We start from the raw sequence: 57,089 nt of genomic DNA on the forward strand, positions 1-57,089 counted from the left end.
AGGAGCCTGCGGCCCGCGTGGTCCTGGAGGGCGAGGAGCGAGGTCTCGATCGCCTCGTGCTCCGCGCCGAGCCGCGCCAGCGCACGGTCGACCTCGTCCCGGTCCATCACCGGCCCGGGGGGTCCCGTGACGCCCATCGATCACCTCTCGCTGCTGTCGGTCTTCCCGGCTCTGTCCGCCGCCTGCCCTGCCGTCCCGCCCGCCGGTCGTCAGCTCGTGCTCAGGTACTGGGGGGCGGGCGGCTTCGACTTCGTCGCGTCACTGCCCAGTGTCGCCGACAGCCACTTGTCGTACGAGGCCTGCCAGCCGCTCGCGCGGTACTCCACCAGGATCTGGTTGACCCGGCGTACCAGATCCGTCGCGTTCTTCTTCATGGCCACGCCGTAGTACTCGGTCGTGAAGGGGGCGCCCTTCAGTTCGACCGTGGGGTCCTGGGCGGCCTGACTGGCCGCGAGCGCGCCGTCGGTGACCACCGCGTCGACCTCGCCGAGCTGCAACCGCACCAGGCAGTCGAGCTGGTTGGGCACCGGGGTGGCGATCACGACGCTGGAGGCGATCCTGCCCGCCTTCTTGTCGTCGACCAGCTTGGTGTTGGCCGTCGAACCGGTCGCCGTGCAGACCTTGTTCTTCGCCAGCGTGTCGTCGTAGCCCTTGATCGTCGAGGACTTGGGTGCGAGGACCTGCTGTCCTGTCTTGAAGTAGGGCGCGGAGAACGCGACATCGTCGAGGCGGGTGCAGGAGATCGTCATGGTGCGTACGACCATGTCGACCCGGCCCTCCTGGATGGCCGGGATGCGCTGGTTGGTCGGGATGGCCTTGAACTGGACCGCGTTCGGGTCGCCGAGGATGTCCTGGGCGATCCGGTGGACCAGGTCGATGTCGAAGCCCTCCAGCTCCGCGCCCGTGTTGTTGGGGTCGCGGTAGCCCCAGCGGTAGCTGTTCTGGTCGACGCCGACGATCAGCTTGCGCTTCTCGCCCGTCCGGGCCTTGATGGCCGCGATCGTCGGACCGTCCGCGCTCGACGGCGTCGGCGTCCGCTTCTCCGGGTCGGTGCAGTCGGCGTCGGCCGCCTGGGTGCCCGCGGCGACGCCCTGGCCGGCCCGGCCGGTGCTTCCGTCGCCGGGCGACCGGGTCGTCCACGGCAGCAGCAGGACGAAGGACAGCGCGAGGGCACACAGGGCCGCCATCGCGCCCACTCCGCCCCAGCCCTTCAGGCCGGCCCGCACTCGTCGCACACGCATCGTCACGCCCCCTTCCACCGGTACGCCTCCTTCCGCCGGTTCGCGCCCGCCCACCGACACGCTCCTGCCCACCGGCGGACGCCCGTTCACCGGCAGACGCCCGTTCACCGGCCCACGCCTGTTCACCGGTACTCCGACAGTCTGCGGCCGATGCCGACGACCGCGCCCGCGGCGCCCAGCACGGCGAGCACGGCGGCGCCGATCGGCAGGCCGGTCATCGCGCCCAGGCCGTCCCCGGCCGCCTGCCGGAACTCGGTCTGCTCGTGCGCCAGCGCGTCCGCGAGGTTCTGGTCGACGTTGTCGAAGCACGCGCCGGTCGCGTCCTTGCCGCCGATCACCAGGGCCAGCGCCTGCTCGTAGTTGCCGTTGTCGTCCTGCGCGCGGGCCGCGGTGTGGCGCTTCTTCCACTCCGCCATGTTGCTCTCGGCCGACGCGACCGGCTTCTCGCCCGCCTGGTCGTCGGCGAGCTTCGCCGCGAGGGTGAGGCCCTTGCCGAGGGTGGTGATCTCGGTGGTGAACTCGTGGTCGTACTTGTCGAGCGTCACCTCCTCGCCGTCGGCGGCCACCTTCACCGTCTCGGCGCCGCGCGCCACCAGCGTCAGGTTCTCGTTGCCGCGCGCCTTCAGGGAGGCGATCCGGGCGTCGTGCAGGACGTTCAGCGAGCGGACGCCGTGGTCGTAGGAGTCGTCGAGCCCCGCGCGGGCCACGCTGTGGCCGACGACCAGCCAGAGCAGGACGACCGTGGTGGTCGCCGTCGCCGCGACCAGGCCGTGGTTCAGGACCCGGTTCGTACGGCGGTAGTTGCGGTGCTGCGCCCAGGCGAGGCCGGCCAGCGCGAGGACGCCGAGACCGATCGCCGCCCACGGGTAGGGGGTGGCGTCGCCGTAGTCGTCCTGGAGGCGCTGGTTCTCCTTCGTGTAGAGATCCTGGGCCGCCGGGAGCATCTCCCCCTGCATCTTCTGGTTCGCGTACCGCAGATAGGCGCCGCCGACCGGGAAACCCTGCCGGTTGTACGTCCGCGCGCGCTCCACCAGGCCCTTGTACTCGGGCAGCAGTTTGTTCAGCTTGGTGATGAACGCCGTCGAGGGCGAATCGGGGTCGGCGTTGTTGGCCGCCGTGACGAGCTTGGAGGCGGCCTCGTCGATGTCCTCCTCGTAGCGCGACCGGGACTCCGCCGTTTCCTGGCCCCCCGCCAGGAATCCGCTGGAGGCCGCCGTGTTGGCGTCGGCCAGCGCACGGTAGATGTCGGCCGCGGCCGTGCTGAGCGGCTGGCTCTTGTGCAGCACGTCGTCGGCGGCGGCCGCGCGGTCGGTCGTCTGCCAGGCCGTCACGGCGCCGAAGGCGAGGACGAGCAGGGCGAGGAAGGCGCCGATGACGCGGAGCCGGCCCGGCTCCGTGGTCGCCGCCGCGCGCGCCCTGTCGACGCCCTCGGCGAACGCCGTACGGCGCGTCGGCGGTGGCGCCGAGGCCGGCGCAAGTGGCGCTACGGTGCTGCCTGGTGCCGGGTTTGCCACGTTTGACCTCCCCCATGGTCATCTACCGCCGCCAGTATCGCTGGCGGGACCGGTCATGCGCACCGGCCTTCACTGGATCTTGATCAGATCGCAGTCACCCCTGTCCATGAATACGCGTCGGGTGGGTGTTCGGTTCCTTCGTGGGGGCCCGTGTTGTGTTCGGGGGCGCATGCGGTCACTCACCCCGCGTGGAAGTGGCTGCGCACCCTTCGTTGCACGTCGGCGTCCGCCCCCAGCCGGTCCAGGCCCAGCAGCGCGGCCCCCAGCACCGGGCGCTCCCGTACGACGCTCGCCACCGCCTTCGGCGCCCGCGCGGCCAGGAGTTCCCGTACCCCGTCGTCCAGTTGCCCGTGGCCCGCGGTGAGAACGCCTCCCCCCAGAAGTACCGGTGTCTCCTCCTCCAGAAGGTCCAGCCGGGTCAGGGCCACCGTCGCCATGGACACCACCTCCTGCGCCAGTCGGTCGACGATCGTGCGCGCCACCGCGTCCCCGTCCCGCGCCGCCCCGAAGAGGACCGGGGTCAGTTCGTGGCGGCGGGACGGGGCGATGTGCTCCAGGTGGAGGGCCTCGATCAGGGCGTACATGGACGGCAGGCCGAAGTGGGACGGGAGCGCGTCGGTGAGGACGGTCGGTCCTCCCCGGCCGTCCTCCGCCCTCGCCGCGTGCCATATCGCCTCCTCGGCCAGGCCCCAGCCGCCGCCCCAGTCGCCCGAGAGGCGGCCGAGGGCCGGGAAGCGGGCGGTGCGGCCGTCGGGGCGCATGCCGACGCAGTTGATGCCGGCACCGCAGACGACGGCCACCCCCCGGGGGTCGGCGACGCCCGCCCGCAGGATGGCGAACGTGTCGTTGCGGACGTCCACGGAGGTGCCCCACGCGCGTGCGTGCAGGGCCGCCGCCAGCTGCTCCTCCTCCACCGGCAGGTCGGCGTTGGCCAGACAGGCCGAGACATGGACGGCGGAGTCGACGCCGGCCGCCGTGTACGCGCGCGTGACGGTGTCGGCCAGGGCGTCCACCGCCGCCGTCACGCCCACGGCGGGCGGGCGGAAGCCGTCGCCACGGGCCGTGGCGAGGACCCTTCCGTCGGCCGCCACGACCGCGACGTCCGTCTTGCTGTTGCCCGCGTCGATGGCGAGCACGCTTGCCGTCAGGCCCACGCGAGATGCTCCCGGTTGTGTGCGATCAGCTGGTCGGTCAGCTGCTCGGCGTACTCGTACTGGGAGACCAGGGGGTGGGACAGCAGGGCCTTGAAGACCCTGTCGCGGCCGCCGTGCAGGGCCGCCTGCAGGGCCAGGTCCTCGTACGCCGTCACGTTCGCCGTCAGGCCGCTGTAGAGCGGATCGAGGGGCGGCACGGGGAGCGGGGACGGACCCTTGGGGCCCACCGCCGCCTGGACCTCGATCACCGCGTCGTCGGGGAGGAAGGGCAGCGTGCCGTTGTTGAGCGTGTTCACCACCTGGTACGGGCTGCCGGAGCCGGTCAGCAGTGCCGCCGCCAGGTCCACCGCTGCCTCCGAGTAGTAGGCGCCGCCGCGCTTCGCCAGCAGCTCCGGCTTCTCGTCCAGGGCCGGATCCGCGTACAGCGACAGCAACCGGCGTTCCATCGCGGCCACTTCCGCCGCCCTGGACGGCTTCGTGCGCAGCTCCCGTACGACCTCGTCGTGCGCGTAGTAGTAGCGCAGGTAGTAGGAGGGGATCGTGCCCAGCCGGTCCAGGAGTACGCGGGGCAGGCGCAGGTCGGCGGCGATCGTGTCGGCGTGGGCGGCCAGGAGGCCCGGCAGCATGTCCTGGCCCTCGGGACCGCCCAGCCGTACCCCGGTCTCCCAGGTGAGGTGGTTGAGGCCGACGTGGTCCAGGTGGACGTCGGCCGGGGTGACGTCGAGCAGGGCGGCGAACTTCCGCTGCAGACCGATCGCCACGTTGCACAGGCCGACCGCCTTGTGGCCGGCCTGGAGCAGGGCGCGGGTGACGATGCCGACCGGGTTGGTGAAGTCGATGATCCAGGCGTGCGGGTTGGTCCGGCGCACCCGTTCGGCGATGTCCAGGACCACGGGGACGGTCCGCAGCGCCTTCGCGAGGCCGCCCGCGCCCGTCGTCTCCTGCCCGACGCAGCCGCACTCCAGCGGCCACGTCTCGTCCTGCTCGCGCGCCGCCTGGCCGCCGACGCGGAGCTGGAGCAGCACGGCGTCGGCACCCTCGACGGCCGCGTCCAGGTCGGACGTCGTCACGATGCGCCCCGGGTGGTCCTGCCGGGCGAAGATACGGCGGGCCAGGCCGCCGACGAGGTTCAGGCGGTCGGCCGCCGGGTCGACGAGGACCAGTTCCTCCACGGGAAGGGTGTCCCGCAGGCGTGCGAAGCCGTCGATGAGTTCGGGTGTGTAGGTCGAGCCGCCGCCGACCACGGTGAGTTTCACTGGCGAGTGCCTCGCTTCCGGGTGGCGGTGGCGGTGTTCGCCGGCCGGGGGGCCGGGGGTTGTCCCCCGGGAGTCTGTGGCATGCGGCGGGCCAGGCCGCCGACGAGGTTCAGGCGGTCGGCCGCCGGGTCGACGAGGACCAGTTCCTCCACGGGAAGGGTGTCCCGCAGGCGTGCGAAGCCGTCGATGAGTTCGGGTGTGTAGGTCGAGCCGCCGCCGACCACGGTGAGTTTCACTGGCGAGTGCCTCGCTTCCGGGTGCCGGGGGCGGTGTTCATGGGCCGGGGGGCCGGGGGTTGTCCCCCGGGAATCTGTGGCATGCGGCGGGCCAGGCCGCCGACGAGGTTCAGGCGGTCGGCCGCCGGGTCGACGAGGACCAGTTCCTCCACGGGAAGGGTGTCCCGCAGGCGTGCGAAGCCGTCGATGAGTTCGGGTGTGTAGGTCGAGCCGCCGCCGACCACGGTGAGTTTCACCGGTGTGCGCCTCGCTTCCGGGTGGCGGTGGCGGTGTTCGCCGGCCGGGGGGCCGGGGGTTGTCCCCCGGGAGTCTGTGGCTTCATGGCTTGTTAACCCTTTACTCCGGTGAGGGTGACACCTTCGACGAACGCCTTCTGGGCGAAGAAGAACACGAGGATCACGGGGGCCATGACCAGCACGGTGGCCGCCATGGTGAGGTTCCAGTCGGTGTGGTGCGCGCCTTTGAAGGACTCCAGGGCATAGGAGAGGGTCCATGCGTTCGGATTTTCGGAGGCGTAGATCTGCGGGCCGAAGTAGTCGTTCCAGGCGGCGAAGAACTGGAAGAGGGCGACGGCGGCGATGCCGGGCTTCGCCATCGGCAGCACGACCTTCAGCAGGGTGCGCAGGTCGCCGCAGCCGTCCACCTTCGCCGCGTCCAGGTACTCGTTCGGGATGGTCAGCAGGAACTGGCGCAACAGGAAGATCGAGAACGCGTCGCCGAACGCCAGCGGGATGATCATCGGCCACAGGGTGCCCGACAGGTCCAGCTGCTTCGCCCAGAACAGGTACATCGGGATGACGACCACCTGCGGGGGCAGCATCATCATCGAGATCACCAGCATGAGCGTCAGATTCCGGCCCCGGAAGCGGAACTTGGCCAGCGCGTACGCCACGGGGACGGACGAGACGACGGTGAGGACCGTGCCCAGTCCGGCGTAGATCAGCGTGTTCCGCCACCAGGTGAGGAAGCCCGGGGTGTCGAAGACCTTCCGGTAGTTGGCCCACTCCCAGGTGTGCGGGATCAGGTCCCGGCTGAGTGCCTGGGAGTCGCTCATCAGGGACGTCAGGAACACGAACACGAAGGGGAGGGTGAAGAAGAGGGCCGCGGCCAGGCCGAGGGAGTGGACCGCGATCCATTCCAGCAGGGCCCTGCGGCGGGCGGTGCGCTCGGCGGGGGAGGAGGGCGTCCGCAACTCCGCCGGCCGGTCCAGTACTTGGGTCATGGGGTCAGTCACCTGCCTGGATGAGACCGCCCCGGCGCCGCATCAACAGCGCGGTGAACGCCATCGACAGGGCGAACAGGACCAGGGCCACGACACAGGCCGAGCCGTAGTCGAAGCGCTGGAAGCCGAGGTTGTAGACGAGTTGGGGAAGGGTGAGGGTGGAGTGCTCCGGGTAGCCGGGCTCGAACATGGTGCCCGCGCCCTGGATCACACCCGAGGCGACCTTTCCGGCGACCAGGGGCTGTGTGTAGCACTGCATCGCCGCGATCACGCCGGTGACGACCGCGAACATGATGATCGGCGAGATGTTGGGGAGGGTGACGAACCGGAACCGCTGCCAGGCCGAAGCGCCGTCCAGTTCCGCGGCCTCGTACTGCTCCTTCGGTACGTCGAGCAGCGCGGCCATGAAGATGACCATCAGGTCGCCGACCCCCCACAGGAACATCAGGGTGAGGGCCGGCTTGGACCAGCTCGGGTCGTTGAACCAGCCGGGCGCCGGGATGCCGATCCTCTCCAGGATCGAGTTGACCGGGCCGGTGCCGGGGTTGAGGAGGAAGGCGAAGGCCATGGTGGCCGCCACCGGCGGGGCCAGGTAGGGCAGGTAGAAGAGGGTGCGGAAGACACCCGTACCGGTCTTGATCTTCGTGATGAGCATGCCGATCCCGAGTCCGAACAGGACGCGCAGGGTCACCATGATCACGACGAGCCAGAGCGTGTTGCGCAGGGCCGGCCAGAAGAACGGATAGTGCTCGAAGACGTACGTCCAGTTCTTCGTGCCGCTCCACGTCGGCGGCTTGAAGCCGTCGTAGTGCATGAACGAGAAGTAGACCGTCGAGATCATCGGGTACGCGAAGAAGACCGCGAAACCGATCAGCCAGGGAGAGAGGAAGGCGAGGGTGCGCAGTGCCGAGCGCCGGTGCTTCGCCCTCAACGTGTGGGTGGTCATCGCTACTTCGCCTGCGCGATGTCCGTGTCGATCTGCGCCGCCGCCTTCTTCAGGCCGGCCTTCAGGTCGGTGACCTTGCCGCTCTCGTAGTCGTAGCCGAGCTGCTGCACGGTGGTGAGGTAGACGCCGCCGTTGATCGACGCCGGGGAGGTGGTCGAGTCCGGGTTCGCGGCGATGTCCAGGAACGTCTTGAAACGCGCGTCGTACTTCAGGTCCGGGGACTTCAGGGCGGCCAGGGTGGACGGCACGTTGTGGATGGCGTTGGAGAAGGCGACGACCGCGTCCGTGTCGGTGGTCATGTACTTCACCAGTTCCCAGGCCGCGTTCTGCTTCTTGCTGGTGGCGGCGATGCCGGCGATGGTGCCGGTGATGTAGCCCTTGCCGTACTGGGCCGCCTGGTCGTCCGGGACGGGCAGCGGGGCGACCCCGATCTCGAAGTCCGGCTTGGCCTCCAGGGCCATGCCGAGGCGCCACTCGCCGTCGAGCTGCATGGCGACCTGACCGGTCTGGAAGGGGTGCTTGGGGCCCCACTCGTCGCCGAGCGTGGAGCGGAAGGTCTCCAGCTTCTTGAAGCCGCCGAGGTCGTCGACGAGCTTCTTCTGGACGGTGAAGGCGGAGGCGACGGCCGGGTCCGTGGCGATGGTCGACTTGCCGGCCGTGTCGAAGTACGTCGGGGAGAACTGGCCGAGGTAGTGCTCGGTGGTCGTCTCCCAGCCGTGGTAGTTCGGCATGAAGCCGAGCTGCTTGAACGTGTTCCCCTGGGTGATCGTCAGCTTCTTGGCGTCGGCCGCGAACTCGGACCAGGTCTTGGGCGGAGTGGTGATGCCCGCCTTCGTGAACGCCGTCTTGTTGTAGTAGAGGCCGTACGCGTCGCCCAGCAGCGGCACGGCGCAGCGGTTGCCGTCGAACTGGGTGTACTCGTTCATGGCCTTCGGGAAGGTCGTGGACGGGTCGATGTCCGCCTTCTCGAAGAAGGGGTTGAGGTCGACGAGGGCGCCCGACGAGCAGAACTTGCCGACGTTGTTGGTGGTGAACGACGAGATGACGTCCGGCGCCTTGGTGCCGCCCGCGCGCAGCGCCTGGTTGATCTTGTCGTCGGTCATGTTGCCGACGACGTTCACATGGATGTTGGGGTGTGCCTTCTCGAAGCCCGCGATCAGCGACTTCACGGCCTTCACCTCGTTCGGCGCGCTCCAGGCGTGCCAGAAGGTGAGGGTCGTCTCCTTCGACGCGTCGTCGTCGGATCCGGTCGCGGACTGGCCGGTACAGGCGGTGGTGCTGAGCAGGAGGGCCGTGGAGGCGGTGAGGGCGAAAGCCGCCTTTCGGACGACTACGGGTATGCGTGTGGGCATGGCGGAGCCTTCCAGGGACAGGGCAGGGTGAGTGGAATGCGGTGAGGTGAGGTGGAGCGGGGTGGAGCGGGGTGAGGTGAGGGTCCGGGGGAGGGGGTGGTGGTGCGGCTAGCGCGAGGTGTCGAAGACCTCGTCGCGGGTGGCCGCCAGCGCGCTCTCCAGCGCGCCGCGCAGCACAGGCCGTTCGGTGACGTCGCCCATGACCAGCTTCGGCCGGGACGCGGCCAGTTCCTCCAGCTCGTCCTGGACGAGGGCGCGCAGCACCTCGCCGCCGGCGGTCAGTGAGGCGCCGCTGAGGACGACGAGTTCGGGGTCGAGTACGGAGACCAGCGAGGCGAGACCGGTCGCGAGCCGGGTCGCGTACGTCTGGAGCAGCTGCCGGTGCGGGGCGGTGTCCTCGGCGGCGGCCCGCCCGACGAGCGCGGCGGCGGCCTCGGCGTACGGTCCGGACGGGAGGTCGGTGATGCCGAGTTCCCGGGCCAGCCGGGGGACGGCCTGGGAGCCCGCCAGCTCCTGGAAGCCACCGCTGTTGGCCTTGGTGACCTGCCGGACCAGGGGTGCGCCCGGAACCGGCAGGAACCCGACCTCGCCGGCGCCGCCGGTCCAGCCGCGGTGCAGTCGGCCGCCGAGGACGAGGGCGGCGCCGAGACCGCCCTCGTTCCACAGCAGGACGAAGTCCTCGTGGCCGCGTGCCGCGCCCAGGCGCTGCTCGGCGACGGCGGCGAGGTTGACGTCGTTCTCGTACTCGACCGGCATGGGCAGGGCCGCGGCGAGATCGTCGAGCAGCGCGGGGGAGTGCCAGCCGGGCAGGTGGGAGGCGTAGCGCAGACGACCGGTGGTGGGGTCGAAGGCGCCGGGGGTGGCGACGACCAGCCGTCGCACCTCGTCCCGGGTGAGGCCCGCGGCCTTCACCGCGCCGTCGAGGGCGTCGGTGACCTGCCGTACGACGGCGTCGGCGGTCTTCCGGCCGGGCGTGGGCACCTCGAACGTGCCCACGGTGCGGCCGGTGGCGTCGGCGACGGCGGCCAGGACGCGTTCGGGCGTGACATCGAGCCCCGCGGCGTACGCGGCGGCCGGATTGACCTCGTACAGCTGGGCGTTGGGGCCGGGGCGCCCCTCGGTGGTGCCGGTCGCGAGCACCAGTCCCGCCGCCTCCAGCCGGGCCAGCAATTGTGAGGCGGTGGGCTTCGACAGGCCGGTGAGCTTGCCGATGCGGGTGCGGGACAGGGGGCCGTGCGCCAGCAGGAGGTCGAGGGCGGCGCGGTCGTTCATGGCGCGCAGGACGCGCGGGGTGCCCGGCGTACCGGCGATTCCTGCCATGGGGTCGACACCTGCCTTTCTGAACTGCCCAGCTTCTCAAGTACGCCGGACGCAAGTCCACATCCGGTCACTGTTAGGAAAGTTTCCTATCGGCTGGCAGGAACGTAGACCCGTCACGAAGGGGACGTCAAGGAGGGAAAGGGGAAACGCCCCCGAGGCAACAGAGTCGTTACTTCGGGGGCGCAAAGGTGGTCGGAAAGGTCGTCGGAATGGTCGCCGGGAGGTCGGCAGGGCCCGGTGGACGCCGGAAGGCCGCACCCGGATCTCGCCGGGTGCGGCCTTCCGGAGTGCGGGCTACTTCGCCGGGGTCACCGGCCGGGGCTGTGCGATCGGTGTCGCCGCCGCCGACTGGGGCGAGTCCGCGTTGGCGAACACCGACGGGGCCGCGACCGCGGCCGTCGGGTCGGCCGGGTCCTCCGTGACGGGGGCGGTCGCGCCGCCCACGATGCGGATGTCGGCCGCGTCGAAGGCGCGCTTGACGCGCCAGCGCAGCTCCCGCTCGACGGCCAGGGCCTTGCCGGGCATCGTCTTCGCGGAGACGCGGACGACCATCGAGTCGAGCAGGACGCTGTCCAGGCCGAGCACCTCGATCGGGCTCCACAGGAGCTCGTTCCAGGGCTCTTCCTTGCTCATCTTCTCGGCGACCTCGTCCAGGGTGGCCTTGACCAGGTCGAGGTCCTCGGACGCCTTGACGGTCACGTCGACGCCGGCCGTCGCCCAGCCCTGCGAGAGGTTGCCGATCCGCTTGACCTCGCCGTTGCGCACGTACCAGATCTCACCGTTGGCGCCGCGCAGCTTCGTCACGCGCAGCCCCACCTCGATGACCTCGCCCGTCGCCACGCCCGCGTCGATCTGGTCACCGACGCCGTACTGGTCCTCAAGGATCATGAACACACCGGAGAGGAAGTCCGTGACCAGGTTGCGCGCGCCGAAACCGATCGCCACGCCCGCGACACCGGCGGAGGCCAGCAGCGGGGCCAGATTGATCTCGAAGGTGCCCAGCACCATCAGGGCGGCCGTGCCGAGGATCACGAAACTCGCCACCGAACGCAGCACCGAGCCGATCGCCTGCGAACGCTGACGCCGCCGCTCGTTGTTGACCAGCAGCCCGCCCAGCGCCGTGCCGTCGACCGAGGAGACGGTGCGGTTCATCCGGTCGATCAGCTTGGTGATCGCCCGCTGCACCACCACTCTCAGCACCACCGCGATCACCAGGATCAGCAGCACGCGCAGACCGATCGCCAGCCAGGTCGACCAGTTCTGCTCGACCCAGCTGGCCGCGTTCGTCGCGCTCTCCTGGGCGTCCTGGAGGGACGGGACGGTCACCGCGGTCGGCGACTCCGAGGGAGTCGGCGACGGTGACGCGTCGGCGGCCAATAGGACGGCGGGCAAGGACACGGCAGGTACCTCCAGGTGCTGCACTGCTCCATTCGGTGCGGCGGTCAAGGGCGACACGCGCTGCGAGGTCACGGAAAGGTCACCGGACGGGCAGAACCACCACACTAACGGGGCATTGTGTGTGGTTCGGCGAGTTCCGTGAAGGAGAGACGGTCCTCACCTGGGCTTGAACAGGCCATGATCCTGGGGAGACAACAGGGTGTGGTCGAAAACACTCCCAGCCCGTTACCGGCACATGGTGGCGCGGTCACCAGGCAAGAGGGGAGACTGACCACAGATCGTCCCGGCGCGAGCCACGCGCCGCCGACGCCCAAGGAGGCATCCGTGCCGCATGTCCTGGTCCTCAACGCGTCGTACGAGCCGCTCGGCGTCGTACCGCTCCGCCGCGCGCTCGTCCTCGTCCTGGAGAACAAGGCGATCTCCCTCGAGGAATCCGGCGCCTTCCTGCACAGCGCGACCGTCACAGTCCCCGCACCCAGCGTGGTCCGGCTCAAGCGATTCGTCCGGGTTCCCTATCGGGGGCCCGTACCTCTGACCCGTCGGGCGCTCTTCGCCCGGGACGGGGGCCGGTGCATGTACTGCGGTGGCGTCGCAACCAGCGTCGACCACGTCGTCCCGCGCAGTCGCGGGGGCAAACACGTGTGGGACAACGTCGTGGCGTCCTGCCGTCGCTGCAACCACACCAAGGCCGACCGGCACCTCGTCGAGATCGGCTGGCGGCTGCGCCACAAACCCGCTCCCCCTTCCGGACTCGCCTGGCGCATCATCGGCACCGGGCATAGGGACCCGCGCTGGCTGCCGTACTTGCAGCCGTACGGCGCGGACGACGCTCTGGCCCGGATCGACGGCATCTCCGCCTGACGATCCGGGTCTTCGTATTGCGTCGCCCGCGCCTTCGCACCGCGTCACCACGGCCTCCGAGCCGGGCGCGACCGGCTCCGGGGGTCCCCTGTGTCCCCGGAGCCGCATCGTCGTCGCCCCGGTCTGGTGGGCGAGGTCCGGGCGGCGGCAGGATGGAGCCGTGCCCACCGAGTCGGACAAGATCGAGCTGAGCGAACACGAACTGCGGGAGATCGCGGGCTACGCGGCCCGCTGCGCACGCAGAACGCTGCCGCTGTTCGAACAGAGCCTCCCCGCGGACCCGCGCCCTCGCGAGGCCGTCGAAGCGGCGGAGGCCTTCGCCGGGGGCGGCCGGCGCACGGGCGCCCTGCGGCAGAGCGCGTGGGCGGCGTACCGGGCGGCACAGGACGCCGCCGCACCTGCTTCAGCCGCCTCACCTGCCTCACCTGCCTCACCCGCCGCGGCCGACGCGGCACGAGCGGCGAGTCATGCGGCCGCCGCCGCGTATCTGCATCCTCTGGCGAACGCGCATCAGGTGAAGCACGTTCTCGGTGCGGCGGCACACGCGGCGCGAGCGGAGGAGCTGGCGGCGGGGGACTCGGCAGCGGGAGAGGCCCGGCCTGTCACCGTGGGGGACCTTGCCACGGTGAGGAGCCCCGCTGCCGGTGTGGGAACCCTGGAATGGGCGTGTCAGCACGCGCCGCCGGCGGTCGCCGCGGTGCTCGGCCGGCTGCCGGCCGCACCTCCCGGAGGCGGACGCGTGGGAGAGCTCATGCGCGATCTCGACGCCGCTCTGCGCGCTTGAGGGCGGCCTGAGGGCCGTCGGAGGGCGGTCTGAGGGTCGTCGGAGGGTCGTCGGAGGAGGGCTGAGGGCTGGCGGGGGTGAGGTCGGCTCCCGCAGGGCGGGCTTGTTCGTCGTGCGCAGTCGGGCGTCGTCGTTTCGGCGCGCCGGTCCGCCGTGTCGGCGCGGGCCGCGGGAGGGGGTGGCGGCGTGTAATGACGTGAGGACGTCTGTCCCCGCGTCCGCTGGGTAGGGCTGGGGTATCCGATGCCGTACTGATGAGGAGGCCACCGTGATCGCACCGGCCCGCTCCAAACGCCTGGCGGAGCCGTCCGCCGCCACCCCCGTCGAGTTCGAGGACCCCTGGCTCGGCGCCTTCAGCGCCGAGGGGACCTCTGCCGAACCCCCGCTGACCAGCGAACCTCCGTTGCCCGACGCCGAGCCCCTGACCAGCGAGCCGCCGCTCGCCGTCACGGACTCCGACTCCACGAGGCCCTAGATGACCGCGCCCCCCGGAGAGGAGCTCGCTAGGCTCGCCGCGCTGCACGGCGTCGCCACCTCCTACCAGCCCTCCCCGGACCGCACGGTGACGGCCTCGGCCGGTGCCGTCTCCCGCGCCCTGGCCGCCCTCGGCGTCGACGCGGGCACCCCGAAGGCCGTACGCGCCGCGCTCGCCGCCCGGGAACGGGAGCTGCGCGAGCGGCTGCTGCCGCCGACGGTGGTGTGCTGGCGCGGAAGCCCCTGCGAAGCGCTCGCCGCCCTCCCCGAGGGCGCCGCCCTGCGGGTGGAGACCGAGCAGGGCGAGAGCCGCGACTCCGTCGAGCAACTCCCGCTCGGGGTGCATCAGCTGACGGTCACCGCACCCGACGGGCGGACCGGCCGCGCCCATCTCGTCGTCGCCCCGCCCCGTCTGCCCACGCCCACGGGACGCTCGTACGGACTCCTCGTCCAGCTGTACTCCCTGCTCTCCCGGCGCTCCTGGGGCATGGGCGACCTCGGTGACCTGGGCGAGCTGACCTCCTGGGCGGGGCGGGCGCTCGGCGCCGGGTTCGTGCAGGTCAACCCCTTGCACGCGGCCGTGCCCGGCACCCCGACCGATCCCTCCCCGTACCGGCCCTCCTCGCGCCGTTTCCCGGACCCGGTGCATCTGCGGGTCGAGGACGTCCCCGAGTTCGCGTACGTCCGGGACGACGGTGATCCGCGGTCCGCGTTGCTCGACCGCGCCGGACGACTGCGCGAAGCCGTCCTGGAGAAGGGCGAGTTGATCGACCGGGACGCCGTGTGGGAGCTGAAGCGGGAGGCGCTGGAGCTGGTCGCCCGGGTACCGCTCGGACCCGGTCGGCGCGCCGCCTACTGCGACTTCCTCGCCGAGCAGGGCCAGGCCCTGGAGGACCACGCCACCTGGTGCGCGCTCGCCGAGGTGCACGGTTCGCAGTGGCGGCGCTGGCCGGCCGGACTCCGGGACCCGCGCTCCGCCGAGACCACCCGCGCCCGCGGCGAGTTGATGGACCGCGTCGACTTCCACTCCCGCCTCGCCTGGCTCACCGACGCCCAGCTCACCGCCGCCCAGCGCGCCGCCCGTGAGGCGGGCATGCCGGTCGGGATCGTGCACGACCTGGCGGTCGGCGTGCACCCCGAGGGCGCCGACGCGTGGGCGCAGCAGGAGTACTTCGCCGCCGGCATGTCGGTGGGCGCACCACCGGACGTCTTCAACGCGCGCGGCCAGGACTGGGGCCTGCCGCCCTGGCGCCCGGACCGGCTGGCCGCCTCCGGCTACGCCCCCTACCGGCGGCTCCTCAAGGCCCTCTTCCGGTACGCAGGCGCCCTGCGCATCGACCACGTCATGGGCCTGTTCCGCCTCTGGTGGGTCCCGCAGGGCGAGCCGCCGACCGAGGGCGCCTACGTCCGCTACGACGCCGAGGCCATGCTCGCCGTCCTGGTCCTGGAGGCCTCCCTGGCCGGTTCGGTGGTGATCGGCGAGGATCTCGGCACCGTGGAGCCGGGCGTGCGCGAGACGCTGCGCGAACGGGGGGTGCTGGGGACCTCCGTGCTGTGGTTCGAACGGGACTGGGACGGCGACGGGCGCCCCCTGCCGCCCGACCGCTGGCGCGACGACTGTCTGGCCACCGCCACCACGCACGACCTGCCGTCCACCGCCGCCCGGCTCACCGGCGAGCACGTCGAACTCCGGGACCGGCTCGGCCTGTTGACCCGGCCCGTGGAGGAGGAACGCGCCGAGGCGGCCAACGACGCGGCGGAGTGGCTGGGCCTGCTCACCCGCCTCGGGCTGCTGTCCGGCACCGGCGGCGGCAGTGACCGCTCCTCCGAGGAGGCCGAGGTCCAGGCCGTCCACCGCTTCCTGCTGCGCACCCCCGCCCGCATGATCGGCGTCTGGCTCCCGGACGGCGTCGGCGACCGCCGCCCGCAGAACCTCCCCGGCACCTGGGACCAGTATCCGAACTGGCGGCTGCCGATCGCGGACGCGACGGGCCGCCCGCTGACCCTGGAGGAGTTGGCGGCCTCGCCGAGGCTGCGGGCGCTGATCGAGGTGCTGAGGGAAGAGCACGACCACGACCCGGCTGGAAGCAGCCCCACGGCCCGAGCTTCTGCCCGAGCCTCTGCCCAAGCTTCTGCGGAAGCCTGAGCGGGAGCCTGGGCGGGTGCAGGAGGGGGATCTCGAGCCGCGACGGGGGTGCGACGGCGGCAGTCCCGCGGGGTGCCGTGCGAGTGCCCCGCGCCTCATACGGCACCCCGGGCGCGCGCTCCCCGACACCGTTCGCTAACTTGGGCACCGTGGACAAGAAGAACGCCCTGCGCGCCGGCGCCCTGGCTGCCGGTACGACGCTGATGATGCTGCTCATGTCGTCCCCCGCGCTCGCGCTGACCCGCGACGACGGTGACGACCCCGGCCCGGGTCTGAGCGTCGGCGAGACGCTGGGCCTCTATGTGGTGGCCCCCATCGGGCTGTTCCTGCTGATCGCCGGCCTGGTGTGGGTCCTGGACAAGTCGAAGGACAGGGGCGACACCACCAGCTCCAACATCACCGTGAAGGGCCGGACGAAGGCCAAGGCCTAGCTCGCAGGCCCCCTGATTTTCGGCCCGGATTCGGGCCCGAGGGCGTCGACTTCCTCCGCGTACGCGCATGCCGTACGTGGAGGAAGCCGGCGCCCTCGACGCGTTTTGCGGGCCCCGCCCCGCCCGGCCGGGACCTGAGCCCGGCCGGGACTTGAGCTAGGCCGGGATCTAGGGGTGGGGTGCCGTCAGATACCGCTGCACCGTGGGCGCCAGCCACGCGACGGCCTCCTCCCGTGGCAGCGTCACGACCGGCGGGAAGCGCAGGACGTAGCGGGTGAGCGCGAGCCCGAGCAGCTGGGTAGAGCAGAGCGCCGCGCGGGCCGGGACCTGCTCGGGGTCGGGGCAGACCGTACGGGCCACCGGCAGGAGCTGGTCGCGGAAGATGCCCTGCATCCGCTCGGCCCCGGCCTCGTTGGTCACGCCGACCCGGAGCAGCGCGGTGAGCACCTCGTTCTCCTCCCACATGTCGAGGAAGTGGGTCACGAGAGCCCGGCCGATCTCCTCGCGGGGAAGCGCGGTGAGGTCGGGCAGCTTCAGGTCGACGGCGACGGCCGCCGCGAAGAGACCCTCCTTGCTGCCGTAGTAGCGCATCACCATCGACGGGTCGATGCTCGCGTCCCGCGCGATGGCGCGGATGGTCGCCCGCTCGTAGCCGTCGGCGGCGAACCGTTCGCGGGCGGCGTCGAGGATGGCCGTGCGGGTGGTGTCGGAGCGGCGGGGGGAGCCGGGGGGCTTGCTGTCTGGCATGCCAACAAGCGTAGGCCAACATCTGTAGGCCAACAAGCGTTGACATTCACTTCGCCGCGGTTCTATGTTTGCCAACAAGCGTTGACCAACAAGCGTTGGCACCCCCAGGAGGTCACGATGACCGGCACCACTGGAACCACAGGCACCACAGGCACCCCTCCCCGTCCCGTGATCGTTGTCGGGTCCGGTCCCACCGGGCTGCTCCTGGCCGGTGACCTCGCCACCGCCGGTGTCCCGGTCACCCTCGTCGAGAAGCGCCCCCACCACCTCAGCAACCTCTCCCGCGCCTTCGTGCTGCATGCCCGCACCCTCGAACAGCTCGACGCCCGCGGCCTCGCCGACGAACTCGAGCAGGCCGGCCGGTCCCTCGACCGGCTCCGCCTCTTCGGCGGCCTCACCGTCGCCCTCGACACGCTCCCCTCCCGCTTCAACCACCTCCTCGTCCTACCGCAGTACGAGGTGGAGAAGGTGCTGCGGCGGCGCGCCGTCGAGGCGGGCGTGGAGTTCCGGTACGAGACCGAGGTGACCGGCCTGAGCCAGGACGCGGACGGCGTGACCGTGCAGGTCCGCAACGCCGCCTCCGCCTCCGCCGCCGATACCGCTGCCGCTGCCGCCACCGCCACGGCCGGTGAGGTGCCGGGCGAAGAGCTGCGGGCCGCGTACGTCGTGGGTACCGACGGCATGCGCAGCGTCGTGCGGGACGCGATCGGACTGCCCTTCCCGGGCCGTTCCGTCATCCGCTCCGTGGTTCTCGCGGACGTCAGGCTCGCGGAGGAGCCCGAGACGCTGCTCACCGTCAACGCCGTCGGCGACGCCTTCGCCTTTCTCGCGCCGTTCGGCGACGGCTACTACCGGCTGATCGGCTGGAACCGCGCCCGTGACGTCCCCGACAGCGAGCCGCTCGACCTCGACGAGGTCAAGGAGGTCACCCGGCTCGCCCTCGGCCGTGACTTCGGGATGTACGACGCCCGCTGGATGTCCCGCTTCCACAGCGACGAACGTCAGGCGCCCGCCTACCGCGTCGGCCGTGTGTTCCTGGCCGGCGACGCCGCGCACGTGCACACCCCGGCCGGTGGTCAGGGCATGAACACCGGGCTCCAGGACGCGGCCAACCTGAGCTGGAAGCTCACCCAGGTGGTCAACGGTCACGCGCCCGCCGACCTCCTCGACACCTATCAGGCCGAACGGCACCCCGTCGGCAGGTCCGTCCTGCGCAGCAGCGGCGGCATCGTGCGCCTCGCCATGGCCAAGCGCCCCTGGACGCTGGCCCTGCGTGCCGCGCTGACCGGCTTCCTCGGCGCCGCGGCTCCCGTCCGCCGCATGGCCGTCGGTCAGCTCACGGGCATCGGCTTCCGCTACCCCGCTCCCCGCGGCGCCCACCGGCTCACCGGCACCCGCGTCCCGGACGTCGCGCTCGCCGGCGGTGGCCGCCTCTACGAGGAGCTGCGGGGCGGCCGCTTCGTCCTGATCACCCCGGGGGCCTGCGGCGACCGCGGTGCCGACGCCCGCCGCGAGGACCGGCTCGCCGTGGCGCACTGGGCGAGCGACCGCCGTACGGCACTGCTCGTACGTCCCGACGGCTATGCGGCCTGGGCGTCCGACACCGCCGAGCCGGGCGCCGTGGAGGCCGCCCTCGCGACGCACGTCGGCTGAAAGTACGCCGGAAAGCACCTGTGCGCAGTGGTGCCGGTAATTCCGTCGACAGGCCGTGTGCCGGCTGACAGGCTCCTTCGCATGACCTACCGAATCGAGTTCCCCACCGCTCGGTGAGCGCCCCGGCTGTGCCGCCGCCCGCCCTGTACGACCAGGTACGGCGCTTGAGGCAGGAGTCGCCGGACGGGCTCCCGCCCGGCCGTGGTTTCGACCTCCCCGCCGACCTCCGCACCGACCTCCGCGCCGACCTTCGCACCGACTTTCCCGCCGACCTCCCTTCGGAGCCCCCTGAGACGCGGCTGTCCCGCAGGGCGATGGCGGGTGTCGTCCGGGAGGCACTGAACCCGCTGCCGGAGGATCCGGCCACCCTGCACCGTCGCTTCGCCGAACTCGGCGTCCGGGGCCGCCACCGGAATCTGATCCGGTCGGCCGTCGCCGCCCTGCCGCTGCCGGCCGACGAGCACGCCACCGCGCGCGCACTGGCCAGGCAACTGACCCGGACCGGCAGCACCGTGCCCGCCGTCACCGCGGGCCTCGCCCTTCTCACCCGCCTCGGCGAGCCCGAGGACGTCCCGTACCTCTCCACCCTCGGCCTGCTCCGGTCGCTCACCGGGCCGGCCGTCCAAGCCCTCGACGCCCTCGACCGCCGGTCCGCCGCCGTCCTGTGGCTCGTGACCTCCGTCAGTCGTGGCGAACTACGGCCGCTCGTCCGTGCGTTGGGGGCGGGGGACGACCGGGCCGTCCGCTCGGAGCTGGTGGCCTTCCGGGCCGAACCCCGTTTCCTCGGCGCCACGACCGCCCGCCGTATCGCGGAGGCCGCCCGGTTGCCCGACCTGCTCGCCGAGCATCCCGCCGATCCGGCCCTGCTCGCCCGGGCGGCCCGGCTGCTCGTCCGGATGGGGTGCGCGAGCGACAACACGACCGAACTTCTCACCTACCGCGAGGCACCCGCCGTGTACGAAACCGTTGTCACCCGGGCCGGCCTCCTGTCGCCGACCGTCGAACAGCACGCCACGCTTCTCTCGCTCGCCCTCGATCTGAGCAGCGGCCCCGGAGCGCTGCTGGACTGGCCCTCCGGCTGCCGCGAGACGCTCCTCGGATCCCTCGGCCGACTGCTGGCGGAGCCCTCCTGGACCGCCACTGCCACGGCCGGCCTCGACCCGGAGCGCCCGGCCGGCCTCGATCCGGAGCGCCCGGCCGGCCTCGACCCGGAGGACCCGGCCGGCCTCGATCCGGAGCGCCCGGCCGACGTGGCCCGGCGGCTCCGGGTCGGCTGGATCCGGCGTACCGGACGGCGGCCGTTCGCGCGTCCCGCCGCGCCCGACAGGGGGCTGCGCGTCGAGATCGTGGCCGGAGACCCCGTGGACCGGGCGCCCGTCGAGACCCGCATTCTCGTCGACGGGCGGCCCCTCGTCCCGGCGGTCTTCGCGCACGGGCCCGCGCACGGTCCGGAGGAGCTCCTCGACGAGGGTCTGCTGCGGGCCGGCCCGGAGCCCCGCCGGGTGCGGCTGGCGGAGGCCTGGTGCAGCGAGGGGTGCTGCGGCGCGCTCCATGTCACCATCCGCCGCGACGGCGACCAAGTCGTGTGGGAGGACTGGCGGCGGCCGCCCCCGCCGGGCAGCCGCGGTCCCGCGCCCGAACTCCCGGTCCTCCGGTTCGAGGCCACCGCCTACGACGCGGAGATCGCCCGCGCGGAGGCGGACCGGGCCTGGGCCTGGCCGGCCCGCACCGTGGCCCGGCTGATCAAGGCGGGGCTGGTCGAACGACCGGAGCTGCTGAGCCGCTGGGATGCGCGCCGGGGCTGGATCAGCACCGGCCACGAGGAGCCGGACACCGCCCAGGTGCACTTCTGGTACCAGCCGGGACTTGGCGCGGGGCGCCCGGAAGAGGATCCGCTCGTGTTCCGCTGGACCGTCCCGGACGACGGCACCCCGCCCGAGGCGCAGGCCGCCGCAGCCCTGCGCCGGCTGGCCGAGGAGGATCCGAAGAGCTACAGCCGGGTGAGCGGCGGCACCCGCAAGCGTGCGGAAGAGCTCGGCTACACCTGGCCCTTCGACGACTGACCGGTCCCCGGCCGACTTCCCGCCCGGTCCCCGGCCGACTCCCGGGTCGGCTCCAACCGACTCCCGGCCGGCTCCCCGGTCGGCTCGTCGAGTGCCCGGTCGCAGTGTCGGTCGCAGTGTCGGTCATAGCGCCCGGTCGTAGTGCCCGGCTCAGTTCCTCGACGTCTCCGTCGTCGACAGCAACTCCCTTAGCAGGTCCGCCAGTTGACCGACCCGCTCGGTGTCCAGGGCGGCGGCCAGGGCTTCGGTCTGGGCGGCGAGACCCGCGCCGACGGCCCGGTCGACCACATCGAGCCCCTTCTCGGTCAGCGTCACCTGGAGGCCCCGGCGGTCGTGCGGGTCGGGGGAGCGGCGCAGCAGTGCGGCCCGTTCCAGTTTGTCGAGGCGGCCGGTCATGCCACCGGTGGTGAGCATCAGCGTCGCCGACAGTTGGCGGGGCGAGAGGGTGTACGGCTCGCCGGAGCGGCGGAGGGTGGCGAGTACGTCGAACTCGCCCCGTCCGATGCCGAGAGCCGCGTACGCCTTCTCCAGCCGGTCGCCCATCGCGCGTGCGAGCCGGGAGATCCGGCCGAAGACCTCCATGGCGCCGGTGTCGAGGTCGGGCCGGACCGTCGCCCACTGTTCGATGATCGCGTCGACGGGATCCTTGCGCGGGGGCTGCGGGCTGCTCATGGGACGAGTATCCCCCCGATTACGGTCACCCACGAGAAAGTGGCTCGACGCTAAGCCGCTCGATGTTAAGCCGGTCAACACTAAGCCGGTCAACAGTAAGCCGATCAGCACTAAGCCGCTTGACGCTAAGTCGCTTAGCGCTAAGCTAAGTCCATGAAGAGGTCCTCGACCGTCCTGCTCACCGCTCTCGCCCCGGTCTCCTGGGGCACCACCTACGCCGTCACCACCGAGCTGCTCCCCGCCGACCGCCCGCTGTTCACCGGCCTGATGCGGGCCCTGCCCGCCGGGCTGCTGCTGCTCGCCCTCGGCCGGGTCCTGCCGCGCGGTGTCTGGTGGGGGAAGGCCGCGATACTCGGCGCGCTGAACATCGGCGCCTTCTTCCCGCTCCTCTTCCTCTCCGCCTACCGGTTGCCCGGCGGCATGGCGGCGGTCGTCGGCTCGGTGGGACCACTGTTCGTCGTCGGTCTCTCGGCGCTGCTGCTGGGGCAGCGGCCGACCGCCCGGACCGTGCTGGCCGGGGTCGTGGCCGCGTTCGGCGTCAGCCTGGTGGTGCTGAAGGCGGCCGGGGCGCTGGACCCGCTCGGCGTCCTCGCGGCGCTTGCCTCCACCGCCTCGATGTCGGCCGGCACGGTCCTCACCAAGCGGTGGGGCCGCCCGGACGGCGTCGGCCCGCTCGCCCTCGCCGGCTGGCAGCTCACCGCGGGCGGCCTGCTGATCGCCCCGCTCGCCTTCCTCGTCGAGGGCGCCCCGCCCGCCCTGGACGGCCGCGCGGTCGGCGGCTACCTCTATCTGGCCCTGGCGAACACGGCCGTCTCGTACTGGCTCTGGTTCCGTGGCATCGGCCGGCTCACCGCCACCCAGGTCACCTTCCTGGGCCCGCTCTCCCCGCTGACCGCGGCCGTCGTCGGCTGGGCCGCCCTCGGCCAGGCGCTGACGCCGCTCCAGCTGACGGGCATGGCGCTGGCGTTCGGCGCGACGGTGGCGGGCCAGCTGAGGGCCGGCGGCGGGACGGTCGTACGCAGGTCCGGGCCCGCTGAGAGGGAGGTTCGCGCGGACCGGGACCGGCGGGGACGTGACAGGTCCGGCGCTCCGGCGCTGCGGCGGTGAGAGCGACGCGGCCCGGACATGGCGGAGGGCGCCCGATGAGACATCGGGCGCCCTTGGCCGCGTAGGGACTGCCGGGAAGGACTACTGCGCGTCGGCCGCCTGGGCCTTCAGCGCACGCTCCACACCCGCGCGTGCCTCGGAGACGAGACGGCGCAGGGCCGCGTTCGGCTCGGCCGAGGCCAGCCAGGCGTCCGTCTTGGCCAGGGTCTCCCGGGAGACCTGGACCGCCGGGTAGAGGCCGACCGCGATCTGCTGGGCGATCTCGTGCGAGCGGGAGTCCCAGATGCTCTTGACGACCTCGAAGTACCGGTCCGTGTACGGCGCGAGCAGCTCACGCTGGTCGGTCTGGACGAAGCCGCCGATGACCGCCTCCTGCACGGCGTTCGGCAGCTCGTCGGAGTCCACGACCGACGCCCACGCCTCCGCCTTGGCCTCCGGGGTCGGCCGGGCGGCCCGGGCGGTCGCCGCGTGCCGCTCGCCGGCGGCCGTCTTGTCCCGCTCGTACTCGGCGGTGATGTCCGCCTCGTCGAAGGTCCCCACGGCCACCAGCCGCTGCACGAACGCCCAGCGCAGCTCGGTGTCGACGGCCAGGCCCTCGATGGTCTGGCCTCCGTCGAGCAGCGACTCCAGGAGGTCGATCTGCTCCGGCGTACGGGCGGTGGCCGCGAACGCGCGCGCCCACGCCAGCTGGTGGTCGCTGCCCGCCGCGGAGGACCGCAGATGCGCCAGCGTGGCGTCCGTCCAGCGGGTCAGCAGGGCCTCGCGGGTGGCCGGCGCGGCGTACAGGTCGATGGCGAGCTTGACCTGGCGGTGCAGCGACTGGACCACCCCGATGTCGGACTCCTTGCCGATGCCGGACAGCACCAGGGACAGGTAGTCGCGGGTGGGCAGCTCGCCGTCCCGGGTCATGTCCCAGGCGGACGCCCAGCACAGGGCGCGCGGCAGGGACGACTCGAAGTCGCCGAGGTGCTCGGTGACGAAGGCGAGCGACTGCTCGTCGAGGCGGACCTTGGCGTACGACAGGTCGTCGTCGTTGAGCAGGACGACGTCCGGACGGCGCTTGCCGGCCAGCTGCGGTACGGCCGTCAGCTCGCCGTCGATGTCCAGTTCGACGCGCTCGTCCCGCACCAGCTTGCCGCTGTCGTCGTCGAGCCCGTACAGACCGACGGCGATGCGGTGCGGGCGCAGGGTCGGCTCGCCCTTGGCGCCGGCCGGGAGCGCCGGGGCCTCCTGGCGGATCGCGAAGGACGTGATGACACCCTCGGCGTCCGTCTCGATCTCGGGACGGAGGATGTTGATGCCGGCGGTCTGGAGCCACTTCTGCGACCAGGTGCCGAGGTCACGGCCGGAGGTCTCCTCCAGCGCGCCGAGCAGGTCGGACAGGCGCGTGTTGCCGTACGCGTGCCGCTTGAAGTAGGCCTGCACGCCCGCGAAGAACTCGTCCATGCCGACGTACGCCACGAGCTGCTTCAGGACGGAGGCGCCCTTGGCGTAGGTGATGCCGTCGAAGTTGACGAGGACGTCGTCCAGGTCGCGGATCTCGGCCATGATCGGGTGGGTGGAGGGCAGCTGGTCCTGCCGGTACGCCCAGGTCTTCATGGAGTTGGCGAACGTGGTCCACGAGTGCGGCCAGCGCGACTGCGGGTGGTACGCCTGGCAGGCGATGGAGGTGTACGTGGCGAACGACTCGTTCAGCCACAGGTCGTTCCACCACTCCATGGTGACCAGGTCGCCGAACCACATGTGGGCCAGCTCGTGCAGAATCGTCTCCGCCCGCAGCTCGTACGCCGCGTCGGTCACCTTCGACCGGAACACGTACTGGTCCCGGATGGTGACCGCGCCCGCGTTCTCCATCGCGCCCGCGTTGAACTCCGGCACGAACAGCTGGTCGTACTTCTTGAACGGGTACGCGTAGTCGAACTTCTCCTGGAACCACTCGAAGCCCTGCCGCGTGACCTCGAAGATCGCGTCCGAGTCGAGGTGCTCGGCGAGGGAGGGCCGGCAGTAGATGCCGAGGGGCACCGACTGTCCGTCCTTCTCGTACACGCTGTGGACGCTGTGGTACGGCCCCACGATGAGCGCGGTGATGTAGCTGGAGATCCGCGGGGTCGGCTCGAAGGCCCAGACGTCGTCCTTGGGCTCGGGCGTCGGGGAGTTGGAGATGACGGTCCAGCCGGTCGGCGCCTTCACGGTGAACTGGAAGGCGGCCTTGAGGTCCGGCTGCTCGAAGGACGCGAAGACACGGCGGGCGTCCGGAACCTCGAACTGCGTGTACAGATAGGCCTGCTCGTCGACCGGGTCGACGAACCGGTGCAGACCCTCACCGGTGTTGGTGTACGCGCAGTCCGCGACGACCCGCAGGACGTTACGGCCCTGCAGCAGGCCCGGCAGCGCGATCCTCGAGTCCTTGAAGAGCCCCGCCGCGTCGAGGGTGTCCCCGTTCAGCGTGACCTCGTGGACGGTGGGCGCCACCAGGTCGATGAAGGACTCCGCGTCCCCCTCCGCGACGTCGAAGCGCACCGTCGTGACGGACCGGTAGGTCCCTCCCTCCTGCGCACCGGAGAGGTCGAGATCGATCTCGTACGAGTCAACGGTGAGCAGCTTCGCCCGCTGCTGCGCCTCTTCGCGAGTCAGGTTTGTGCCAGGCACGCGGTCATCTCCTCGGATATGTGTCGGTTGCGTCATCCTTCCACGGGACGGCTGCCTGGGGCGACGACCTTATGGGCGTCCGTCCGGCCGTCCGGCTGTCCGTCCGGCCGGCCGTCTGCCGAGGTGATGGTCCGGTCGACGTTGTCGGGATCGCTCCCGAGCGTGACGTCCGGAAGCCGCCGGTCTCGTCGGCCGTCCCGCGCCAGGGTGGAGGTATGACCTTCACAGCGAACGTGAACGACGTGGCCTGCGCGCCACGGGCCATCCCGGGCGGTGTGCTCGACGAGCTCCGGGTCGTCGACGACGCCGGACGGCGGACGGCACCCTTCGCCGACGAGGAGGGCGGCGCCCCGCTGCGGTGCTGTCTGCGGCGCAGTGCCGTGGGGGAGCGGATCGCGCTCGTCTCGTACGCGCCGCTGCGCCGCTGGGCGGCCGGCGCGGGGGTCGACCCCGGGGCCTACGACGAGCAGGGGCCCGTGTTCGTCCACGCCGACGGCTGCGCGGGGTTCGCCGGGGACGACCACCCCTTCGCCCAGGCGCACCGCACCGTGCGGCGGTACTCGGCCGAGGGCCGCATCCTGGGCGGCGCGCTCGTCGGCGTCGGCGGGCTCGACGAGGCGTTCCGGAACGCCTTCGACGACCCGGACGTGGCGTTCGTGCACGTCCGGGCCGTCGAGTACGGCTGCTTCCTCTACGAGGTCAGGCGGACCTGAGCTCGGCCGCCACCAGCTCCGCGATCTGCACGGCGTTCAGCGCCGCGCCCTTGCGGAGGTTGTCGTTGGAGATGAACAGCGCGAGACCGTGCTCCACGGTCTCGTCCTCCCGGATGCGGCCCACGAACGACGGGTCCTTGCCGGCCGCCTGGAGCGGGGTCGGGATGTCGCTGAGGGCCACGCCGGGGGCACCGCCCAGCAGCTCCGTCGCGCGCTCGGCGCTGATCGGGCGCGCGAAACGGGCGTTGACCTGGAGGGAGTGGCCGGAGAAGACCGGGACGCGCACACAGGTGCCGGAGACCTTCAGCCCGGGGATCTCCAGGATCTTGCGGGACTCGTTGCGGAGCTTCTGCTCCTCGTCGGTCTCGTTCAGGCCGTCCTCGACGATCGAGCCCGCGAGCGGGATCACGTTGAAGGCGATGGGGCGCTGGTAGACCTGCGGCTCCGGGTAGTCGACCGCCTCGCCGTCGTGGGTCAGCCGGTCCGCGTCGGGCACGACCTTCTGCGCCTGCCCGTGCAGCTCCGCCACGCCCGCGACGCCCGAGCCGGACACCGCCTGGTACGTCGCGACGACCAGCGCCTCCAGACCGGCCTCCGCGTGCAGCGGCTTCAGGACCGGCATCGCGGCCATCGTCGTGCAGTTCGGGTTGGCGATGATGCCCTTGGGGCGGTCCACGATCGCGTGCGGGTTCACCTCGGAGACGACCAGCGGCACCTCGGGGTCCTTGCGCCACGCCGACGAGTTGTCGATCACGACCGGGCCCTGCGCGGCGACCTTCTCGGCCAGCGCCCGCGAGGTCGCGCCACCGGCGGAGAACAGGACGATGTCGAGGTTCGCGTAGTCGGCCGTCGCCGCGTCCTCCACCGTCACGCCGTCCAGGACCGTCCCCGCCGAACGGGCCGAGGCGAACAGGCGCAGCTCCGTGACGGGGAAGTCACGCTCCTTGAGGATCCTGCGCATGACCGTGCCGACCTGACCGGTGGCTCCGACGATTCCGACCCTCACGGCGACTCCTTGCTCTGTTCACGGCTCTTTACGGACTTTTCCATCATGCGGCCGACCCCGGCCCACCTGTCCAATTCTTTGCCCACCATGCCCGAGGACTGGGACACCCGCCGGTGTGACGTACGCCTCCCGAGGATTTCCCACGGTGACGCCGAACGTTTTCGCGCGCCACGGCGTCGTAGAGGAAACGCGGTAGAGAGGGGTGGCTGTGCTGCGCAGAAAGGCCCGGCGCGCCCAGGGGGACGGGGCCGGACAGGGCGACGATCCGCTGGACGCGGCGCAGGAACGCCGGGTGCGGGCGGTGCTCGCGCTGGGCGGGGTGCCGCAGGCGGACCTGCCGGACGGGGTACAGCAGGTCCGCCTGCGGCTCCTGGAGCGCGCGGCGAAGGGGTACGAGACGCCGCGCGACGTCTCCGCGTGGGCGGCCGTCGTCGCCTCCAACCTCGCGATGGACTGGCACCGCGCCAAGCGCCGCCAGGAACGGCTGGGGGAGCGGCTGGCCTCGCTGCGCCAGCACGAGCACCCGTCCGGCGAGGACACCAGCGTGCTCTCCCTCGCCGTCGCGCAGGGGCTGGACGACCTGCCCGACGCCCAGCGCCAGGTCGTCGTCCTGCGTTTCTACGCCGACCTGCCGGTGCGCTCGATCGCCGTGGAACTGGGCGTCCCGGAGGGCACGGTCAAGAGCCGCCTGCACACGGCGGTCCGGGCCCTGCGCGCCCGCCTGCACGAAGACGAGGTGGTGTGACGTGACCGCCCTGCCCGAACGACCCGGACGACCCGAACAACCCGGACGACCCGGACACGGATACGAACCGCACGACGACAACCATGACGAAGGCCACGACGAGACCCGCGACGAAGGCCGCGACGAAGGCCGCGACGAAGGCCGCGACGAAGGCCGCGACGAGGGCCGCGACCCGTACGAGGGCCAGGACGGGCAGGAGGGTGAGGACGGTATGGACGCGTTGATGGCCGCCGTCCTCGGCGTGCCCCTCTCCGGCCTCTCCGAGGAAGCCCGCGCCGACTCCGCCTACCTGGCCGCCCACCGTTCGGCGACCGCCGACGTGGCGCTCCTGCGCGAGCAGCTCGCCGTCCTCGCGGACGTCCTGACGGAGCCGGTGCGCGAGCCGGTGCGCGAGCCGGTGCGCGAGCCGGCGCGGGTCGCGGAGACCGCCCCGGTACGGCAGCTTCGCCCACCGCGCCGGGTCCGTCCCCTCGCCCTGCGGCTGGCCGGTGTGGCCGCCGCCGGTGCGCTGGTCCTCGGGGGCGGATGGGTGGTCGTCCAGATCGGCCAGGGGGTGGCCAACGTCGAGTCGGACAAGAGCGCCGACAGCGCGGCCGGGTCCGACGAGAAGGCCGACGCGTCGGCGGGCGGCGGCGCGAGCCTCCTCGGCGACCCCGGCTATCTGGCCTGCGCCCGGCTCGTCGTCGAGGGGGACGTCACCGCCGTCGACCAGGTGGCGGGCACCACCCGGGAGCGGGTCACGCTGCACGTCACCCACGCCTACCGGCCGGCCGGGAGCGGGCCCGAGGTCGACTTCGTGATGGAGGCGGACATGGACCCGCTGCTGCGGGAGGGCGACCACGTCCTGGTCGCCCTGTCGAAGGGGTCCACCACCCCCGACGTCTGGGCGGTCGGCGAGTCCGACATCGTCCCCGAACGAGAGGCGCTCGCCCGGGCCCTGCCCGAGGCGGCGGGCGTCACCTGCGAATAGGCGGGACGCGCCGTGGCACGGCGAAGGGCGGGCGCCCCGGTGGACGCCCGCCCCTGTTCGACCGCTGTCGGTCGATCGCTCAACCGGTGGTGCTACCGGTTACGGAGTGACCTTCTCGATGGCCACGTTGCCGATGCCCGCGACGGTGCCCCGCGCGTTCACCAGCTGGACCTGGCCGAAGAAGGCCCGGCCCTCGGGCGCGGCGGCCGCGGCGGTGACGGTCGCGGAGACCGACGCCGAGGCACCCGTGCCGAGCTTGACCGGCGTCGACTCGTCGACGTCGACGGTGCCGAGCGTGGACGAGAAGAACACGTCCAGGTAGTCGTACGCCGTCGTGCCGGCCGGGACCGAGTAGCCCGCGACCTCGATGGTGTACGTGCCGGCGGCGGGCGACGGGATGGAGACCGCCTCCTCCGAGTCACCGTCGGCCTGCTGGGCGACCTGGTTGCCGGCCGCGTCGTAGACCGTCAGGTCCAGGTCGGCGGAGGCGTCGGAGACGTTGCCGATCGAGACGTCCAGCGACTTGGCGCCGGCCGGGACCTCGACCGTGGTGGTCTCGGTCGCGCCGTTCGCGATGGTCGGGCGGGCCGCCTTGGAGGAGCCGAGCGGGCCGCCGGCCAGCTTGCCGTCGATGGCGGCGAAGTTGTTCTTGACCTTCCAGGAGACGGGGGCCGGGGTGCCGACCTTCGCCTCGGGCACGGTCACGGTCGCCGGGTCGAAGGCCGCGCCGTAGACGGTGGCGTCCAGCTTGTACGGGTTGTCGAGCAGCGGCGAGGTGCGGCGCGACTCGACCTCGATCTCCCAGACCCCGGGCTGCGGGTTCTGGTACGAACGGGCGTCGGGCTTGCAGCCGTTGCCGTCGAGGTAGTTGTTGTAGCAGTAGATCGTGGAGCTGTCCTCGACCGCGACACCGTACGGGTGGATCGAGATGAACCGGGTCTGGCTCTTGTCCTTCAGCCCGCTGATCGCGACCTCCAGCGACTGCGCGCCCTCGGGCACGGTCAGGAAGTAGGACTGCGAGCTGTTGCGCTGCACGGTGTTCGACTTGTGGAACGTGTAGTTCACCGGGGTCGAGACGACGACCGTGTTGAGGATCTGCTTGTCGAGGCCCTCGGTCTTCGGGTCGTCGACCTCGAGGATCGCGCTGGCGATGCCCGCGGCCTTCGGCTGCGCCTGGACCTTGACGGTGACCGGCTTGTTCAGCGACAGCTTCACCTCGTCCGAGCCGAGGATCCTGAAGGTGCCGGCCGCGTTGTTCTCGAGGTGCAGCTCGTGGCGGATCGCCTTGTCGGCGCCGGACGTACGGGTGATGGTGACGTCGTACGTCTTCTTCTGACCGGCCTTCAGGCCGCCCTCGCGGTCGTAGATGCCGGTGCCGAAGCCCGGCGTCTTCAGCGCGAAGTCGAGCGCGGTGTCGACCGGCGCCTTGACGGTGTAGTCGTGGGCGGTGGCGCCCTTCCTGATGGACTTCCAGGCGTCCACGATGTTGATGGCGCCCGCGCCCTCCTCGTACGCCTGAAGACCCTTGATGTGGTCGGCGGTGGAGGTCAGTGCCGTGCGCAGGATCGCCGGGGTGAGCGCGACCTTCTGCTGCTTGGCGGCCGAGATCAGCAGCGCCGAGGCGCCCGCGGCCTGCGGGGAGGCCATCGAGGTGCCCTGGAGCATGGAGTAGCCGGCCGGCAGCGGGTAGCCCGCCTCGGCGACCGGGGCACCCTCGAGCCAGGTCTGCGTGGTGTTGATCGCGGCGCCCGGGGCGACGAGCGTCGGCGTGAAGCCGCCGTCCTCACGCGGGCCGCGCGAGGAGAAGGGCAGCAGCGCGTACTTCTTCGTCACCTGCGAGCCGTAGTTGGCGGCCCAGGTCTCCTTGGAGATGGCCGCGCCGACCGAGATCACCTTGTCGGCCAGACCGGGGTCGCCGATGGTGTTGGCGCCGGGGCCCTCGTTGCCGGCCGAGATGACCAGCTGGACGCCGTAGGTGTCGATGAGGCGCGTGTACAGCTCGGCGCGCGCGTTGTTGCCGTCGTTCAGACCCGGCAGACCGCCGATCGACATGTTGACGATGTCGACACCGCGGTTGGCGACCAGGTCGATCATGCCCTCGGTGAGGGCGACGTTGGTGCAGCCCGGGCCGAAGACGCAGGCACGGGAGGAGACGATCTTCGCGCCGGGCGCGGCGCCGTTCATCTTGCCGCCGAACAGTCCGTTCGCGGCGGTGATGCCGGCGACGTGCGTGCCGTGCTCGCTGGCGATGAGACCGATGTTGGCGAAGTCGGCCTTCTTGCCGACCCAGTCGCCGCCGTACGGGTCCATCGGCACGTCCTTGCGGATCTGCACGACGAACGGCTGCCGCTCGGCGACGTCGGTCGCCGGGTTGTCGGTGCCGAAGTACCCGATCTGGTAGCCGTCCTTGTACGGCTTCATCGCGGTGTCGTCGGTGAAGTCGCCGTTGTTGTTCACGTCGACGGTGACCGTGCCGGCGGCCGCGTCGTACAGGACGCCCCACACGTCGGTGGTGTCGCCGTCGCGGTTGACGTCGCCCTTGGCGTCGCCGCCCGCGGTGGCGGACTCCCGGAAGAGGTTGACCTGGTAGGAACCGGCCTTCGCCGTCCAGGTCCGGCCGCCGAAGGTGAAGCTGGGCCCGGACACGGAGGTCGTCATCGCGCGCCAGGAGGCGTCGCTGTCGATGATCGGGTCGGTCGCCGTCACCCAGTCGACGATCTTGCGCTCGCCGGTGGTGGTCTTCTGGAGCGCGGGGTGCGCCAGGTCCACACCGGAGTCGAGGATGCCGATCGTGACGCCGCGGCCGTCCGCCTTCGGGTTCTTCTTCACGAAGTCGACGGCGCCCGTCTCGAAGGACGGGTTGTACGGGTTCTCGGCGGGGGTCTTCTTGTTCGGCGCGGCGTAGGTCTTCGTCGTCGCGGCGGAGCCGGCGCCCTTCGCGGTGTCCGCGCTCGGCGTCGGGTCGTCGAGGGCGATGTCCTGCCGCAGGTCGATGGCGTGCACCGAGGACAGCTTGACCGCGGCGGCGATGGCCGAGTCGGCCTTGCCCGTCGGGACGGTGGCGCGGACGTAGCCGACCTTGTCGTAGGACTGGCCCACGGAGCCGCCCTTGACCGCGTCCAGCTCCTTGGCGACCTGCTCGGTCTGGCCGGGGGCGGTCGCGACCATCAGCGTGACGTTCTTGTCGCCGGCGGCCTTGGCCTCGGCGAGGAGGTCGGCGTCGTCGGAGCCGAGCTTGTCGTGGGCGGACTTCGCGCCCGGGTCGGCCGAGGCCGGGGCCTGGCCGGAGTCGGCCGAGAAGGCCATGGGTATCGGACCGGCCGCGGACAGCGCAGCCACCAGGCCCGCGGCCACGGCTATCCGGGCCACACGTCTTGCGCCCGATATCGGTTCACGCTGGGGGGTGAGGGTCATCGGCATCCCTTGTAGGTAAAGGAACGAGCACCACGTGACCAGGCCGTTCCTTCCTGATCACGGTCGTCCGGAATGCGGTCCCGGATGACCGCAAAGCTTTACCTAAGGGGCAGCTGTTTGGGGAGAGTTGACCGAATCGATATGGATGTATGGGGAAAACCCTCTACGAGCCCCCTGTGCGAGGGCTGTCCGCCGATTGTGCGGATCGCGGCCGGGCGGTTCGGCGGGCGGTTCGGCCTGCGGGTCGGCCGGTTCAGGCGTCCTTGGCGCGGGCGTAGTGCCGGGAGGCCTTCGCGCGGTTGCCGCAGGCCGCCATGGAGCACCAGCGGCGGGTGCCGTTGCGTGAGGTGTCGAAGAAGTGCAGCACGCAGGCCTCGTGCGCACAGCGGCGGATCCGGTCGGGGGCGGTGGAGAGCAACTCCAGGTAGTTCCGGGCGGCCAGCCAGCCGGGCCCCCAGGTGTCGTCCCTGAACTCGGCCCGCTCGCCGGGCCCTTCGGCGGTGAGGGTGGGCCGGATCCGCCCGTGTCCGAGCACGGTGTCGACGCCGACGGTGTCCGCCGGGCCGTCCACCGCGGCCTCGATCGCGTCACGCGCCCGGAGGGTGTGCCGCAGCGTCGCCGCGTCGGCCGTGAATCGCCCGTCCAGTCCGTTCGCGGCGAGCCACACGGCGAGCCCTTCCGGGTCCCGCAGCAGATCCTCTACGGCGCCCTCCCGCACCCACCGTGTGTTGAGCAGGTCGAGCGCGAGGGGCTCGCCGGTGAGGGGGCGGGGGTCGGGGGCGGTGGCGGACATGGGGGCTCCTTCCGTGCTAACCGCTCAAGGGTATGTGACCGGTTGACATGGGCGACTCTAACCTTTAACTTGAGTATAAGAGGTTACTTCTTGTGGACTGCTCGTGCACTGCCCGAGGGTCCGCCGGGGCCGAGGAGGTCGAGCGACTCATGGGCGTCTACCACTCCGGCTCGCGGGCGGTTCAGGACCGCGTCGGGGTCCGTGACCTCGCCGATCACCTGGGCCGGGCGATCGGCGAGGGCATCAGGCCGGTCGTCGCCACCTTCCTGGAGCTCCAGCCGCTGCTGGTGCTGGGCGCCGCCGACCCGGTCGACGGCCGGGTCTGGGCGTCGGCGGTCACGGGCGCCCCCGGCTTCGTCCGGGCCACCGGACCCCGCCGGATCTCGGTCGCCACCGGCACCTCCGGGGCGTCGAGCGGTGCGGGCGGGCCCTCGCCGGCCGACCCCCTCGTGACGGCACTGGCCACCCCCGGGACCCCGGTGGGCACCATCGTCCTCGATCCGCGCACCCGTCGCCGTATGCGGCTGAACGGCCGGCTGCTGCCCACCCCGCGCGGCTTCGCCGTCGAGACCGACCGGGTGTTCGCCAACTGCCCCAAATACATCCAGCGCAGGGAGACCTACGAGACGGTCGACCGCGCGCCCGGCAGCCCGCTCCGCGGCACCGAACTGAGCGGTGAGCAGCGGGACTTCCTCGCCGCCGCCGACACCTTCTTCCTCGCCACCCTCCATCCCGACGGAGCCGGCGCCGAACTCAGCCACCGCGGCGGCAACCCCGGCTTCGTGCACGTGACTTCACCGCGCACGCTCACCTGGCGCGACCACCCCGGCAACTCCATGTTCCTCACTCTGGGCAACCTCGCCAGGGACCCCCGCGCCGGCCTGCTGTTCCTCGACTGGACGACGGGCCGCACCCTCCAGCTCACGGGCGAGGCCCGTACCCGGTTCGCCCCCGACGGCGAGCGTACGGTCCGCTTCACCGTCACGGAGGCGGTCGACACCCCTGCCGCGCTGCCGCTGCGCTGGTCCGCGCCGGAATACTCCCCTGCGAACCCGGACCCGACCGGCTAACGTCCCCCCATGCGCAAGAAGTTGAGGGTGGCGGCCTATGCCGTCTGCGTCCGTGACGGACAGCTCCTGCTCGCCCGCTCGCCGGCCGCCGACGGCACCCCCGAGTGGGTGCTGCCCGGCGGTGGCATGGAGCACGGCGAAGACCCCCTCGACACCGTCGTGCGCGAACTCGACGAGGAGACCGGCTACCGGGTCGAGGTGACCGGCCTGCTCGGCATCGACTCCTCCCACCGCACCTTCCGCCGTGGGGGACTGCGCGGCTCCGTGGACCACCACGGCGTGCGGGTCGTCTACGAGGGCCGGGTCGTCGGCGGCGAACTGCGCAACGAGGTGAACGGCTCCACCGACCTGGCCGCCTGGCACGACCTGGACGCGGTCCCCGCCCTCACCCGGGTCGGGCTGGTCGACCTCGCGCTGCGGCTGTGGCACGAACGGCCGGTGGACGGACGGGCGTTCGCGCCCCCGCCGGCCGGCCCCGGAGCATGAGCCGAACCCCGTGCGCGATACCCCGTGAACGTCACCTCTTCCGCAGCCACGGCACCAACTGCGCCACGCCCCAGGCAGCCTCCACGCCGAGGAACGGCCACAGCACTCCCGGGGCGCCCTGGGCCAGCGCGTACGCCATCCACGCCGTGAACAGGGCGCGGGCGACGCCGTCGAGCAGTCCGTGCACCGCCAGGGGTGCGGCCAGACGCAGAACGGCCCAGACGATCACGACCGACCCCATCAGGTTCGCGAACAGCGTCTGGATCGGGTCGGTCTGCGGGAACGTGCCCAGCTCCCACGCCCGGCTCCACGACGACAGCACGTCATGGACCAGGGCGTACGTCCACGGCGTCGCGAAGCCGGCCGTGACGACGAGGTCGTACCAGGCGCTCGCGCGGACGACACGGAGATAGGAAGGGCCGTCGGGATCGAGGAGAGGTGCGGAAGTGGTCATGCGGCCGACGCTAAACACTGGACTACGCTCCAAGGTCAAGCGCCGGACCGCTACCCGACGGAGGCTCCCGCATGAGAATCGGAGAGCTGGCTGCCCGCACCGGCACCACCCGGGACACCATCCGCTTCTACGAGAAGGTCGGTCTCGTCGAGGGCCGCCGACTGCCCAACGGATACCGCGACTTCGCGCCGGAGACGGTGGAGTGGCTGGCCTACGTCCGTACCGCGCAGACCCTGGGGTTCACCCTCGCGGAGATCGCCCGGCACGGCGAGGAACTGCGCGAGGCCCCCGACTCCGCGGACGCCCTCTCCGCCCTCTTCGAGCAGAAGATCCAGATCGTCGACGCCCGCATGGCCGAGCTCGCCACCCTCCGTGCCGAACTCGCCGACCGCGTCGGCACCGGCTGTCCGCTGCGCGCGGCGGGACGGCATGACGCCCCGCCTCATGACGCCCCTCCTCACGACGGCATCACGGCATGAGGAGGGGCCGTCGGGGCACACCCGTCGGCCCCTCCTCTCCCCTCCTGGGACCGCCCCGGTCCGTCCCTACCGGGGCAGCACCACGACATACGCGGCCGGGTCCCTGTCGCCCGACGCCATCAACGCCGTGCGGACCACCGCCGCCTGCTGTTCCATCGCGTCCCTCAGCTTCTTCGGCGTGATGTACACGACCGTGATGCCGAGCCGCTCCAGATGCTCGCGCTTGCGGGCGTACTCCGACCAGAGCGCGTCCTCGTCCTGCCGCGGTGCCCGGGTGTCCAGTTCGACCGCCACCGCCTGCTCCGGCCAGTACGCGTCCAGACCGCCCAGGTGGGGACCGCCCGGCAGGCGCAGGTCCACGTTCCACACCGGGTCGGGAAGGCCGTAGTCGCACACCATCGTGTACAGCCGGTCCTCCGCGAACGCGCGTCCCTCCGCGAGCAGCGAGTCCACCGCGTCCACCACGTGCGGGCGGCTCAGCAGCTTGGCGTTGTTCAACTCCCGTACCACCGCAGCCGGTTCGCAGTGGCCCCCGCGTACCGCCTCCGACAGCAGCCGCTGCACCACCGCCGCGTCCGTCAGCTGGGCCACCGCGTCGGCCAGCGCGCGGGGCACCGGCGCCACCGGAACTCCCGTGGCCTGCTCGGGAGCCGGCAGGGAGCCGGTACGGACGACGTGGGCGCAGCCCGTCGAGCGCAGCCGGCGCAGCCGCGGGACCAGGACGTCGATGTGCTCCAGGGACAGCAGCGGGGGAGCGGACGAGAGCCCGTGCAGGTTCAGGGCCGCCAGCCCGGTGATCATCGCCTCCTTGTACACCGGCCGGTGCGGATCGCCGGCGCCCGGCTGGGTCGGCACCGCGGGCGGCGGCGTCGCCGTGTCGCGGCCCGCGTACATCAGCACCGCGTGCAGCCGCTCCTCGCTGGTCGGCGGGCCCGGGTGGAGCAGGTACACGCCGGGGAGGAGCTGCTGCCAGGGGCCGCCGGGACCGCACTGCTCGTTCGCCTCGGCCACGGCGACGCCCTGCGTGCGGAGCTGGCCCGCCGTCGTGACGCGGCGCTGTACGTCCGAGAGGTGGCGGACGGGGCGGGGGGACGCCGAGGGAACCTGGGGGAGCGGGGTGTTGTGGTGGTTCATGCAACGGGGATTCCGCGTCCGGCCGGTCTCTTAACCCCTGTTACACGGCCGTCGACAAATCCGGACAAGCTCGTCCTAAAGGACGGGTGTTCGGATGCCGATGAGGCGCCGAAAACCCCTGGTCCGGAATGGGGGAGCCAGGGGTTACGGGTCGGAATACCTGAATTCCGTAACGGTGACCGTCAGCGGAATTCATGGCCAAAGCTCAAGGCCGGAGCGCTCGGTCGGTTCAGGCCCCCGCGCCGCCCGCCTGCGCCCGCAGCGACCGCGCCAGGTCGTCGCGCGCCTCCAGTACCAGCCGACGCAGCGCCGGGGCCGCCGACTCGTGCGCCGCGAGCCACGCGTCGGTCGCCTCCAGCGTCCGGGGGGAGTCCTGGAGCGACGGGAACAGACCCTTGACGACGGTCATCGCGATCTGGATCGACCGCTCGGCCCAGATCCGCTCGATCGACGCGAAGTACTTCTCCGCGTACGGCACGAGCAGCTCCCGCTGCGAGGGCTGCGCGAATCCCGCGATCGTCGCCTCCACCAGCGCGTTGGACAGCGAGTCCGACTCCACCAGCTGGGCCCACGCCTGCGCCTTGACCGCCTGCGACGGGCGGGCCGCGAGACAGCGGACCTGATGCCGCTTGCCGGACGCCGTGTCGTCCCGGGCCAGTTCGGCCGCCAGCGCCTTCTCGTCGGCGTACCCGTGCGCGACCAGCGGCTCCACGAACACCCAGCGCAGCTCCTGGTCCACCTCCAGGCCGTCGATCGTCGCCGTGCCGTCCAGCAGCCCCCGGAGCAGCTCGAAGTCGGAGTCGGAGGACGCCACCGTCGCGAAGAAGCGCGCCCAGGCCAACTGGTGCTCGCTGCCCGGCGCGGCCGCCCGCAGATTCCGCAGCGCGGTGCCGGCCAGCAGCTCCTCGCCCGTCCGCCGCCAGGACCGCGGCGCGTAGTGGACCAGCGCCGAGTCCGCCCACGCGTGCAGCATCTGGAGGACGCCGATGTCGGACTCGTGGTGCCCGAACCGCACCACCAGGTCCACGAAGTCGGGCGCGGGCAGCAGCGCGTCCCGGGTCAGGTTCCACAGCGCCGACCAGCACAGGGCACGGGCCAGCGGGTCGGTCATCGAACCGAGGTGCTCGCGCAGCGTGGCCAGCGAGGTCTCGTCGAAGCGCACTTTGCAGTACGTCAGGTCGTCGTCGTTGACCAGCACCAGCTCCGGGGCCTCGGCACCCGCCAGCTCCGTCACGACCGTCCGCGGACCGTCGACGTCCGTCTCGGCGCGCGCGTACCGCACGAGACGTCCGTCCTCGCGGCGGTACAGGCCGATCGCCACCCGGTGCGGCCGCAGTTCGGGGTACGCCTCGGCGGCCTCCTGGACCACCGCCAGCTCGTCGATCCGGCCCTGCGGGTCCAGCAGCACCTGCGGGGTCAGCGAGTTCACGCCCGCCGTCTGGAGCCAGGACCGCGCCCAGCCGCCCATGTCCCGGCCGCTGGTCTCGGCGAGCACCGACAGCAGATCACCGAGGCGCGTGTTGCCGTACGCGTGCCGCTTGAAATAGCGCCGCGCGCCCTCGAGGAACGCGTCCTGGCCGACGTACGCCACCAGTTGCTTCAGGACGGAGGCGCCCTTGGCGTAGGTGATGCCGTCGAAGTTCAGCTTCGCGTCCTGCAGGTCGCGGATGTCGGCGGTGATCGGGTGGGTGGAGGGCAGTTGGTCGGCGCGGTAGGCCCACGCCTTGCGGCGGTTGGCGAAGGTGATCCAGGCGTCGGTGAAGCGGGTCGCGCCGACGTTCGCGAACGTGCCCATGAAGTCGGCGAAGGACTCCTTCAGCCACAGGTCGTCCCACCACACCATGGTGACCAGGTCGCCGAACCACATGTGCGCCATCTCGTGCAGGATGACGTTCGCCCGCGCCTCGTACGACGCCTGCGTCACCTTGCCCCGGAAGATGTACTCCTCGCGGAAGGTCACCAGACCCGGGTTCTCCATCGCGCCGAGGTTGTACTCGGGCACGAACGCCTGGTCGTACTTGCCGAACGGGTACGGGTAGTCGAAGTGGTCGTGGAAGAAGTCCAGGCCCTGCTTGGTGACGAGGAAGACGTCCGCGGAGTCGAAGTGGGGCGCCAGACCCTTGCGGCACATCGCGCCGAGGGGGATCTCCAGCGTCGTACCGTCACCCAGGTCGCGCGTGTACGTGTCCGTCACATAGTGGTACGGGCCGGCCACGACACAGGTGATGTACGTCGAGATCGGCTTCGTCTCCGCGAAGCGCCACACCCCGTCGGTGCGCTCGCCGACGCCGTTGCTCCACACCACCCACTCCTCGGGCGCCCGTACCTCGAAGCGGAACGGGGCCTTGAGGTCGGGCTGCTCGAAGCCCGCGAAGACCCGGCGGGCGTCGGCCGGCTCGTACTGGGTGTACAGGTACACCTCGCCGTCCTCCGGGTCGACGAAGCGGTGCAGGCCTTCGCCGGTGCGGGAGTAGGCGCACTGGGCGTCGACGATCAGCTCGTTCTCCGCGGCCAGGTCCTCCAGCAGGATCCGGGCGCCGTCGAAGACCTCGCCGGGGTCGAGGTCACGGCCGTTGAGGGAGACGGACGTCACACTCGGCGCGATCAGGTCCACGAAGCTCGACGCGCCGGGCTCGCTGCTGCGGAAGCGGATCGTGGTGACCGACCGGAAGGTGCGAGGCTCGTCCCCGGTCCGGTCGCCGACCGCCGACCGGATGTCGAGGGACACGTCGTACCCGTCGACGGACAGCAGGGCGGCCCGCTCCCGGGCCTCGTCGCGGGACAGGTTCTCACCGGGCACGGCGGTACTCCCTCAGTGCTTCAGCACGGGCTTTCGGACAGGAGTGATCCTGCCACGCGCCCCTGACGCGGGGCAGCAGGGAATGTGCGGCACGGAGGCCGGTGTTCACGGGGGAAAGGCTTATCTCATGAGGATTGCTCAAGGAGAGACATGTCGGAGAAGACCCCCGTCGACTTCTGGTTCGACCCGCTCTGCCCGTGGGCCTGGATGACCTCCCGGTGGGTGCTGGAAGTGGAGAAGGTCCGTGACATCGAGGTCCGCTGGCACGTGATGAGCCTCGCCGTCCTCAACGAGAACAAGCTCGACGAGCTGCCCGAGGAGTACCGCGAGATGCTCGCGGTCAAGGCCTGGCAGCCGGTGCGCGTGGTCACCGCCGCCTGGCAGCTGCACGGCGCCGACGTCCTCGGCCCCCTCTACACCGCGCTCGGCACCCGCATCCACAACAACGGCGAGGGCCCGACCGTGGAGGCCATCGCCGGCGCGCTCAAGGACGTCGGTCTGCCCGCGTCCCTGATCGAGTACGCCGAGCAGTCGGCCTTCGAGTTCGACGCCCAGCTGCGCGCCTCCCACAAGGAGGGCATCGAGAAGGTCGGCCAGGACGTCGGCACCCCCGTCATCGCCGTCCCCGGCCCCGACGGTGAGCAGATCGCCTTCTTCGGTCCCGTGGTCACCCCCGCGCCGAAGGGCGAGGAAGCCGCCCGCCTCTGGGACGGCACCCTCGCCGTCGCCTCGGTCCCCGGCTTCTACGAGATCAAGCGCTCCCGCACCAAGGGCCCGGACTTCAGCAACCTGTGACGGCAGTGGTGCCCCGCGAGCATCACTCGCGGGGCACCATGGACCCCATGACGGAGATCGACACCTCGGTACCGCACTCGGCCCGTATCTGGAACTACTGGCTGGGCGGCAAGGACAACTACCCGGTGGACGAGGAGGCCGGCGACGCCTACACCGCCGTCTTCCCCGGCATCGTCACCATCGCCCGCAGCAGCCGCGCCTTCCTCGGCCGCGGCATCCGTTACCTGGTCGAGGAGGCGGGCATCCGCCAGTTCCTCGACGTCGGCACCGGGCTGCCCACCGTCGACAACACCCACGAGGTCGCCCAGCGCCTCGCGCCCGAGTCGCGGATCGTCTACGTCGACAACGACCCCCTGGTCCTCGCCCACGCCCGCGCGCTGCTCACCTCCACCCCCGAGGGCGTCACCGCCTACGAGGACCTGAACCTCTACGAGCCCGCGCGCATCCTGGAGGCTGCGGGCCGCACACTCGACCTGACCCGCCCCACCGCCCTGATCCTCAGCGGCATCCTCGGCCACGTCGAGAACTACGACCGCGCCCGCGACCTCGTCGGAGCCCTGCTGTCCGGCCTGCCGTCCGGCAGCCACCTCTGCGTCAACGACGGCTCCCGCGGCACCGATCCCGCCTACGAGCAGGCCCAGGACGCCTACAACGAGACCGGGGCCGTCCCGTACTTCCTGCGCCCGGTCGAGCAGATCGAGGGCTACTTCGAGGGGCTCGACATGGTGCCACCGGGCGTGGTGTCCGTCCCGATGTGGCGCCCGGACGGAACGCCCCCGCTGCCGATCGGCCAGCACGGCGGCGTGGGCCGCAAGCCCTGAGTCACGGCGGGCGCAGCAGCCCCCGCTCCATGGCCACCACCACCGCCCGGGTCCGGTCGTTGACGTCGAGCTTGGCGAACAGGCGCAGCAGATGGGTCTTGACGGTGGCCTCCGAGATCACGAGACGCCGGCCGATCTCGGCGTTGGTCAGCCCGTCGGCGACCGCGCCGAGGACGTCCGTCTCCCGGGCGGTCAGCGCCTCCTGGACCGGGCGCCGCAGCCGGGCCACCAGCTTCTGAGCCACCCGGGGCGCGAGCACCGTCTCCCCGCGCGCCGCCGCCCGGATCGCGTCGACGAGCTGCTCGCGCGTGGTGTCCTTCAGCAGATAGCCGATGGCGCCGGCCTCCACCCCGCGCTCGATGTCCGCGTCCGTGTCGTACGTCGTCAGGATCAGTACCCGGGTGCGCGGATGGCGGGCGACGATCTCGGTCGTCGTGGTGACCCCGTCGAGCACCGGCATCCGCAGATCGACCAGAGCCACGTCGGGGTCGTGCCGCTCGACGAGGTCGAGGGCGGCACGGCCGTCGCCCGCCTCGCCGACGATCTCGATGCCCTCCTCACCGGCCAGCAGGGCCACCACCCCGGCCCGCATCACGGTGTGGTCGTCGACCACGACGACCCGCAGCGCCGTCACCTCGCTCATGCCGCTCCCTCCGTGCCCCGGGCCAGCGGGATCGACGCCAGGATGCGTGTCCCGTCCCCGACCGAGCTGGTCACCGTCAGCCGTCCGCCCAGTTCCGCCACCCGCTTGCGCATCCCGTCCAGTCCGAAGCCCCTCGACTCCTCCACCACGAACCCGGCGCCGTCGTCGGTGATCTCCAGCTCCACCCCGTAGGGCCGCCGGGCCAGCACCACCCCGACCGTGGAGGCCCGGGCGTGCTTGCGCACATTGGCCAGGGACTCCTGGGTGCAGCGCAGCAGCGCGATCCGGGTCCGCTGGTCGCAGTCGAGGTCCGCCAGCGCGGCGTCCACGGTGAGCCCGGTGTCCTCGACGAAACGGTCCAGGACCCGCCGCAGCGCCGGCGCCGCGGAGCCCGCCACCGCGGCGCCCGCCTGCCCGCCCGGGCCCACCAACTCCCGTGCCTCCGCAAGGTTCTCGCGGGCCGTCGACTCGATCGACCGCAACTGCTGGGCGCTGCGCCCCGGATCGGCCGCCATCCCGGCCCGGGCCGCCTCCGCCAGCACCACGATCGACGCGAAGCCCTGCGCGAGGGTGTCGTGGATCTCGCGCGCCAGCCGCTCCCGTTCGTCCGCCGCGCCCTGCCGCTGGTGCGCCGCGGAGAGCTGCGCCTGCGTCCGCTCCAACTCCTCGATGAGCCGCGCCCGTTCGGTGCTCTGCGCGACCACCGAGTGTGCCCACAGCCCGATCAGCACCCCCACCGCGACGACGATGAGGGTGGACACGGCCGTCTCGCCGAGGAACTCCGCCGACCAGCCCTGCAGGAGCCAGCTGCCCAGCAGCGTCGAGGCGGTGGCGAGCCCCAGGAACCCCATCGAGATCCTCGGGGTCCGCCCGAACATCCAGTAGTGCGGCAGCGTCACCATGAACAGCGCCGCGTAGCTGGTCCGCAGATACGCCAGCCCGCCGAGCGCGAGCACCAGCACCGTGAGATAGCCGTGCGGCCGTACCACGGGGTTGTCCGGGAAGCGGTCGAGGATCGCGTAGCACAGCACCACGCTGCCCAGCAGCGCGAGCGCCTCGTACATGCCCCCGCCGGGCCGGCCCAGGGCGGCGATCCCGACGGCCATCGCCGCGAACAGCACCCAGCACACCGCGTTCCAGCGGCGCAGGGAGGTGGCCCAGAAGGCGTCGGCGGAGGGCCCGGCGAGAGCGGTCATACCGATCAACGTACGTCGACCACCGGGCGCCCGGGGGGCACTTGGGCCCGCGGCTCCGCCGTCCCCCGGTCCGGTCGCGCCGGCCACCAGCTCCGCTCGCCCAGCAGCAGCATCGCCGACGGCAGGATCAGGATGCGTACGACGAAGGCGTCCAGCAGGACGGCCGCCGCGAGCACGAACCCGATCTGCTTCATCTCGATGATGTGCAGGAAGACGAAGCTCACGAACACCGTCGTCATCACGACCGCCGCGCTGGTCACCACGCTCGCCGACCGGCGGATCCCGTCGAGCACCGCCTGCCGGGTCGGGGTGCCCGCGAGCACGGCCTCCCGGATCCGGCTGACGACGAACACCTGGTAGTCCATGGAGAGTCCGAAGAGGATCACGAACAGGAACAGCGGGACCCGCGACCCGATCGACCCGGTGGAGCGGAAGTCCAGCAGCCCCTCGGCCCAGGTGTGCTGGAAGACGAGGACCAGCAGCCCGAGCGCGGCCGCCGCCGACAGCAGGTTCAGCGCCACGCCGATCAGCCCGAGGACGACGGAGCGGAACGCGTACAGCGTCATCAGGAAGGTCACCAGCAGCAACGCCCCGAGGACGAGCGGCAGTTTGCCGTTCTGGTGCGCCGGATAGTCGGTGTACCGGGCCACGTCCCCGCTGACGCCGTACTCGGCGCCGGCGATCCGGCCGACGGTGGCGGGCAGGTAGTCGTGGCGCAGGTGGTCGAGCGAGTCGTAGGCCTGGTCGGAGTCGCCGAGGTACGGCACGCGCAGTTCGAGGGTGCTGACACGGTGGTCCGCGGAGGTGCGGAGCCGGGGCGTGCCGGTGAACAGGGGGTCGGCGTCCGCGAGCCGGGTCAGTGCGTCCAGGGCCTCGGCGACCTCGGCGGCCCGTGCCGCGTCGGCGCGCACGACCACCTGGTGGGTGACCCGGTGTTGCGGGAACGCCTCGTTGAGCCGGTCGTACACCCGCATGGCGGGGATCTCCCGGGAGTGGGTGTCCCGGCTCATCTCCGTGATGTGCAGGCCCGCCAGCGGGACGACGAGTGCGAGCAGGGCGAGGACGGAGACACCGAGGGTGGCGAGGGGGTGCCGGGCGGCGGGGCGCAGCAGCGCGGCCCAGACCCGGCCGCCGCTCTCACCCTTCTCGCCCCTCTCACGGCTCCCGCCCCTCTCACCGCTTCCGCCGCTTCCGCCGCTTCCGCCGCGGAGGCGGCGGACGGGCCTGCCTCGCTCCGCCCGGCGGGCGGCCCTGCGCTCCGCCCGCTTCCCCAGGACCGTCAGCAGCGCGGGGAGCGCCGTCAGGGAGCTGGCCATCGCGACCAGGACGACCACCACGGTGCCGGTGGCGAGCGAGGAGAAGACGACGTCCGAGGCCAGGTACAGCGTGGCGGTGGAGGCGACGACCGCGAACCCGGAGACCATCACGGCCCGGCCCGAGGTGGCGGCCGCCAGCTCGACCAGGGCCTGCGAGCTCAGCCGCCCCCCGGAGCGGGCCCGCTCCTCGCGCTCCCGCTTCAGATGGAAGAGCGTGTAGTCGACGCCGACGGCGAGGCCGATCATCAGGATGACGTTCGTGCCGACCCCGGTGTCCGGGGAGACGTGCGAGGCCACCATCGACAGCCCGACGGCCGCCGCGATCGACGACAGTGCGAGCAGCAGCGGTACGGCGGCCATGGTGAGCGAGCCGAACACGACCAGCAGGGTCAGCAACGTGACCGGCAGGGTGATCTTCTCGGAGAGCGCGAGGTCGTCACCGCGCTGTTCGTCGACGCCCTTGCTGATGGAGGGGCTGCCGGTCTCCTGGAACAGCAGCTCCGGGTGGGCCCGCTGGACGGCCGTGGTCTGCGCGGTGAGCGCGTCGACCTTGTCCTTGGCGTCCCGCTCCTCGCCCCGCAGCGCCACCTCGACCATGAGGATCCGGCCGTCGGCGGAGCGGACCGGCGCGGCCACCTCGGCGACCTCGGGCAGCCGCTCCATCCGGGTGGTGAGGTCCCGGACGGCGGCGCGGGCCGCCTCGGTGCCGAGGGTGCCCGACCGCGCGGAGATCAGCACCTGCTCGGCGGATCTGCGTTCCAGGTGCCCCTCGGCCGCCATGGCCTCGGCCCGGCCGGCCTCGCCGACCCGGTAGTCGGCCGTCCTCGCGCTGTTCATCCCGACGGCGCTGCCGGCCGCCAGGCAGAGCGCCACGAAGACCAGCCAGCCGACGATCGCCCGCCAGGGGTGCCGCGCGCTGGAACGCGCCATGCGCACAGTGAGTGAGTTCATGCCCAAAAGCCTGTCCGGCCAGGGCAGTTGGCGGACAGAGGTGCCCGGTTGAACTTCCTGTCCACCGATCGGTGGACCCGGGGGCTGGGGAGATCCCCCGACGGGGCCGGGGGATCTCCCCTAGGTGGCCGGCTGCGGAGACGTCCGGAACTCCTCCGGAAGGTCGAAGCCGGACCTCCAGTTGAAGTAGGACTGCACCCGCACACAGCCCTCGCGGGTGCAGCGCCGGTACTTGTCGAGATCCGCCCGGTGCGCCAGCACCTGTGTCTGCGTCAGGGCGAAGGCCCGCTCGGCGCCGCGCAGGTGCCGGAAGTGCTGTTCGGTGTCCCCGCAGTTGGGGCAACGCCTCTTCGGAAGACCCATGCGGGCCACTGTCGCCCGGAACACCGCCCTTGGGGAAGCCCCCGCCCGGGCGTACGGGAACGCCGTACACGGGAGCGGCCCCGCGAGTCATGTCCTCGCGGGGCCGTTCCTTCACTCCGCCTGCCGCCGTGAAGGGTGAGAAGACGATCACGAGACAGGACGCTTCACGCTGCCTCAGGGGGCGAGCAGCAGTACGTCCGCGCGGGACTTCGCGGCCTCGTATCGCCGGGCCACGTCCTGCCAGTTCACGACGGCCCACATGGCCTCGATGAAGTCGACCTTCTGGTTCTTGTACTGGAGGTAGAAGGCGTGCTCCCAGGCGTCGAAGACGAGGACCGGCACGGAACCCTGGCCGATGTTGCCCTGGTGGTCGTAGACCTGCTCGACGATCAGCCGGCCGCTGAGCGGCTCGTAGGCGAGGACTCCCCAGCCGGAACCCTGCGTCGTCGCGGACGCCTTGGTCAGCTGGGCCTTGAAGCCGGCGAACGAGCCGAAGGACTCGGTGATCGCGTCCGCGAGGTCGCCGACGCCGTCCGCCGCGAGGGGCTCGCCGCCGCCGTCGCCGGTCATGTTGGCCCAGTAGATGCTGTGCAGGATGTGGCCGGAGAGGTGAAAGGCCAGGTTCTTCTCCAGGCCGTTCAATGCCGCCCACTGCTCCTTGTCCCGGGCCTCCGCCAGCTGCTCCAGCGTGTCGTTGGCGCCCTTCACATAGGCCGCGTGGTGCTTGTCGTGGTGCAGCTCGATGATCTCCGGGCTGATCACGGGGGCGAGCGCGGAGTAGTCGTAGGGCAGTTCGGGCAGCGTGTAGACGGGCATGGCGGGGTCCCCTCAAACCTCTTATTGCAAGTCACTTGCAAGTGCAGGCTAGCAACAAGAAGGGGGTTCAGGGCAAGAGCATCCGGCGTGGCGGCAACGAAAAGGCCCCCATGCGTCTTTCGCGTGGGGGCCGATGGGGCACCGGAGCCGAGGGAACGGGCCGAGGGCCGAGGGGAGAGGTGGGAGGTGGGAGGCGGGAGGCGGCGAGGAGAGGGAACGGGGCGGGCAGGTCAGTCCGTGGCCCGCCCGTGCTCCCGCTGCTGCTGCTGCGGCCGCCGCTGACGCTGCCACGCGTACCCGACGGCCGCCAGGAACGCCGTCATCCCGCCCGACCAGTACAGCTGCACCCGGGTGCCCGGCTCCCGCGCCATCAGGACGAAGATCGCCGCCATCCCGGCCAGCGCGACCCAGGTGAGCACCGGGAAGGCCCACATCCGGACGGCCAACCGCTCGGGCGCCTCCCGCTCCAGACGGCCGCGCAGCCGCAGCTGGGAGCAGGCGATGAAGATCCAGACGACCAGGATCACCGCGCCGATCATGTTCAGCAGCCAGGGGAACACGTCGTCCGGACGCCAGTAGCTGAGCAGCACGCAGCCGAAGCCGAACACGCAGGAGACGAGCACCGCGACCCGGGGCGCGCCGCCCGACACCCGGCCCAGCGCCTTCGGGCCGTGGCCCCGCTCCACCAGCGAGTACGCGATGCGCGAGGAGCCGTAGACGTTGGCGTTCATGGCGCTGAGCAGCGCGGCCAGCACCACCACGTTCATGACCTGGCCGGCCCCCGGGATGCCGAGGCGGTCGAGGGCGGCGACGTAGGGGCCCTGCTCGACGACCGCCTTCGCGTCCCAGGGGACGAGCGTGACGATGACCGCCATGGAGCCGACGTAGAACAGCGCGATGCGCCACATCGCCGTACGGACCGCGCTCGCCACGCCCCGGACCGGGTCCTCCGACTCGGCGGCGGCGATGGTGACCGTCTCCAGGCCGCCGTACGCGAAGACGGAAGCGAGCAGGCCGACGACCAGGCCCTCGCTGCCGTGCGGGAAGAGCTCGCCCAGATGGGAGGTCCCCGGGGAGTCCGTGCCCGGCAGGACACCGGCGACGGCCAGCACGCCCAGCACCAGGAACAGGGTGATCGCGCCGACCTTCAGGGCCGCGAACCAGAACTCGAACTCGCCGAAGTTCTTCACGGCGGCCAGGTTGGTCCCGCAGAACACCAGCATGAACAGGGCGACCCAGGCCCACTCGGGGGTGCCCGGCAGCCAGCCGGTGACGATCTTCGCGGCGCCGATGCCCTCCAGGCCGACGGCCGTGCACAGCAGGACCCAGAAGGCCCACCCCACGGTGAAGCCCGCCCAGGGGCCGAAGGCCCGCTCGGCATGCGCGGAGAACGAGCCCGACGAGGGATACGCGGCCGACATCTCGCCCAGCATCCGCATCACCAGCATCACGAGCAGGCCGGAGAGGGCGTAGGCGAGGACGATCGACGGACCGGCGGCGGCGATACCCGCGCCCGAGCCGACGAAGAGACCGGCGCCGATGACGCCGCCGAGGGCGATCATCGACAGATGGCGCTGTTTGAGGCCGTGGGACAGGGTGACGTCCGGCTCCGGTGGAGTCCCGACGGTGGTGCTGCTGGGCATGGGCGCGGCTCGTCCAATGCGTGAGATGGGCAAAAACGCCCACAGTCTGGGCAGCCCCTCCACGTCGGCGGAGGGGCTGCCCAGCATCCGGACGGACCGGATACGCGGTGTGTCTAGGCCGCTACGGAGGTGTAGTGCGCCGCGTCGCCCTCGATCGAGTAGCTCTCCTTGCCGTCGATGCCGACCGGGATGTCACCCGCGACCGTCACCCGGTGCAGCCGGCGGGGCCGGCCGTCGTAGTTGTCGACCGCGTAGTGCTGGGTGATGCGGTTGTCGAACAGGACCAGCTGGTTCTCCGACCAGCGGTGGCGCAGGATGTTCTCCGGCCGGGTGACGTACGACTGGAGCAGGTCGAGGATCTTGCGGGACTCGCCCGGCGACAGCCCCACGATGCGCTGCGCGAACCCGCCGATGAACAGGCCGCGCTCCCCGGTCAGCGGGTGCACGCGGACCACCGGGTGGACCGTGCGGTACTTGATCGAGGTGAACTGGGCGCGCGCGGCGGCCTGCGCCTCGTCGACCGTCTCCTCCGGCACCGCGTAGTCGTAGTCGTTGGTGTGCTCCGCCCACAGGGTGTCGGCGAGCTGCCTGAGCGGTTCCGGCAGCTGACGGTAGGCCGCCGCCGAGCTGGTGATCAGCGTCTCGCCGCCGTACGGCGGGAGGACCAGGCTGCGCAGGGTGCTGGCCTGCGGCGGGTTGAGGACGAAGGTGACGTCCGTGTGCCAGTGGTTGGCGGCGCGGCCGCGCTCGCTGTCGACCGGCAGCACGTTCGGGGAGCCGTCGACGGCCGGCACGGTCGGGTGGGCGGTGGTGAGGTCGCCGAAGTGGCGGACGAAGGCCTGCTGGCCCGCGTCGTCCAGGTTCACGTCGTCGAAGACCAGGGCCTTGTGGACGTTGAGCGCCTCGCGCAGGGCGGTGGAGGTCTCCTCGTCGAGGGGTTTCGCGATGTCGACGCCGGACACCTGGGCGCCGATGTGCGCGGTGATCTTGCGGATCTCGATGCTCATGGGAGGTTCCTTTCGGACGAGGGTCAGACGAGGACGGGTGCGGGAGCGTTCACGTACTGGTTGGCGGGGCGCGGCAGGCCGTACCTCTCGCGCAGGGTCGTGCGCGGGCCGTACTCCGTGCGCAGCAGGCCGCGGGCGCGCAGGATCGGCACGACGTGGTCGACGAAGGCGTCCAGACCCGAGGGCAGCACCGCGGGCATGATGTTGAACCCGTCGGCGGCGCCCTGGGTGAACCAGCTCTCGATCGCGTCGGCGACCTGCTCGGGCGTGCCCGCGAAGGTGAGGTGCCCGCGCCCGCCACCGAGCCGCCCGATCAGCTGCCGCACGGTGAGGCGCTCGCGCCGGGCCAGCTCCACCACGAGGGTGTAGCGGCTCTTGGCGCCCTCGATCGCGCTCTCCGGCGGCAGGTCGGCGGGCAGCTCGGCGTCCAGCTCCAGGGCGCCCGGCTCCAGCTGGAGCAGCTGCTCCAGCCGCTGGACCCCGTGCGTGTGCACGATGTGGTCCTCCAGGACCTGCTCGTTGGCCCGGGCCTCGGCCTCCGTCGAGCCGATCACCGGGACGATCCCGGGCAGCACCTTGATGTGCTCGGGATCCCGGCCGGCCTGCCGGGTACGGGACTTCAGGTCGGCGTAGAAGGCCTGCGCGTCGGCGAGCGTCTGCTGCGCGGTGAACACCGCCTCCGCGTACCGGGCCGCGAACGCCTTGCCGTCCTCGCTCGACCCGGCCTGCACCAGCAGCGGGTAACCCTGCGGGGACCGCGGGACGTTGAGGGCGCCCTCGACACTGAAGTACGTCCCCCGGTGCCGGGGCGGATGGACCTTCGCGTCGTCGCCCCAGACGCCGGACGCCTTGTCGGCGACGACCGCGTCGTCCTCCCAGCTGTCCCAGAGCTTCAGGGCCACGTCGAGGAACTCGCCGGCCCGGGCGTAGCGCTCGGCGTGCGCGGGCTCGGCGTCCAGACCGAAGTTGCGGGCGGCCTCGGCGCCGGCGGTGGTGACGATGTTCCAGCCCGCCCGGCCGCCGCTGATGATGTCGAGCGAGGCGAACTTACGGGCCAGGTTGTAGGGGGAGTTGTAGGAGGTGGAGGCGGTGGCGATGAGGCCGATGTGCCGGGTGGCCGTCGCCAGCGCGGTCAGCAGCGTGAGCGGTTCCAGGGCGCCGGCCGGGCGCTGGGCGATGGTGCCCCAGAGCTGCGGGCCGTCGGCGAGGAACAGGGAGTCGAAGGTGCCGCGTTCGGCGATCCGGGCCAGGTGGACGTAGTGGTCCAGCTCCACGTGGGCGTACGGGTCGCTCTCCGGGAGCCGCCAGGACGCCTCGTGGTGGCCGGTGTTCATCAGGAACGCGTTGAGGTGGAGCTGTCGTCCGGGGTGAGCCGTGGTCACTTGTGGTCCTCCGTGACGCCCAGGGCGGCGAGCAGCCGTTCGCGGTACTCGCCGAGCAGCGGGTCCCGGTACGAGCGCGGGTGCGGGCGGTCGATGGTCAGGTCGAGGCCGATACGGCCGTGGTCGAGGACGAGAATCCGGTCGGCGAGCACGATCGCCTCGTCCACGTCGTGGGTGACGAGCAGCACGGAAGGCCGGTGGCGCTCCCACAGCTCGCGCAGCAGGGTGTGCATCTTGATCCGGGTGAGGGCGTCCAGTGCCCCGAACGGCTCGTCCGCGAGAAGGAGTTCGGGTTCGCGGACCAGCGAGCGGGCCAGTGCGGCCCGCTGTGCCTCACCTCCGGACAGCTCGTTGGGCCAGGCCCGCTCGCGGCCCTTCAGCCCCACCTCGGCGAGGGCCTCGCGGCCCTTCTGCTCCGCCTCCTTGCCGTCAAGACCCAGCAGTACGTTGTCCAGCACCCGCCGCCAGGGCAGCAGCCGGGAGTCCTGGAAGACCACCGACACCCGCTCCGGGGCGGTGAGCTGTCCGCTGCCGACGACCTCGTGGTCGAGGTGGGCGACCGCCCGCAGCAGGGTGCTCTTGCCGGACCCGCTGTGCCCGAGGAGGGCCACGAACTGGCCGGCGGGGATGTCCAGGTCGATGCCGTCGAGAACCGTGCGGGCCTCGAACGAGCGTGTCAGGCCGCGTAGTTGGACGGCGGCGGAGCGGGTCAGCTGCTCAGTGTGCGGCGCCACGACAGCACCCTCCGTTCGATGAGACGGACCGCGGTGTCGGAGAGGAGACCGAAGACGCCGTAGATGAGGAGGCCGACGAGGATGACGTCCGACTGGCCGTAGTTCTGGGCCTGGAACATCATGTAACCGAGGCCGCTCGTGGCGTTGATCTGCTCCAGGACCACCAGTCCCAGCCAGGAGCCGGTCACCCCGAGCCGGAGTCCCACGAAGAATCCGGGCAGGGCGCCGGGGATCACGATCTGCCGGATGAACTGGACCTTCGACAGGCCCTGCACCTCGGCGAGTTCGACGAACCGGTGGTCGATGCCGGACAGCGCGGCATGCGTGTTGAGGTAGATCGGGATGTAGACGACGATGGCGATGATCGCGATCTTGAAGGTCTCGCCGATGCCCAGCCAGAGGATGAACAGCGGGATCAGACCGAGGGTCGGGATCGCCCGGTTGAGCTGCACGGTCCCGTCGATCAGGGCCTCCCCGGACCGGGTCAGACCCGAGGCCAGCGCGAGCGTCACCCCGGCGGTCAGGCCGATCGCGAAGCCGTAGGCGGCGCGCTCCAGCGAGGTGAGGACGTCGGTGGTCAGCGTTCCGTCGGTCCACAGGTTCACGCCGGTCCGCAGCACCGTCCAGGGCGCGGGGATCGCCCCGGTGTCCAGCTGCCCGGCGGCCGAGGCGGCGGCCCACAAGGCGATGAGCAGCAGGGGCCCGACGAGCCGGGAGGCGGGCCACGGTTTGCCGGGGGCGAGTCCACGGCGTCGTCGTCGGCGGCGGACCCGAGGACCGTCGTCGGCGGTGACGGCGACGGCGGGGACCGTGGTCGCGGTCGCGGTCGTGTCGGTGGTGGTCGTGCTCGTGCTTGCGCTGGTGGTCATGGCGGTCAACTCCGGTACTCGGCTGCCACGGACTTGGCGGCGATGCCCTCGAAGCGGTGGTCGAACAGCGAGGAGACGTCGAACTTCTTCACGAAGCCGCCCTCCGCGAGGAGGTCCGCGGTCTCCTGCTCCCACTTGATGGCCTCGTCCCAACTCGGCGGGAACAGCGGCTTGTTGGCGAGCGCGGTGATCGACTGGGCCTGGTCGAGGGTCAGGTTCTGCGTCTTGACGTAGAACTCCTCGTTCCAGGCGTCCGGGTTCTCGTAGCTCCACACCAGGCCCTGCGCCCACTGCGGGATGTACGCGGCGACGGCGGCGGCCTTCGCCTTGTCGTTCAGCACGGACGCCGGCGCCCACAACAGGCTGAGCAGGTCGACGACGTCGGTGGTGATGATCCGGGCGCCCTTGGACTCGTACTGCTTGAGGTAGGCGGGCGACTGGGTGTTGCCGAGCGGGGCGATGTCCACCTGGCCCGACTGAAGGGCGGTGAGGAACTGGTTGCTGGTCAGCGGCACCAGCTTCACGTCGTCGTACTTCAGGCCGGCCTTCTTCAGCGCCCGCAGCAGGACGACGCCCTGCGCCTGCCCCTGCGAGAACGCCAGCTTCTTCCCGCGGAAGTCGTCGACGGTCTTGATGTCGCTGCCCGGCTTGGTGGCGAAGACGTAGTTCGGCTTGCGGGTGATGTTGATCGCGACGATTTTCGCGTCGAAGCCCTGGTAATGCGCCTGGATCGGCGGAATGCCCGCGTTGTTGGCGACGTCCAGGGACTTCGCGCGGAAGGCGTTGATGACGTCGGGACCGGCCCCGATGTTCAGCCAGTTCGACACCGTGAAGGGCAGTTCGGGCAGCTTCGCCAGCTTCAGCTGCAACTGCTGCGCGCCCTGGTAGGAGGCGATCTTCAGGCTCGTGCCGGCGGGCACCTTGTCGGCGAGCGGGGCCGTGGAGGCGCCCTCGCCACCGGTGGCGGCACTGCTCTCGGCGCAGCCGCTGAGCCCGGCGACACCGGCGGCGGCGCCCAGCAGGGAGGCGAGGAAGAGACGCCGGTCGACACCGGGCGTACGGGAAACAGGCACGGGAGAACCCCCAGGGGAAAACGGAGACAAGGCAGGCGGAAGCCGGCGGAGGAAAGCGGGTGTGGCAGAGGCCGCAAGGGCCTGCGGGAATCGTGAGGAATTCGCAAGAAGTCCGCAGGAGATCCACAGGAGATCCGCAGGGAATCTGCAACAAGACCGAAACGAAGCCTGCGACTAAAGGCAGGAGAAGGGCGCGCTCCCGGCGCGCCGGGGCGTCAGCAACAGAAGGTGCGACAGCTCATGAGAAAGATGTTCCTGTCCACGTGTGGGGCCTGTCAACATTCGGAGTTTCTGAATTAACTCGGCTCAGGTGGGACACCCGCGGGACGCGGCCGGGACGAGGCCAGCGGATCCCGGTAGAGCACGTCCAGGGCCACCGCCCCGCCCGCCACGGCCAGCACGGAGTCGGGAAAGCTGCTCGGCGAGACGGCGGCGGAGCGCCCCGCCCCGACCTCGTCCCGCAGCGCGGCGAGGCAGTCCTCCCGGAACAGCACACCCACCTCGGTGACGACGACCCGCTCCGGATTGAGCACGTCCAGCAGCAGCCCGGCGGCCCGGCCCACCATCCGCGCCCGCTCCCGCAACAGCCGTACGGCCACCGGGTTCCCGGCCTGCGCCGCGGCGACCACATGCATCGGGTTCACCCCGTCGATCACCCCGGCCTGCCGGGCCCGCCGGCACAACGTCCGCTCGCTCAGCTCCACTTGGAGGCAGCCGACCCGGCCGCATGCGCAGGGCTCCGTGCCGCCGGCCAACGGCAGATGCGCGATGGCGCCCGCCTGCGAACGCGGCCCGTGGTGCACCTCGTCGTTCGTGGCGAACGCCGCGTCGACCACGTTCCCGACGAACAGATGCAGCACGCTCAGGTTGCCGCGCGCCTGCCCGAACAGCCGCTCCGCGTTGACCAACGCGCGGGCGTGTCCGTCCACCTGGACCGGCAGCCCGGTGTGCGCGCCGACCGCCTCCCGCACCGGCACGTCCCGCCACCCCAGCAGCGGATGCTCGACGACGGTCCCCGAATCGCTGTCCACCCAGCCACCCACGGCGACCCCCACCCCGAGGGCCCGGCAGCCGGGGGCGTCCCCCAGCAGCGCGCCGAGCCCGTCGGCGGCCCGCGCCAGCACCCCGGACGGTTCGAGCCGCCCCCGATGCTTCAACTCCCGCCGTGCCACCACCCGGCCGCGCAGATCCAGCAGCGACACGGTCGTGTAGGGCACCGCCACATGCACCCCGCCCACCACGAACCGTGAGTCGTCCAGATCCACGGGAACGTGCGGCCGACCCACCCCGTTGCTGCGCCGGGGCACCGCCGCCTCCCGGAGCAGCCCGAGCCCGGTGAGCCGGGCACAGTGGTCGGTGACGGAAGCGGGGGACAGCCCGGTGAGCCGGGCGATGGTGGAGCGCGCGACCGGCCCGTGCTCCAGCACGGACCGCAGGATCACGCTGGCGCTGGTACGCCGCCGGTCGCTGTCGGCGACCCGGGTGACGGGAGAGGGCGGGGCGGGAGGAGCCGCGGTACGGGGCATGGGGAACTTCCTCGGAAGTCGGGAGCCGGTCCGACACTGCGCCGTCTGTGGAGCGCGGCGCGCCGGATGATCGGCTCCGCCCGCCTCACACCGGAGGGCGACAGGCGGCCGCGCCCACGCGTCGCAGGTCGACATGGCGACGCGACGAGAAGTTCAGGGCCTGGGCCTGGGCAACCATGGCTCGAAGCTAGCAAAGGGGCTCGGCCCTGCCCAGATGGCGACCGACGGGCGAGACGGCCCGCCGTTCGGTTGGCGAAAACCTACAGAGACCGCCCGGGGCACCCGCGTATCCCGGACCACTCCACCTCAGTGACCAGGGTCACCTCGTACCGCGTGTAACCCCCACCCTTTGTCAGGAGCCCACCAACCTCCGGTTCGACCGTTTGTCGACCGCGGACGGTGATCGCCCCGACCGCCCTGGGATAGCGTCGCCGTGTCCCGTCCGTCCCGATCTCGCGGAGTCCCCATGAGCACCGCCGCCGTCACCCCCGCTCGTCCCGGAATGGTCCTCGCCGACCTCCTCCCCGCTTCCCGTGTCCGGGACATCGCGCTCGTGCTCGGCGGTGCCGCGCTCACCGGCCTCGCGGCCCAGATCGCGGTCCCGGTCCCCGGCTCCCCGGTCCCGGTGACCGGCCAGACCTTCGCCGCGCTGCTCGTCGGCACCACCCTCGGCGTCCGCCGAGGCGTCTCCTCCCTCGCCGTCTACGCGGTGGCCGGTCTCGCCGGTGTGCCGTGGTTCGCGAACGGCAGCTCCGGCGTCTCCGTCTCCTTCGGCTACATCCTCGGGATGATCCTCGCGACCGCCGCCGTGGGCGCCCTGGCCCGCCGGGGCGCCGACCGCTCCGTGCTGCGCATGGCGGGCACGATGCTGCTGGGCGAGGCGATCATCTACCTCGTCGGCGTCCCGTACCTGGCCTACGCCGCCGACATGAGCGCCTCCGCCGCGATCGCGGCCGGCCTCACGCCGTTCCTGATCGGCGACGCCGTCAAGGCGGCCCTGGCGATGGGCCTGCTCCCGACGGCCTGGAAGCTCGTCAAGGAGTAACCGCCCCCAGGCGATGACGAAGGGGTTCGCCGGGCCGGGTCGCGTCACGCGACCCGGCCCGGCGAACCCCTTTCGCGTGGGGCCCGGTCAGCTCTCCCGCCGCTCCGGCCGCCGCTGGGACCACCACAGTCCGGCCGCGCCCGCCGCGAGCAGTGCGCCTCCGGCCGCGCCGAGCGGCAACACGTCCCGCCCGACACCGGTCTTGGGCAGTTCGTCGCCACCGGGACCCACCGGCGTGTTGTCGGTGCCGAGGAGCAGCGGAGTGGCGGGCGCGTTCGGCGACGGGTTCGTCGTACCGAACGGCACCGGGCCCTGCTGCCAGAACGTCTTCTTCCCGTCGGCGGTCTGGACGGGCAGACAGATCTTCCCGGTCTTGCTCAGGTCGAAGGTCGCGTCGACGGCGTACGACTTCGACGCCCCGGCCGCGAGATTGTCGATGGGGCAGGAGAAACCGCTGTTGGATCCCTCCGGGAGATCTTTCTCCGCGATGGCGTCACACCCCTGAACGCTTTTGACTGCAAGGCCGTCGAAACCGACGACCAAAAGCCTTATCTGTCCGCTGTCCTTGGTCCCCTCGTTCTTCACCGTGGCGGTGATCGCCGTTTTCCCGGAACTGTTGTCGACCGAGATCCGCTCCGGCAGTGTCGTCGTCGTCTTCACGCCCGCGGGCGCCTCGTCGACGGGCTTTCCCCCCTTGCCGCTCCCCGGCCCCTGATCGTCCGCCCCGGCGGGGAAGGAAAGGATCAACACCGCCGAGAAAGATGCCACGACCAGCGATCCGGCGACGGTCGTCGCACGACGAGAACTCATGTTCGCCCCCCTTGGCTGCGCCTGAATTCGCAGTACTGGAAGAGGTACCACAAGATTTCTCCACACTATGCTGATAGGGCCGTAAGTGTGACTATTGTGTTCCGGAGCCGGGCAATGGAGGGGGTGCAGCGGATTGCCGGTAAATGCGGGAAACGCAGAGAATCCGGGGAATGCAGGGAGCGCAGGTAATACGGGGAACGCGGGGGGTGCGGGGAGTGCAGGGAATACCGGGAGCGGTGGTTTCTCCGGGTTACTGGTGACGGGGCGCTACCGGCTGGTCGAGAGTATCGGCCAGGGGGGAATGGGGCGCGTGTGGCGAGCCACCGACGAGGTGCTCGACCGGCAGGTCGCGGTGAAGGAGATGCGCATCGACGGCCTCGACTCGGAGGACACCCGCACCCGCCGCGAACGCACCCTGCGCGAGGCCAGGGCCACCGCCCGCATCGACCATCCCAACGTGGTGCGCGTCTACGACGTCGTCGACGAGGGTGAACGCCTGTGGATCGTCATGGAGTTGGTGGCCGGCCGCTCCCTCGAACGGATCATGGCCGAGGAAGGCCCGCTGGGCCCACGTGAAACCGCCCGGATCGGCCTGGGCCTGGTCACGGCCCTGCGCCAGGTGCACGCGAGGGGAGTACTGCACCGCGACATCAAACCGGGCAACGTGCTGGTGGAAAGCGGAGGGAGCGGGGGGAGCGGGGGGAGCGGGGGGAGCGGAGAGAGCGGAGAGAGCCGGGGAGGCGTGGGCAACGGGGAGACCGGCGTCCGACGGATCGTCCTCACCGACTTCGGCATCGCCGCGATCCAGG

The 57,089-nt window shown here is 71.5% G+C and carries 51 protein-coding genes and 1 pseudogene (2 of these 52 cut by a window edge); 18 read left to right on the top strand and 34 right to left on the bottom strand.

What is annotated here, in order from left to right:
• The 12 genes and pseudogenes from OG933_RS28165 to OG933_RS28220 all read right to left on the bottom strand — a co-directional run.
• Positions 1 to 137, bottom strand: the beginning of a protein-coding gene (locus OG933_RS28165; RefSeq protein ID WP_405629409.1) for a hypothetical protein. 1,198 nt of this gene lie to the left of the window's left edge; 137 of the gene's 1,335 nt are visible here — the first part of the coding sequence; it begins with the start codon at positions 135 to 137; the stop codon falls past the left edge of the window.
• 72 nt (positions 138 to 209) lie between these two features.
• Entirely contained in the window at positions 210 to 1,241 is a 1,032-nt protein-coding gene (locus OG933_RS28170) for a glutamate ABC transporter substrate-binding protein (protein ID WP_362525322.1), read from the bottom strand.
• Positions 1,242 to 1,363: 122 nt separating this feature from the next.
• Entirely contained in the window at positions 1,364 to 2,755 is a 1,392-nt protein-coding gene (locus OG933_RS28175) for a hypothetical protein (RefSeq protein ID WP_362525319.1), read from the bottom strand.
• A 179-nt stretch (positions 2,756 to 2,934) separates the two neighbouring features.
• Positions 2,935 to 3,909, bottom strand: coding sequence for a BadF/BadG/BcrA/BcrD ATPase family protein (locus tag OG933_RS28180; protein WP_362525316.1), 975 nt, complete (start codon positions 3,907 to 3,909; stop codon positions 2,935 to 2,937).
• On the bottom strand, positions 3,900 to 5,165 hold the full coding sequence (locus tag OG933_RS28185; RefSeq protein ID WP_405629412.1) for a 6-phospho-beta-glucosidase: 1,266 nt from the start codon (positions 5,163 to 5,165) through the stop codon (positions 3,900 to 3,902). Before OG933_RS28185 ends, OG933_RS28180 begins: the two co-directional genes overlap by 10 nt.
• A complete protein-coding gene (locus OG933_RS28190; RefSeq protein WP_405629413.1) occupies positions 5,162 to 5,401 on the bottom strand; it encodes a hypothetical protein in 240 nt (79 codons plus the stop codon). The genes OG933_RS28185 and OG933_RS28190 overlap by 4 nt, the downstream gene beginning before the upstream one ends.
• Positions 5,402 to 5,481: 80 nt before the next feature.
• Positions 5,482 to 5,637 (bottom strand): annotated as a pseudogene (locus OG933_RS28195) (6-phospho-beta-glucosidase); the annotation flags it as partial.
• A gap of 92 nt (positions 5,638 to 5,729) precedes the next feature.
• Complete coding sequence (locus OG933_RS28200; protein ID WP_362525311.1) at positions 5,730 to 6,623, bottom strand: carbohydrate ABC transporter permease; 894 nt, start codon at positions 6,621 to 6,623, stop codon at positions 5,730 to 5,732.
• 4 nt (positions 6,624 to 6,627) lie between these two features.
• Positions 6,628 to 7,569 carry a carbohydrate ABC transporter permease gene (locus OG933_RS28205; RefSeq protein ID WP_057600141.1) on the bottom strand — a complete coding sequence of 314 codons (942 nt, stop codon included), beginning with the start codon at positions 7,567 to 7,569 and terminating at the stop codon, positions 6,628 to 6,630.
• Between the two features lie 2 nt (positions 7,570 to 7,571).
• Entirely contained in the window at positions 7,572 to 8,921 is a 1,350-nt protein-coding gene (locus tag OG933_RS28210) for an ABC transporter substrate-binding protein (RefSeq protein WP_362525307.1), read from the bottom strand.
• Between the two features lie 108 nt (positions 8,922 to 9,029).
• A complete protein-coding gene (locus tag OG933_RS28215; RefSeq protein ID WP_020127879.1) occupies positions 9,030 to 10,241 on the bottom strand; it encodes an ROK family transcriptional regulator in 1,212 nt (403 codons plus the stop codon).
• Between the two features lie 294 nt (positions 10,242 to 10,535).
• Complete coding sequence (locus OG933_RS28220) at positions 10,536 to 11,639, bottom strand: mechanosensitive ion channel family protein (RefSeq protein ID WP_362525302.1); 1,104 nt, start codon at positions 11,637 to 11,639, stop codon at positions 10,536 to 10,538.
• Between the two features lie 324 nt (positions 11,640 to 11,963).
• On the opposite strand from OG933_RS28220, the gene OG933_RS28225 reads away from it, so the two are divergent.
• The 5 genes from OG933_RS28225 (at position 11,964) to OG933_RS28245 (ending at position 16,335) form a co-directional block, all read left to right on the top strand.
• Entirely contained in the window at positions 11,964 to 12,500 is a 537-nt protein-coding gene (locus tag OG933_RS28225; RefSeq protein ID WP_062650383.1) for an HNH endonuclease, read from the top strand.
• 160 nt (positions 12,501 to 12,660) lie between these two features.
• Complete coding sequence (locus tag OG933_RS28230) at positions 12,661 to 13,284, top strand: putative immunity protein (RefSeq protein WP_405629415.1); 624 nt, start codon at positions 12,661 to 12,663, stop codon at positions 13,282 to 13,284.
• 268 nt (positions 13,285 to 13,552) lie between these two features.
• Complete coding sequence (locus tag OG933_RS28235) at positions 13,553 to 13,759, top strand: hypothetical protein (RefSeq protein WP_405629416.1); 207 nt, start codon at positions 13,553 to 13,555, stop codon at positions 13,757 to 13,759.
• Positions 13,760 to 15,904 (top strand): 4-alpha-glucanotransferase, encoded by a 2,145-nt coding sequence (gene malQ, locus OG933_RS28240; protein ID WP_405629417.1) that lies wholly within the window; start codon positions 13,760 to 13,762, stop codon positions 15,902 to 15,904.
• Positions 15,905 to 16,053: 149 nt separating this feature from the next.
• Positions 16,054 to 16,335: a hypothetical protein gene (locus OG933_RS28245; protein WP_362525293.1), complete on the top strand. Its 282-nt coding sequence runs from the start codon at positions 16,054 to 16,056 to the stop codon at positions 16,333 to 16,335.
• Between the two features lie 168 nt (positions 16,336 to 16,503).
• Here the strand turns inward: OG933_RS28245 and OG933_RS28250 are convergent, their stop codons facing one another.
• A complete protein-coding gene (locus tag OG933_RS28250; protein ID WP_054240026.1) occupies positions 16,504 to 17,082 on the bottom strand; it encodes a TetR family transcriptional regulator in 579 nt (192 codons plus the stop codon).
• A gap of 117 nt (positions 17,083 to 17,199) precedes the next feature.
• Between OG933_RS28250 and OG933_RS28255 the strand changes: the two genes are divergently transcribed.
• Positions 17,200 to 18,735, top strand: coding sequence for an FAD-dependent monooxygenase (locus tag OG933_RS28255; RefSeq protein WP_405629419.1), 1,536 nt, complete (start codon positions 17,200 to 17,202; stop codon positions 18,733 to 18,735).
• A gap of 314 nt (positions 18,736 to 19,049) precedes the next feature.
• Positions 19,050 to 20,798 carry a hypothetical protein gene (locus OG933_RS28260; RefSeq protein WP_405633544.1) on the top strand — a complete coding sequence of 583 codons (1,749 nt, stop codon included), beginning with the start codon at positions 19,050 to 19,052 and terminating at the stop codon, positions 20,796 to 20,798.
• Positions 20,799 to 20,948: 150 nt separating this feature from the next.
• Here the strand turns inward: OG933_RS28260 and OG933_RS28265 are convergent, their stop codons facing one another.
• Positions 20,949 to 21,470 carry a MarR family transcriptional regulator gene (locus tag OG933_RS28265; RefSeq protein WP_362525284.1) on the bottom strand — a complete coding sequence of 174 codons (522 nt, stop codon included), beginning with the start codon at positions 21,468 to 21,470 and terminating at the stop codon, positions 20,949 to 20,951.
• Positions 21,471 to 21,623: 153 nt separating this feature from the next.
• Here OG933_RS28265 and OG933_RS28270 point away from each other — a divergent pair, with 153 nt between their 5' ends.
• Positions 21,624 to 22,577: an EamA family transporter gene (locus tag OG933_RS28270; RefSeq protein WP_405629422.1), complete on the top strand. Its 954-nt coding sequence runs from the start codon at positions 21,624 to 21,626 to the stop codon at positions 22,575 to 22,577.
• Positions 22,578 to 22,658: 81 nt separating this feature from the next.
• On the opposite strand, the gene pepN (OG933_RS28275) is transcribed toward OG933_RS28270, so the two are convergent.
• Positions 22,659 to 25,226 carry an aminopeptidase N gene (gene pepN / locus OG933_RS28275; protein WP_405629425.1) on the bottom strand — a complete coding sequence of 856 codons (2,568 nt, stop codon included), beginning with the start codon at positions 25,224 to 25,226 and terminating at the stop codon, positions 22,659 to 22,661.
• Between the two features lie 215 nt (positions 25,227 to 25,441).
• On the opposite strand from pepN (OG933_RS28275), the gene OG933_RS28280 reads away from it, so the two are divergent.
• Entirely contained in the window at positions 25,442 to 25,939 is a 498-nt protein-coding gene (locus OG933_RS28280) for a DUF1203 domain-containing protein (RefSeq protein WP_405629428.1), read from the top strand.
• Here OG933_RS28280 and OG933_RS28285 read toward each other — a convergent pair.
• Positions 25,926 to 26,945, bottom strand: a complete 1,020-nt coding sequence (locus OG933_RS28285; RefSeq protein ID WP_362525272.1) for an aspartate-semialdehyde dehydrogenase — start codon at positions 26,943 to 26,945, stop codon at positions 25,926 to 25,928. The two genes, OG933_RS28280 and OG933_RS28285, sit on opposite strands and share 14 nt — an antisense overlap.
• Positions 26,946 to 27,147: 202 nt before the next feature.
• Here OG933_RS28285 and OG933_RS28290 point away from each other — a divergent pair, with 202 nt between their 5' ends.
• Positions 27,148 to 27,690, top strand: coding sequence for a sigma-70 family RNA polymerase sigma factor (locus OG933_RS28290; protein WP_199875647.1), 543 nt, complete (start codon positions 27,148 to 27,150; stop codon positions 27,688 to 27,690).
• Between the two features lies 1 nt (position 27,691).
• Positions 27,692 to 28,660, top strand: coding sequence for a hypothetical protein (locus OG933_RS28295; RefSeq protein WP_405629432.1), 969 nt, complete (start codon positions 27,692 to 27,694; stop codon positions 28,658 to 28,660).
• A gap of 99 nt (positions 28,661 to 28,759) precedes the next feature.
• Here OG933_RS28295 and OG933_RS28300 read toward each other — a convergent pair whose 3' ends face one another.
• Together OG933_RS28300 and OG933_RS28305 are read right to left on the bottom strand one after the other, a co-directional pair.
• The gene (locus OG933_RS28300; RefSeq protein WP_405629434.1) at positions 28,760 to 32,074 is read right to left on the bottom strand and encodes a S8 family serine peptidase; all 3,315 of its coding nucleotides are present in this window, start codon (positions 32,072 to 32,074) and stop codon (positions 28,760 to 28,762) included.
• A 253-nt stretch (positions 32,075 to 32,327) separates the two neighbouring features.
• Complete coding sequence (locus OG933_RS28305) at positions 32,328 to 32,867, bottom strand: CGNR zinc finger domain-containing protein (RefSeq protein WP_362525264.1); 540 nt, start codon at positions 32,865 to 32,867, stop codon at positions 32,328 to 32,330.
• Between the two features lie 149 nt (positions 32,868 to 33,016).
• Here OG933_RS28305 and OG933_RS28310 point away from each other — a divergent pair, with 149 nt between their 5' ends.
• Together OG933_RS28310 and OG933_RS28315 are read left to right on the top strand one after the other, a co-directional pair.
• Positions 33,017 to 33,937 (top strand): pyridoxamine 5'-phosphate oxidase family protein, encoded by a 921-nt coding sequence (locus OG933_RS28310; RefSeq protein ID WP_405629438.1) that lies wholly within the window; start codon positions 33,017 to 33,019, stop codon positions 33,935 to 33,937.
• Between the two features lie 9 nt (positions 33,938 to 33,946).
• Complete coding sequence (locus OG933_RS28315) at positions 33,947 to 34,423, top strand: NUDIX hydrolase (protein WP_362525262.1); 477 nt, start codon at positions 33,947 to 33,949, stop codon at positions 34,421 to 34,423.
• A gap of 31 nt (positions 34,424 to 34,454) precedes the next feature.
• On the opposite strand, the gene OG933_RS28320 is transcribed toward OG933_RS28315, so the two are convergent.
• Positions 34,455 to 34,877: a hypothetical protein gene (locus OG933_RS28320; protein ID WP_405629441.1), complete on the bottom strand. Its 423-nt coding sequence runs from the start codon at positions 34,875 to 34,877 to the stop codon at positions 34,455 to 34,457.
• Between the two features lie 71 nt (positions 34,878 to 34,948).
• Here OG933_RS28320 and OG933_RS28325 point away from each other — a divergent pair, with 71 nt between their 5' ends.
• Entirely contained in the window at positions 34,949 to 35,356 is a 408-nt protein-coding gene (locus tag OG933_RS28325; protein ID WP_405629443.1) for a MerR family transcriptional regulator, read from the top strand.
• Between the two features lie 66 nt (positions 35,357 to 35,422).
• Here the strand turns inward: OG933_RS28325 and OG933_RS28330 are convergent, their stop codons facing one another.
• Together OG933_RS28330 and pepN (OG933_RS28335) are read right to left on the bottom strand one after the other, a co-directional pair.
• Complete coding sequence (locus OG933_RS28330; RefSeq protein WP_362525253.1) at positions 35,423 to 36,490, bottom strand: hypothetical protein; 1,068 nt, start codon at positions 36,488 to 36,490, stop codon at positions 35,423 to 35,425.
• Between the two features lie 229 nt (positions 36,491 to 36,719).
• Positions 36,720 to 39,290 (bottom strand): aminopeptidase N, encoded by a 2,571-nt coding sequence (gene pepN, locus OG933_RS28335; RefSeq protein WP_362525250.1) that lies wholly within the window; start codon positions 39,288 to 39,290, stop codon positions 36,720 to 36,722.
• Between the two features lie 150 nt (positions 39,291 to 39,440).
• Here pepN (OG933_RS28335) and OG933_RS28340 point away from each other — a divergent pair, with 150 nt between their 5' ends.
• Positions 39,441 to 40,085 carry a DsbA family protein gene (locus OG933_RS28340; protein ID WP_362525247.1) on the top strand — a complete coding sequence of 215 codons (645 nt, stop codon included), beginning with the start codon at positions 39,441 to 39,443 and terminating at the stop codon, positions 40,083 to 40,085.
• Between the two features lie 47 nt (positions 40,086 to 40,132).
• On the top strand, positions 40,133 to 40,906 hold the full coding sequence (locus OG933_RS28345) for an SAM-dependent methyltransferase (protein ID WP_362525244.1): 774 nt from the start codon (positions 40,133 to 40,135) through the stop codon (positions 40,904 to 40,906).
• A 1-nt stretch (position 40,907) separates the two neighbouring features.
• Here OG933_RS28345 and OG933_RS28350 read toward each other — a convergent pair whose 3' ends face one another.
• The 12 genes from OG933_RS28350 to OG933_RS28405 form a co-directional block, all read right to left on the bottom strand.
• Positions 40,908 to 41,549: a response regulator transcription factor gene (locus OG933_RS28350; protein ID WP_362525241.1), complete on the bottom strand. Its 642-nt coding sequence runs from the start codon at positions 41,547 to 41,549 to the stop codon at positions 40,908 to 40,910.
• Entirely contained in the window at positions 41,546 to 42,745 is a 1,200-nt protein-coding gene (locus OG933_RS28355; protein WP_405629447.1) for a sensor histidine kinase, read from the bottom strand. The genes OG933_RS28350 and OG933_RS28355 overlap by 4 nt, the downstream gene beginning before the upstream one ends.
• A 5-nt stretch (positions 42,746 to 42,750) precedes the next feature.
• The gene (locus tag OG933_RS28360; protein ID WP_405629450.1) at positions 42,751 to 45,012 is read right to left on the bottom strand and encodes an MMPL family transporter; all 2,262 of its coding nucleotides are present in this window, start codon (positions 45,010 to 45,012) and stop codon (positions 42,751 to 42,753) included.
• A 120-nt stretch (positions 45,013 to 45,132) separates the two neighbouring features.
• A complete protein-coding gene (locus OG933_RS28365) occupies positions 45,133 to 45,375 on the bottom strand; it encodes a hypothetical protein (protein WP_054240006.1) in 243 nt (80 codons plus the stop codon).
• Positions 45,376 to 45,549: 174 nt separating this feature from the next.
• Positions 45,550 to 46,191, bottom strand: coding sequence for a superoxide dismutase (locus OG933_RS28370; protein WP_405629451.1), 642 nt, complete (start codon positions 46,189 to 46,191; stop codon positions 45,550 to 45,552).
• A 230-nt stretch (positions 46,192 to 46,421) separates the two neighbouring features.
• A complete protein-coding gene (locus OG933_RS28375) occupies positions 46,422 to 47,834 on the bottom strand; it encodes an amino acid permease (RefSeq protein WP_405629453.1) in 1,413 nt (470 codons plus the stop codon).
• Positions 47,835 to 47,947: 113 nt separating this feature from the next.
• Complete coding sequence (locus OG933_RS28380; protein WP_405629454.1) at positions 47,948 to 48,841, bottom strand: TauD/TfdA dioxygenase family protein; 894 nt, start codon at positions 48,839 to 48,841, stop codon at positions 47,948 to 47,950.
• A 23-nt stretch (positions 48,842 to 48,864) separates the two neighbouring features.
• On the bottom strand, positions 48,865 to 50,223 hold the full coding sequence (locus OG933_RS28385; protein ID WP_405629456.1) for an LLM class flavin-dependent oxidoreductase: 1,359 nt from the start codon (positions 50,221 to 50,223) through the stop codon (positions 48,865 to 48,867).
• Positions 50,220 to 50,957, bottom strand: a complete 738-nt coding sequence (locus OG933_RS28390) for an ABC transporter ATP-binding protein (protein ID WP_405629458.1) — start codon at positions 50,955 to 50,957, stop codon at positions 50,220 to 50,222. Before OG933_RS28390 ends, OG933_RS28385 begins: the two co-directional genes overlap by 4 nt.
• Positions 50,933 to 51,826 carry an ABC transporter permease gene (locus OG933_RS28395; protein ID WP_405629461.1) on the bottom strand — a complete coding sequence of 298 codons (894 nt, stop codon included), beginning with the start codon at positions 51,824 to 51,826 and terminating at the stop codon, positions 50,933 to 50,935. Before OG933_RS28395 ends, OG933_RS28390 begins: the two co-directional genes overlap by 25 nt.
• Before the next feature lie 5 nt (positions 51,827 to 51,831).
• Positions 51,832 to 52,899 (bottom strand): ABC transporter substrate-binding protein, encoded by a 1,068-nt coding sequence (locus tag OG933_RS28400; protein ID WP_362264431.1) that lies wholly within the window; start codon positions 52,897 to 52,899, stop codon positions 51,832 to 51,834.
• 296 nt (positions 52,900 to 53,195) lie between these two features.
• Positions 53,196 to 54,425, bottom strand: coding sequence for an ROK family protein (locus tag OG933_RS28405; RefSeq protein ID WP_362525221.1), 1,230 nt, complete (start codon positions 54,423 to 54,425; stop codon positions 53,196 to 53,198).
• 466 nt (positions 54,426 to 54,891) lie between these two features.
• Between OG933_RS28405 and OG933_RS28410 the strand changes: the two genes are divergently transcribed.
• Positions 54,892 to 55,470: a biotin transporter BioY gene (locus OG933_RS28410; RefSeq protein ID WP_362525219.1), complete on the top strand. Its 579-nt coding sequence runs from the start codon at positions 54,892 to 54,894 to the stop codon at positions 55,468 to 55,470.
• A gap of 87 nt (positions 55,471 to 55,557) precedes the next feature.
• Here OG933_RS28410 and OG933_RS28415 read toward each other — a convergent pair whose 3' ends face one another.
• Complete coding sequence (locus tag OG933_RS28415; protein ID WP_362536638.1) at positions 55,558 to 56,280, bottom strand: LPXTG cell wall anchor domain-containing protein; 723 nt, start codon at positions 56,278 to 56,280, stop codon at positions 55,558 to 55,560.
• Positions 56,281 to 56,581: 301 nt separating this feature from the next.
• Here OG933_RS28415 and OG933_RS28420 point away from each other — a divergent pair, with 301 nt between their 5' ends.
• On the top strand, positions 56,582 to 57,089 hold the 5' end (the start) of the coding sequence (locus OG933_RS28420; protein ID WP_405629467.1) for a serine/threonine-protein kinase. 1,661 nt of this gene lie beyond the right edge of the window; 508 of the gene's 2,169 nt are visible here — the first part of the coding sequence; it begins with the start codon at positions 56,582 to 56,584; its stop codon lies beyond the right edge, outside the window.

Source organism: Streptomyces sp. NBC_00016 (assembly GCF_045040885.1).
GTDB classification, from domain to species: domain Bacteria; phylum Actinomycetota; class Actinomycetes; order Streptomycetales; family Streptomycetaceae; genus Streptomyces; species Streptomyces coriariae.

Excerpts from the sequence above, each read along its gene's own strand:
- OG933_RS28200 (WP_362525311.1), bottom strand. The coding sequence starts at position 6,623 with ATGACCCAAGTACTGGACCGGCCGGCGGAGTTGCGGACGCCCTCCTCC.
- OG933_RS28280 (WP_405629428.1), top strand. The coding sequence starts at position 25,442 with ATGACCTTCACAGCGAACGTGAACGACGTGGCCTGCGCGCCACGGGCC.
- OG933_RS28170 (WP_362525322.1), bottom strand. The coding sequence starts at position 1,241 with ATGCGTGTGCGACGAGTGCGGGCCGGCCTGAAGGGCTGGGGCGGAGTG.
- OG933_RS28260 (WP_405633544.1), top strand. The coding sequence starts at position 19,050 with ATGGCGGGTGTCGTCCGGGAGGCACTGAACCCGCTGCCGGAGGATCCG.
- OG933_RS28310 (WP_405629438.1), top strand. The coding sequence starts at position 33,017 with ATGGGCGTCTACCACTCCGGCTCGCGGGCGGTTCAGGACCGCGTCGGG.
- OG933_RS28410 (WP_362525219.1), top strand. The coding sequence starts at position 54,892 with ATGAGCACCGCCGCCGTCACCCCCGCTCGTCCCGGAATGGTCCTCGCC.
- OG933_RS28395 (WP_405629461.1), bottom strand. The coding sequence starts at position 51,826 with ATGACCACCAGCGCAAGCACGAGCACGACCACCACCGACACGACCGCG.
- OG933_RS28305 (WP_362525264.1), bottom strand. The coding sequence starts at position 32,867 with ATGTCCGCCACCGCCCCCGACCCCCGCCCCCTCACCGGCGAGCCCCTC.
- OG933_RS28300 (WP_405629434.1), bottom strand. The coding sequence starts at position 32,074 with ATGACCCTCACCCCCCAGCGTGAACCGATATCGGGCGCAAGACGTGTG.
- OG933_RS28215 (WP_020127879.1), bottom strand. The coding sequence starts at position 10,241 with ATGGCAGGAATCGCCGGTACGCCGGGCACCCCGCGCGTCCTGCGCGCC.
- OG933_RS28340 (WP_362525247.1), top strand. The coding sequence starts at position 39,441 with ATGTCGGAGAAGACCCCCGTCGACTTCTGGTTCGACCCGCTCTGCCCG.
- OG933_RS28355 (WP_405629447.1), bottom strand. The coding sequence starts at position 42,745 with ATGACCGCTCTCGCCGGGCCCTCCGCCGACGCCTTCTGGGCCACCTCC.
- OG933_RS28345 (WP_362525244.1), top strand. The coding sequence starts at position 40,133 with ATGACGGAGATCGACACCTCGGTACCGCACTCGGCCCGTATCTGGAAC.
- OG933_RS28315 (WP_362525262.1), top strand. The coding sequence starts at position 33,947 with ATGCGCAAGAAGTTGAGGGTGGCGGCCTATGCCGTCTGCGTCCGTGAC.
- OG933_RS28205 (WP_057600141.1), bottom strand. The coding sequence starts at position 7,569 with ATGACCACCCACACGTTGAGGGCGAAGCACCGGCGCTCGGCACTGCGC.
- OG933_RS28250 (WP_054240026.1), bottom strand. The coding sequence starts at position 17,082 with ATGCCAGACAGCAAGCCCCCCGGCTCCCCCCGCCGCTCCGACACCACC.
- OG933_RS28375 (WP_405629453.1), bottom strand. The coding sequence starts at position 47,834 with ATGCCCAGCAGCACCACCGTCGGGACTCCACCGGAGCCGGACGTCACC.
- OG933_RS28365 (WP_054240006.1), bottom strand. The coding sequence starts at position 45,375 with ATGGGTCTTCCGAAGAGGCGTTGCCCCAACTGCGGGGACACCGAACAG.
- OG933_RS28370 (WP_405629451.1), bottom strand. The coding sequence starts at position 46,191 with ATGCCCGTCTACACGCTGCCCGAACTGCCCTACGACTACTCCGCGCTC.
- OG933_RS28350 (WP_362525241.1), bottom strand. The coding sequence starts at position 41,549 with ATGAGCGAGGTGACGGCGCTGCGGGTCGTCGTGGTCGACGACCACACC.
- OG933_RS28360 (WP_405629450.1), bottom strand. The coding sequence starts at position 45,012 with ATGAACTCACTCACTGTGCGCATGGCGCGTTCCAGCGCGCGGCACCCC.
- OG933_RS28380 (WP_405629454.1), bottom strand. The coding sequence starts at position 48,841 with ATGAGCATCGAGATCCGCAAGATCACCGCGCACATCGGCGCCCAGGTG.
- OG933_RS28325 (WP_405629443.1), top strand. The coding sequence starts at position 34,949 with ATGAGAATCGGAGAGCTGGCTGCCCGCACCGGCACCACCCGGGACACC.
- OG933_RS28210 (WP_362525307.1), bottom strand. The coding sequence starts at position 8,921 with ATGCCCACACGCATACCCGTAGTCGTCCGAAAGGCGGCTTTCGCCCTC.
- OG933_RS28415 (WP_362536638.1), bottom strand. The coding sequence starts at position 56,280 with ATGAGTTCTCGTCGTGCGACGACCGTCGCCGGATCGCTGGTCGTGGCA.
- OG933_RS28265 (WP_362525284.1), bottom strand. The coding sequence starts at position 21,470 with ATGAGCAGCCCGCAGCCCCCGCGCAAGGATCCCGTCGACGCGATCATC.
- OG933_RS28330 (WP_362525253.1), bottom strand. The coding sequence starts at position 36,490 with ATGAACCACCACAACACCCCGCTCCCCCAGGTTCCCTCGGCGTCCCCC.
- OG933_RS28255 (WP_405629419.1), top strand. The coding sequence starts at position 17,200 with ATGACCGGCACCACTGGAACCACAGGCACCACAGGCACCCCTCCCCGT.
- OG933_RS28320 (WP_405629441.1), bottom strand. The coding sequence starts at position 34,877 with ATGACCACTTCCGCACCTCTCCTCGATCCCGACGGCCCTTCCTATCTC.
- OG933_RS28270 (WP_405629422.1), top strand. The coding sequence starts at position 21,624 with ATGAAGAGGTCCTCGACCGTCCTGCTCACCGCTCTCGCCCCGGTCTCC.
- OG933_RS28405 (WP_362525221.1), bottom strand. The coding sequence starts at position 54,425 with ATGCCCCGTACCGCGGCTCCTCCCGCCCCGCCCTCTCCCGTCACCCGG.
- malQ (WP_405629417.1), top strand. The coding sequence starts at position 13,760 with ATGACCGCGCCCCCCGGAGAGGAGCTCGCTAGGCTCGCCGCGCTGCAC.